Origin of the sequence: Pedobacter nyackensis, assembly GCF_900176505.1 — a bacterium.
GTDB lineage: Bacteria > Bacteroidota > Bacteroidia > Sphingobacteriales > Sphingobacteriaceae > Pedobacter > Pedobacter nyackensis.
Genome location: NZ_FWYB01000015.1, coordinates 57,672 through 115,342 on the forward strand (window position 1 = coordinate 57,672; position 57,671 = coordinate 115,342).

Sequence of the window (57,671 nt, forward strand, 5' to 3'; positions counted from 1 at the left end):
CCTAAATATTATGGAGGATACACCAATAGCTTAACCTATAAAAACTTTAGTTTGATGGCCTTGGCTACTTTCTCTTATGGTGGTGATATTTTTTATCTGGCTGATGTGCAGAACCAAGATGTTTCAAAACGTACCAATAAAGGTGTGAAAATTTTAGAAAGATGGACACCGGAAAACTCGGGTGCAACCAGACCAAGATTAATTCTGGGCCAAAGTTCCTACTCCTATGCAGCCAGTAATAATGTTTACGATGCCTCATTCGTAAAGTTGAAGTCTGTGACCTTCAGCTATCAATTTCCTAAAACTTTGACAGATAAGCTAAAACTTACTGGTGCCTCAGCATACATTTCAGCTACGAACTTATTTACCATTACCAATTATCCGGGGGTTGATCCTGAAGTAAGTAATGATCCTTACAGTTTAATAGGAGGTTATAGTGATTCGGGTGGTTATCCAGCTGTTAAGCAGTTTAGTTTTGGACTTCGTTTTGGTTTTTAATTAAGACATAATTATCTAAGAAAGCATATGAACACATTATATAAATGTTTGATAGTTGGCGTACTAATGATTGGTATGTACGGCTGTAAAAAAGAATTGGGCGCATTACCAAAAAATGCGAAGGTGGAAGAGAATACCATTTTGGATGAAGCGACAGCACAAATCTCTTTAAATGGAGCTTATTACAATTTTGCAAACGCAACGAACATTAAAACCGGATGGCAGAGGCATCAGATTTTACCGGCTACTTTTGCCGGCTATTTGGGCTATGGTTTTGGAAGTTTTGATGATGAGGATAATTTAACGGAGCAATCCAGTGGTAATTATTGGGATGAGTCTTACAGAGCGCTTAATGCTGCCAACGGGGTAATTAAAGGCGTTAATGTATTGCCTGATGCTAAATTCACCGCTAATAGAAAAAAGGAAATATTGGCCCAGGCTCGTTTTATACGTGCTTATGGGCATTTTAAATTGCTCGCTTTTTATGCAGAATGGTATAAAGCCGGCAGTACTCAGGGGGTATTGTTGAGGGATGAATTGTCGAACTTAACCAATATCAATAAAGCCCGTAGTACGGTAAAGGATAGCTATGATTTTATTATGGCCGACCTGGATGAAGCTATCATTAATGCTCCGGCAACCAATCCCAGTTATTATATAACTAAATGGGCTGCTATGGCATTCAAAATGCGTGTGCTGATGTGTAGAGCAGGAACAGCTGACTACACTGAAGTGATCACTCTTGCAAATACCATTATGCAAAGCAGTCCTTTTGTACTGGAAGCTAAGGCAGAGGACATCTTTCATAAAAGTGGACTTGCTAGTAAAGAGGTTATTTTGGGCCTGAAACCACAGGCCTTACAAATGACCGATCCATATAGTAGGAGCAGGCAGTATTGGCCAGGGGCATCCTCATTGTATGTTGCAAAATCAGCTTTGAAGGATCTTTATGCTAACGACCCGCGCCAAGCCTGGATAATTGGTACCGCAAACCCTTCTACCTCCGCACCAAATACTTTTTACTTCACTAAGTTTTACCAGCAAAATACTTTGCCATCTGAACTTTCGGAAACAGATTATGCACTCCGTCTAACTGAAGTTTATTTACTAAAGGCTGAAGCTATTGTGCGATCAGGAGGGAGCTTAGCTGATGCCAGATTGCTGGTACATCAGATTCAGGAAAAGGCAGGTATTACGGCCTTAGTTAATAATATGCCCTACCTGGCTGTCGAAACTGCGACAACACCTGCAGCATTATTACTTGAAATATATAAGGAGACTTCTAAAAGTTTAGTGGCTGAGGATGGTATAGAGTGGTTGGCTTTACTACGCTTACCATTTGCAACTGTGCAGCAATTGAAGCCAACTATTACCAGTCAAATACAATACATTATCCCAGTGCCGAAAGCTGAGTTTAAATATAATCCTTCATTTGGGGAACAAAATACCGGATACGCTAAAAACTAATTAAAATGATGAAATCTTTGATGATTATTTTAATCATCAAAGATTTCATCTGATAACTAAAAACAATAAATAGATGAAAGCATACTTATTAACCATGCTGATGCTGGCAGGTACAATGACCAGCTTTGGACAGCAAAAACCTTTTACCCTGAAGGGTAAAATTAAGGGACAAACGCAGGGAATGCTGAAGTTGTTCTACAATGTGGATGGAAAATCAATAGCCGACAGTGCGACCATCAAAAATGGCACATTTGAATTTAAAGGTAAATTGGAAGATCCTGTGATGGCTTCTTTAATCGGTGCTGTAAAGAGCATGGACATGAATGACCCTAACAGCGCAACCTTTTTTATTGAACCAGCTTTGATGGCGATGGATGTAACAGCGGGAGAATTTAAAAGCTTGAAATTGACTGGTTCTAAAACACAGTTGGAATATACTACTCAGGAACGGGTAAAGGAATCTGTTACTAAAGGGATGAAGCCAATTTCAGATGCTTACCAAAAAGCAAACCAGGAATACATAGCCGCAATTAAAGCAAAAAAGTCTGAGCCGGAATTGGAAGCATTGAAAGAAAAAGCAAGCGGTATAAAGGATCAGATGGAGCCTTTCTATGAAAAGCGTAATAAGCTGGATCTGGAATACATCAAAACACATCCGGATTCTTATTATGCGGCTAGTCTTTTGAAATGGAAAGTATCTTCAATGCCATTGGCCGAATCTCAGAAGTATTATAATGCATTGTCGGCAAAGATTAAGGCTAGTAGCTATGGAAAAGATGTCTTGAAAGAAATAAAGGACTTGGCAGGCGGTTCTCCTGGAAGTAAAGCATCTCTTTTTAACACGAAAGACATCAACGGGGAGCAGTTAAATCTTGCTGATTTTAAAGGGAAGAAATATGTGTTGCTTGATTTTTGGGCCAGCTGGTGTGTGCCATGCCGTAAAGGTAATCCACATCTGTTATCGCTTTATAGCAAGTATAAGGATAAAGGTTTGGAGATCGTTGGCGTATCTGATGATGATTCTTCGCTGGAAGCCTGGAAGAAAGCAGTAGAGAAGGATCAGATCGGGGTTTGGAAACATGTGTTGCGCGGATTAAAACGCACCACAACAGGTTATGATAAATCTGCAGATATCAGTGAACCATTTGGAATTCACACCCTACCTACAAAGATTCTGATAGATAAAGATGGCATTATTATAGGCCGTTATGGCGGTGGTGGTGAGAACGATGATGCTATGGATAAGAAACTGGCTGAGATATTTAATTAACCATAAAAAAACAAATGATGTTACAGAAAATGAAATTTATTACCATGGGTTTGTTATGCTGCGGAGTGGCTTCGTACGCACAAACTGCAAATGTTTCGGGCAGCATAACAGGCCTGAAAGCTGATGAACTAATGCTTCATTATTATCGGGGCGACAAACCTGTTACCGACACATTAAAGGTAAAAGAGGGAAAGTTTAAGTGGACAGCGCAAATGACTGAACCGCAAAAGGTAGCCATCATGTTCCCTAATCGTTATGTTCAGTTTTTTGCAGAAAGTGGGAATATCAACCTTACTGGAACCATGGATGAATTGCATAACCTTAAGGTTACCGGATCAAAAACACAGGATGAGTCGGACGCCTATGAAAATTCTTTAAAAGATCTTACGGATCAGGAGTCGCCCTTGTACCAGAAATATGGCAAGGTTAGCAAAGAAGAGCAAGTAGCACTGGAGTTGAAATTGGAAGAGCTGAGAACGCAAAAACGTGAAAGAGCTAATAAGTACATTGCTTCACACCCAAAGAGTGCTTTTAGTGTTAGTTTAGTTTCTGATAGGGCTGCAATGGGCAGTTATAAAGATGTTGCCGCGGCTTTTGCTAAACTTGATCCTGTGGCGCAAAAAAGCCTGGAAGGTAAACGCATTGCAGAACGACTTATAGTACTTAAAAGAAGTGCCATAGGTGAGTCTATGCTTAATTTTACGCAGAACGATACCGAAGGAAAGCCTGTTAAGTTTGCTGACTTTAAAGGGAAATATGTTTTGGTAGATTTCTGGGCAAGTTGGTGTGGACCATGCAGAGCGGAAAACCCAAATGTGTTAAAGGCTTATCATCTATATAAAGACAAAAACTTTACAGTTGTAGGTGTTTCACTTGATGATAAAGCGGATAAGTGGATAAAGGCTATAAAAGACGATAATATGCCATGGACTCAGGTCTCTGATTTAAAAGGATTTGAAAATGAGGTTTCTACTTATTATGGGATACGCGGCATTCCGAGCACGCTATTGGTAGATCCTAATGGTAAAATCATCGCCAAAGATTTAAGAGGTGAGTTGTTAAATAAAAAAATGGCAGAATTATTCAATTAATAAAATTTTGATGAGGCGATCGTTTATGGTCACCTCATCAATCTTAATAAAATAGACCTATGAACAATAGATTAATAAAACTAGGATTAACATTTGGTATGGCTGGTTTGATGCTTGCCAGTACCGGCTGTTCCGAAAATCAAAAGGATAATGGTTACCACATTACGGGTAATATAAATGGCGTTGATTCCGGCCTGGTTAAGCTGGTGAGTTATAATGAGGAAGATAGAACCTCAACGACTCTGGACAGCGTAACGTTTAAAAATGGTTCTTTTGAGCTAAAAGGAACAGTGAAGTATCCTGAAATGATGACATTGATTTTTACGCCCGGCAACTGGGCAACACAGATTTTTGTAGAAAATGGCACCATCGCTGTTAAAGCCGACACAACCGGAGCTGAACATTACGATTATAGTTCGTATGGAGGTGAAAAAGGTGCTAACCTTAAAAAAATTGAGGTAACCGGATCTGCCAACCATGATATTTACAATAAGTACGAGAACGAGCCGGAGCAGTTGAAGTTTAAGGATGAATTTGCTGCCTTGAACAAAGCATACGAAGCGGAAAAGGATTTGAAATTGAAGGAAAAGATGAGGTCTAAATTTGATTCGGTAGGGCAATTAAGTAAAGCCTGGCAAATCAAATGGATCAATGATTTTATAACTAAAAACCCTACATCGGTTGCAGGTGCATATATCTTCAATAATCACTACCGGTTCAATTCAAGTATGCCTTTAAACGAGATGGATGTCATCTTGAATAAGTTTAAAGACGAAGCAAAACAATCCACTTATTTTAGGCTCCTGGTTAGCGACGTAGCCAAGAGAAAACGTGTGCTTCCAGGGGAGCAGGCGCCTGATTTTACTTTGCTGAAAAGGGATAGTACCTCTTTTGCGCTATCTTCTACCAAAGGTAAGTATGTAATGATCGACTTTTGGGCCAGCTGGTGTAAGCCTTGCAGGGAAGCCATCCCACATTGGAAAAATGTATACGCCAAATACAGGGATAAAGGCTTTGAAATCGTAAGCGTTTCTAACGACAGCCGCTGGAGTGATTGGTTCAAAGCTATGGATCAGGAACAAATGCCATGGATACAGCTTTGTGATGAGTTTCCGATAAAAAATATGCCGGCGAAAGTGTCTACATTGTATCAGATTCCCTCTTTGCCAGGTTATGTTTTATTAGATAAAGAAGGGAAAATATTGGTTCATACCATCGAAGAAAAGGACATTGATCAAAAATTAGCAGAGATTTTTAAAATGTAGTCGATACTTGGTTAATACAAAAAACGGGGTGTAGCATTAATAATGATACACCCTGTAATCACTAAATTTCACATCCGATCAGACGCTGCTCTGCCTGTAGTAACTGCTCCTGCATCTCATTCAAGGTGATGTTCGTCTGCTTCTTAAGTTCAGGAATTAATCCTCTGTAATAATCTATACCCAATAATAGTTGCTCTTTAAATTTAGTAAAGTAGCGGGCTTTTTTAACGCTTAGTTCATCCAGTTGATCTGAAATGTCTTTCTTTAAATAATCAACATACAGGTTTAATTCATTAATAAACAGATTAGGACGTGCTACATTATCCAGTAAATTCGTCTTCCCATAAATGTGTTGTACCATTTCCTTTAAGCTATATTTCCCCGAGAAATAAGCCAGGTTAGGGCCCGGACAAATACTTACAGCTTTGTTCTCTTTTGGCTTAAGCATATCATTTTTTATATACGTTGAAGCACATAATCCTTCACAAAGACATACCTTCTCTGTAATGTGATCAAACTGCTGCTTATAACTTTCTTCTGGTAAGTCCTGTTTTTGAAGTTCTTTAATTTTTAAGTTCTGATATTCTCTCGATGCAGTACAAATTGGTAATGCTGTAAATTCTGTATTGGTGCATAGGAATTTCTTGGTACAAGGACTTCCTGGACGACCTTTCGCTATTCGTTCTAATCGCTGTTGCTCTATACTGCTTTTCTTAAAGCTGTTAAAAAGGACACCTAGTGGTGATGAATTGCTCAAGTAATAATCGGTATGGTCGGCATTGACAAGATCCGTAAGCGTATGATCATCTACATTCGTAGCTTCCGGTACCAGTAAAAATGGACTTCCCCAACCGGCTGCATCCAGCTGGTAGTAATTGATCAGAAACTGATGCTCCTCGGCTGTGCCGATACCACCTTGCGCGGTAATCCGTTGTACTGGGGTAGCGCAAGGAGTAAAGCCTTTTGCTGTTAATGCAGCAGCATAAATATCATATAACTCAGCGGCAAGTGCAACACGTTTTTCTTTAAATTCTTCCAGGATAGGTCCCAATAGAAAACCTTCCGTAGCAAAGGCATGTCCACCGCAGTTTAGTCCTGATTCAACTCTAAACTCTGACACCCAGATGCCCTTTTTAGCCAGAATCTTTGCCTGGATCAGGGCAGAGCGGAAATCACTTACTTTTAAAATGACGTTTTTACGGAGTATACCAGATTGATCGGGGTAGAAATCAGCACATTTTTCCATGTAACTGTATAATCTTGGATTTAATCCGGCCGATATGATGATTGAGGATTCAAGATCGCTGTTGGCAAAACCGCGCATTGCAGCAAGGGCATCGGTATAATCATCGCCCAGGTATTCGTCATTCATGTTGTAATTTGCCTTATCTACCTTCGACATGATGTTTACATCAATGCTTCCGGGTTTCATTTTATCTTTTAGGCTTTCAAGCGCTAATGCTCTTTCCTGCGAATCCGTTATGGTCAACACCTTGTTATAGCTGTTTTTTAAAACAGAGTGATCAGGCAATAGCTCAAAGTACTTTTCTAGGGCCGTTCCAGCTTCTGGTTTTTCATTTAACAGGCTTTTAAATTGTTTATTAACCAGTTTGTTCAGTAAATTCAGATAGGCTGTTATTCTTGATGCACGGCTGTCGACTGCCTTTTTATCAATAGGCGTATAAGCTTCGTTATTTTGCGTTGCATGATATTTACGCATGCGTTCGGTAAGTTCATCATCCACAATGGAAACAACGGATGATATGCCATATTTAGCAACTTTTAAAGGTGTATCTATTGAATAGCCAAGGCCCAGTACTGGAATATGAAAGGTATGGTTCATGAAATTATATTGTAAGATTTAGATCACAAAGTAGCAGACTATTTTTAATTTAAAATATGATGAAAATCACTTTTTAATATGACTGAGGCGATAATTTCATGATCGATAAAATCATATATTTGTGAAAAGTACATTATGGAGCAAGTCAGGTTATTAGAGGCAATTATAGAAACTGCAATTGATGGGATCATTACTATCGATAAAAGAGGACACATTGAAAGTCTCAATCCTGCGGCGCTCAAGCTTTTTGGTTATGCACTTGAAGAAGTAAAAGGGCACAACATTAAGATGTTAATGCCTGAACCAGATAAAAGTGGACATGATGGCTATTTGCACAGATATCAGACTACGGGCGAAAAACGTATCATTGGTAAAGGCAGGGAAGTAAGAGGCTTAAGAAAGGATGGGAGTACTTTTCCATTTAGGTTGGCGGTAAGTGAAGTACAGTACGATGATCGTATTATATATACAGGCTTTATCCACGATTTGTCCAAAGAAAAGGAAGCCGAAGAACGCTTAAGGGAATATGCTGCAGAGCTGGAAGAGCTGGTAGAAGAACGTACTAAGTCTTTAAGGAAAACTGTAAAGGCCTTAAGTGAAGCTAAGGAAGAAGTAAGTTTATCCTTAGAGAAGGAAAAAGAACTTAACCAGATGAAAAGCAGGTTCGTATCTATGGCTTCACACGAATTCAGAACTCCCCTAAGCTCAGTTCAACTTTCTTCTTCTCTGATCGAAAAATATGCACAGCCTTTTAATAACAAGAACATCACCAAGCATGTTGGTAAGATTAAAAATGCTGTCGGAAATTTAACCACAATCTTAAATGACTTCTTATCATTGGAGAGACTTGAGGCTGGAATTGTTGAGCCTGCCTTTGATTCTTTCGATCTGGTGAAGTTATCTGAAGAGATAACGGAAGAAATGCAGATGATAGCTAAACAGGACCAACATATTATTTATCAGCATACCGGACTGGAGAGCATAGTCAAGCTGGACCAGAACCTGATTCGTAACTGTATGATTAACCTGATTTCTAATTCTATTAAATACTCCGGAGAGAATACCTTTATTGAGTTCAATACAGAGATCAACGATGAACAATGTATCGTTACGATTAAAGATAATGGCATAGGAATTCCCGAGCTTGATCAAAAGCATTTGTTCCAGCCATTTTTCAGAGCCAATAATACCGGTAATATTCCAGGTACCGGTTTGGGATTAAATATTGTATTACGTTATGCTAAGTTGATGAATGGAACACTCCATTTTGAAAGCGTAATTAACAAAGAGACTACCTTTAAACTATCTTTTAATAAATAATGAAGAAGACGCGTATACTGATTATTGAAGATAATGAAGACATTAGAGAAAGTACCACTGAGATATTAGAGCTTGCGGGCTATGAAGTCTTTCAGGCTCATAATGGTAGGATAGGTATTGATGTTGCAACGGCACATTTACCAGATATCATTTTATGTGATATCATGATGCCCGAACTAGATGGGTACAGTGTTCTATATATGTTAAATAAGCATCCTAAAACGGCTGCAATTCCTTTCATTTTTCTGACGGCAAAGGCCGAAAGGATTGATATGCGTAAAGGGATGGAAATGGGGGCCGATGATTATCTTACTAAACCTTTTGATGATGTAGAGTTGCTTAATGCTATTGAAATAAGGTTAAGTAAGAAGGATAGACTCCAACGCTTTTACAGTCAGTCATTGGATAAACTATCTAACCTGCTTAGTGGTACATCGGGTATTGAGGAACTTCAAAAGTTAATCGCCGATCGCAAGGTTCGGACCGTTAAAAAGAGACAGGTTATTTATTATGAAGGAGATGACGTAATAGGTATTTATCTGGTGCTGAGTGGACGTGTAAAAACGGTTAAAATGAGTATAGATGGACGTGAACTACTTACCGGAATATATACTACGGATGACTATGTGGGGATCCCAGCACTATTGAGCCATGAAGAATACTCGGAAACTGCAGAAGCATTGGAGGATTCGACAATCTGTTTGTTGCCTAAAGAAATGGTTGAGGAACTATTGAATAAATTTCCGGAGGTGACTAAGCAGTTTATCCATATACTTTCTAATAATTTACTGGATAGAGAAGAACAGTTGCTGCAGCTGGCTTATCATTCGGTTAGGAAGCGAATGGCTGAAGTATTGATCAGACTGTGCAGACAAGAGAAGCCGGCGCAAATACAATACCTGAAAATATCACGGGACGACCTGGCTGCTATGGCTGGAATGGCTACCGAAACGGTAAGTCGTATTTTAAGCGACTTCAGAGATGAGCAGATTCTTGATAAGAAAGGGAACCAAATCGTTGTTTTAGATGAGACCAGATTACAAAATGTGAAAAATTGATGAAGATCATTTTCCCGTCTGATTAAACTCATTTCCTATAAGGTATGAATCTGTTAAATTTGGTTATTAATAATCAATTTACATGAAAGTCGTAGCTTACAGTATAAAACTATTTGAAAAAGAACCTTTGGCGATCGCCAACCATAAAAAGCACGAGATTACCCTGATTTCTAATGTGCTAAATGCCGATACCGTAAGTTATGCTACAGGAAAAGAGGCTGTAATTGTATTTGAGGATGATGATGTGTCTGCCGATGTGATTAATAAACTGGCAGATATGGGCGTGAAATACATTGCTACACGCTCTACTTCGGCTGATCATATTGATAGGGAAGCAGCAGCATCAAGGGCTATGAGAGTGGCAAACGTCCCTTCAATGGCCTTAAGTGGGCTTACAGATGCCGAATTACCCATGGCATTAGCTGAAGAAACTATATTGAATCTTGACAAATGGCAACAGAAGAGCTGTTTAGGCCTAGCTTGTGTTTGTTCTAAATCTTGCGACCGCGATAACCATTCAACCCTAAATAATCACCATTCTCATCTTCATGAATAAAAAAGAACTAATTGAAAAGTATCACGTGGCCGCCCCGCGTTATACCAGTTACCCAACTGTTCCTTATTGGAAAGCGGAAAGCTTTGACATTCATAAATGGAGCAAGGCCGTAGTTAGGGCATTCGACAAAAGTAATAGCGAAGATGGTATCAGTTTATACATACACCTTCCTTTTTGTGAGGACTTATGTACTTATTGTGGCTGTAATACAAGGATTACCAAGAATCATGGTGTAGAGAGGCCTTATATTGAGACTTTGTTAAAAGAGTGGCAGCTTTATCTAAATCTTTTCAGCACTAAGCCCGTAATCAGAGAGTTACATCTTGGCGGTGGTACACCCACTTTCTTTAGTCCTGAGCATCTCGATCTATTGATTAATGGATTGTTGAAAGATACAGAGGTACACGAAGAAGCTGAGTTTAGTTTCGAAGCTCATCCGGCAAATACAACTGAAGCTCATCTAATTACGCTTGGCAATTTAGGATTCAAAAGATTAAGCCTGGGTATTCAGGATTTTGATCCGCAGGTGCAATTGGCCATCAACAGAATTCAGTCCGTTGAGCAGGTGGAGAAGGTGTCGGATTTGGCACGGAAAAATGGTTATTACTCTTTAAACTATGATCTTATTTATGGTTTACCAAATCAAACCTTTTCGGGCCTGGGCGATACGATAGAAGAAGTGTTGCGGTTAAAACCAGATCGTATTGCTTTTTATAGTTATGCGCATGTGCCCTGGATGAGACCTGGCCAACGCCGATACACAGAAAACGATCTCCCTTCTCCGGAATGTAAACAGGAGTTGTATGAACTTGGCAGAAAACTGCTAAAAGAGGGTGGATATGTGGAAATTGGAATGGACCATTTTACACTCGACACGGATAGTCTTTATCAGGCTGAAAAGAATGGTACTTTACATCGGAACTTTATGGGGTATACCCATCAGTATAGTCGCCTGATGGTTGGCTTGGGTGTTTCCTCTATTAGTGATACCTGGGATGCTTTCGCTCAGAACGCGAAGACTGTCGAAACTTACAGGGAACTGGTTAATGAAGGTGAATTTCCTATCGTTAAAGGCCATGCCCTGAATAATACTGATTTACTCATTCGTAAGCATATTTTAAATATCATGTGTAAAGGCTATACCAATTGGACATCCCTTGAGAAGGAAAACGATGTGTTTGCAGAAGGAATAGAAAGAATGCGCTGGCTTGCACAAGATGGCCTGGTTGTATTGTCTCCTTATGAATTGCAGGTTACAGGCTTTGGTAAAAGGTTCTTAAGAAATATCTGTATGATGCTGGATGCCCGTTTATGGGAAAGCCAACCAGGAACACAGCAGTTTAGTTTAGCCGATTAGAGATATAAAAAAATAGCTAGCTCGTTAACGTTTTCAAGTAATGAGTTGTTAAAGGCCGGTCTTTTGATCGGCCTTATTTATTTTATACTCCATCAACTGTGCAATGGATGTAGCTCTAACAATTGCTTTTTGGGCAATGGGACCTTCAAATTTATTGTTTACCGTATCCGTCCATATTTTCATCCAGCGTTCAAAATGCGCTGGTTTTAAAGGCACGGTCCGGTTAAGCTCCAGGTGCTTAAGCATAGGATTTCCTTTGTAGGTAATTACATCAAAAAGTATGGTTTCCCAAAAGGCAACCATTACCGGTATATGCGCTTCCAGTTTGAAATTTGCAGCCCTGAAAACAGGTCCAATAAGCTGGTCTGTTAATGCCGAATGGTAAAATGTTTCTACCAGGTATTGTATATCTTCTTTATGCTGAATATCGTTCATTTCTTTTTATTTACAGTTGCTAATGCTTGTTGCTTCTGCCGGACTTAGATAGGGGATATCGAGGGCCAGTCCTCTTAAAATAAACCATATCCCAATACAAAGCATCAGGTAAGGGACCGCACGGTTAATTCTTCGTCTAAACATTATCCCTGTAAAGCCTGCACTAAGCATAGCAATGAACATCAAAGGTAAGGTTCCCATGCCAAACCAAAACATATAAATAACGGAGTTTTGTACGCTTCCTGTATTTAATGCGCCTGCAAGAGCGAGGTACACAAATCCACATGGCAGGAAGCCATTGATAAAACCTATGATGAGATGATTGGCTTTATGCTTTAGGGCGTAGTTAAATAGGGTGTTAAATGGCCCAAGTAGAAAGGAAGATTTGCTTTTGAAAAAACTAAACATAAACAGTCTGGCGCAGGCTGCCATAACAATAAAAACGCCGCTTATTACGCTAACGCCCTGTTGAAAGCCCGCTAACCAGATCTGCTTGCCTATGAGTCCAATTCCTATGCCCAAAACACAGTAAGCCATAATGCGGCCCAATTGGTAAATTAGTTTATCTGCAGTCAGGTAAAACCAGCCTTGTTTTAATGAAGGAATGGCAAATGCCAAAGGACCGCACATGCCAATGCAATGCACACTGCCAAGTAATCCAATCATAAAGGCTAGTCTTTCTGTACTCATTTAATTAGTATTTCCTGTTCATTTAGGTAGTCGAGCCCTTCGCTCGTCCACGATATAATCAAACGCCATTGCCCTTTTTCTATCCCTTGAAGCGGGATTTTGACTACGTTAGCAGCATCTGTCAGCATGGTGATGTTTTTGTCCATTCGTTTATCTGAATTCCTGACAAGCTTAATACTGCCTTCAGCCTTATTTTTAAAAGTAAGTAGGATGTTGTCTGTTGTAATCTCTATTATAGGAGCAGCATCATCAATTTTTACCTGTTCTTTACGGTTATAGTCTTTGTCGTAATTTAGGCCCTTTTCGTAGTAGTCATTATCTACCAGTGCATCAGTCTTGCTATTGAACATTAATACACCCAGCACTACAATAAAGCTCATAAAGCAAAGCATTCCGATCATTAATTTTGTTCCCCAGTTCATTTTTTAGTCGTTAGGTGGTGCAATAAATGTGGTCTCAAACCGATCAATAATCTTATCATCTGATAGGAGTTTAAAGCTTATTTTAGATTTGTACGTTTTAATTTCCTGTTGTGGAAGGATGACAAAGAAAGTAAGTTTAGCAACGCCTCCGTAAGCCAGCGTATCCTGTTTTTGGATGTACTGGATTTTTGCGTTTTGATCATCCGGTACAATTTGAAATCTGATGCTTTTACTTGTTTTGTTGATCAGTTCTGCATTGTATAGATTACTTACTGTCTTTTCTTTATCCCTAAGTTGATAAAGTGTTCCACCAGCTCGTAAAATAGTTGTTTTTACATCACTTCTTGTCAGCAGTAAGTAGGATAGTACAGTAACCAGTATCATTAAAACTGCAGCGTAGGCATAGATACGCTTGTTGATTTGAAAAGCCTGTTTTTTCTTGATCTCATCTTCTGATTTAAAGCCAATAAGTCTTGTTGGGCGGCTAATCTTTTCCATCACCATGTCACAGGCATCTATACAGGCCGTACAGTTTACACATTCCATTTGTGTACCGTTACGGATATCGATTCCCGTAGGACAAACATCTACACATAGTTTACAATCGATGCAATCCCCTGCAAGATTTTCTTCGCCTTTAATGCGTTTTGCCCGCGGTTCACCCCGTTCATAGTCATAAGCTACAATGATACTTTGGTTGTCTAGTAAAACGCCTTGCAGCCGACCATAAGGGCAAACTACAGTACATACGAGTTCCCTCATTTTTGAAAACACCAGGTAAAAGACCAAAGTGAAAACACAAATGGATAGGAATCCGGTAAGGTGTAGGGATACCGGTTCAGTAATGATTTTTAACAGTGCATCTGTGCCGATGATGTAGGCGAGAAAAATGTTGGCAATCAGAAAGGATATGCAAATATAGATTCCATGCTTCAGCGTCTTTTTGAAGACTTTATCAGCAGTTAGAGGGGAATCATCTAATTTCTTACGTCTCAGATGATCTCCCTCTATCCAGATTTCAATTTTTCGGAAAACCATTTCCAGAAATATAGTCTGGGGGCAGGCCCATCCGCAAAATACCCTGCCAAATACTACCGTGAATAATACAATGAACACTATAAAAGTGAGCAATGCGAGTACAAAGAGGTAAAAGTCCTGCGGCCAGAAAATGATGCCAAACAGCACGAACTTTCTTTCCAGAACATTTAGTAATACCAATTGCTCCCCATTTAACTTCATAAATGGCGCCGAAAATAATAAGGCAAGGAAGAAATAACTGAGTACCGAGCGATACTTGTATAGTTTTCCTTTTACCACTTTAGGGTAAATCCATTTACGACTCTTCCCATCATCGGTTAACGTTGAAATCTGGTTTCTGAAATGATCTGGACTTTGTGACATGTTATTCTTTTTCGCCTTGAGGTGCTTTTGCTCCCGCTGGATTGCTTCCTTTTAATGACATAATGTAACTGGTGATGTCGGAGATTTGCTTGGCATTCATCGATTTCTCCCATGCAATCATTCCTTTATCAGGAACACCGTACTTAATAGTTTTAAAGATGTTTTTTACGGTTCCGCCATGAAGCCAGTGGTCGTCGGTTAAGTTAGGACCAACAGTTCCTTCTGCGTGCTCTCCATGGCAGGGGGTGCAGACATTCTTGAAAAGAGCAGCGCCGGCTTGTAATACAGCTTCATCTTTGGAGGCTTCTACATTGCTTTCATTGATTTTATTTGCACCACCGCCACCCGGCTTTTGCAATAAAGCTATGCGATTGTCTTCTGCTTGTTGCAGTTCAGCTACATATTCTTGTTCCTGCGACTGTCCCCAGCCAATTACATGGTAGTTTACCATATAGCCAATGGCGAAAATGATGGTTCCGTAAAAAAGTATCATAAACCAGGCTGGGGTAGGATTGTCGAGCTCAGCAATGCCGTCAAACTCATGTTCCATGATCAGGTCCTTCTCTTCAGAAAGTGGTTTAAGTCCCAGCATCCAGGTCCATATCGACTTTTTCTCCGGTTTTTCTGCTTCCAGTTTTTCCAGAGCTAAACGATGTTGTTCTCTTTCTTCTGCTGATGCAAAATAAGTAGGGGACAGGCTTTGCTGAACATAGATTTTGATTACTCTTAAAACCAGCACAGCTGCTATTAATATGCTTACTGCAATAAACAGTAAGGCCCAGATTAAGATATCATTCATTTTACGTCATCTTTTAAAGGGAGTTCGCTCATATAATTTACTTCCTCTTTTTTCATGGTCAGCAGCAGTACGCCTACCAGGATGAAAAAGAGCATAAAAATTCCAAGGGAAGCAAGCAGGTAGCCATTATTCCCGGTGGCTTGATCTAAAAATTGTTTAAACATGGTCGATGGTGTTACTTTGCTTTAATATCTGTTCCAAGTCGCTGTAAGTAAGCGATCAATGCAATGATCTCTTTATCACTTTTTACTTTAATGTTGTTTTTCTGCAGATCCTCTGCAATCTCTTTAGCCTGTGTATCCAGATCTCGGTTCGCTTTATACTCATAACCTTCAGGGTAAGGAACCCCCAGGCTACGCATCGCATTGATCTTGCTGCGGGTAGTGGTCGTGTCTAAAGTCTGCGTAATCAGCCATTCATACGGTGGCATGATACTGCCGGGCGACATGGTTTGCGGATCCAACATGTGATTGTAATGCCATACATTACCATATTTCCCACCTTCACGTTGTAAATCCGGTCCTGTTCGTTTTGATCCCCATAAATGTGGATGATCGTATACAAATTCACCAGCTTTGCTGTACTCACCGTATCTTTCTGTTTCTGAGCGGAAAGGGCGAATCATTTGAGAGTGACAGCTTACACAGCCTTCTTTAATATAAAGATCTCTACCCTGCAACTCCAATGGCGTATAAGGTTTTACACTGCTGATCGTTGGGATGTTCGACTTTACGGTAAATGTTGGCATCATTTCGATAGTTCCACCAATAAGAATAACAACTAAAGACAGCACCATAAATACCATCGGCTTACGTTCGAGCAAACGGTGGAGTTTTTTATCAGAACCTTGCGCTACATATTCTTGAGGTAATGGCATCGCTTCAACTGGTTCGTTAGCCAGCAATTTGCCTGTGCCTACTGTTTTTATCAGGTTATAAGTCATTACAATTACACCAGCTAGGTATAATGCGCCACCTATTGCCCTTAACATGTACATAGGGATAATCTGAAGTAGGGTTTCAAGGAAATTGGGATACCTTAACATACCTTCTTCAGTGAATTCTTTCCACATCAGACCTTGTGTAAATCCTGCGAAATATAGTGGTACCGCATAGAAGATAATTCCCAAAGTACCAATCCAGAAATGCAAAGAGGCTAGTTTTTTAGAGTATAAAGATGTTCTGTAAATTCGAGGTATTAACCAGTACAGGATGCCAAAGGTAAGGAAGCCGTTCCATCCAAGTGCACCAACGTGTACGTGTGCTACTATCCAGTCGGTATAGTGTGCAATGGCATTGATTTGCTTAAAGGCCAGCATTGGACCTTCAAAAGTTGCCATACCATAAGCGGTTAAGCCCACCACCATGAACTTTAGTGTAGGGTCCTCACGCACTTTGTCCCAGGCACCTCGAAGGGTAAGTAAACCGTTGATCATACCACCCCAGCTTGGTGCGATCAGCATCACTGAAAAGGCAACACCTAAAGATTGTGCCCAGCCTGGAAGGGAGGTGTATAACAAATGGTGTGGACCAGCCCATATATAGATGAAGATGAGCGACCAGAAGTGTAGAATACTCAATTTGTAAGAGTATATCGGACGCTGAGCCATTTTAGGAAGGAAGTAGTACATCATTCCCAGGTATGGTGTAGTTAAGAAGAACGCAACCGCATTATGGCCATACCACCATTGTACCAGTGCATCCTGAACTCCGGCATATAAATAATAGCTTTTAAAAGCAGAAATAGGTAGTTGAAAAGAATTTACAATGTGTAATACTGCAACAGTTACAAAGGTGGCAATGTAAAACCAGATGGCCACATACATGTGCTTCTCTCTTCGTTTGATGATGGTACCAAACATATTAATACCAAATACAACCCAGATTAACGTAATGGCAATATCAATTGGCCATTCCAGTTCGGCGTATTCATGGGAAGAGCTTAATCCTAAAGGAAGTGTAATGACAGCAGCGACAATAATGAGCTGCCAACCCCAGAAATGTATTTTACTAAGTATATCACTAAACATTCGCGCTTTAAGCAGACGTTGTAATGAATAATATACGCCCATGAAAATGGCATTACCAACAAAAGCAAAGATAACAGCGTTGGTGTGAAGTGGTCTGATACGGCCAAAGGTAGTGTACTGGGAGCCCATATTTAATGAGGGCTTGAAAAGTTGCATGGCAATGAGTAATCCAACCGTCATGCCAATGATGCCCCACACTATGGTAGCTATGGCAAAGTTTCTGACGATCTTATTGTCGTAGTAAAATTTTTCTGTCATGTGAAATTAATGAAAGGTTTATGGCCGTAAAATTAGTGCCGGGTGTAGTATATTAGAATGATGCATATTGGAGTTAAAAATGATCTTCATCATATTTTTGAGGCTCTTTTTGCTCCGAGATTTCTTCATCAAACAGTATGCGCACCGAAGGGGTATAGGTGTCGTCGTGCTGCCCGGTTTTGCTTGCCCAAAAGAAGGCTGCAAGAAAAATGAGTGCAAGTAAAATACTGCAGCCTATCAATACGTAAATCATGTTCATAATAATTTGTTTTTAGCAGCATAAAGTCTGGCAGTCAGACTGGTGAATAGAATGATAGTGACCGTACTTACCGGCATTAATATGGCTGCAATAAGTGGTGACAATAGCCCCTGTACAGCGAAGTATAAACCCAGGGCGTTATATATCAAGGATATGCCAAAGCTGATGTGAATGATCTTTACCGCATCTTTTGCTTGTTGTATAAACTGAGGAATCTTATGGAAGGACGCTCCGTCCAATATGGCATCACAATCCGGAGAGAAATTATTGATGTTGTCGGTAACCGCCACACCAAGATTACTTTGCCTTAAAGCACCAGCATCATTGAGCCCGTCTCCAAACATCAAGACTTTTTTGCCCGACTGTTGAAGGCGCTGAATGTAGTCGAGCTTGTTTTGTGGACTTTGCTCAAATTGCATTTGCTGTGCGCGAGGGAAAAAGGGGATAAGCGTTTGCTTGTCGTGATCTTTATCGCCTGAAATTAAATGTAAGTCGGCCCACTTGCTCAGCTTAAAGGTTAAATCCTTAAAACCTTCACGCCATCGCTGTCGGAAAGTGAAATATCCAAGGTAGTGATCATTGATCATGACATGGACATTGCTGTTTGAAGGAGAGACAACCAACGGTAGATTAAGGAACGTGGAACCTCCCAATTTCACTGTGTTTCCGTTAATCTTACCGCTGATTCCTCTTCCTATTTTTTCAACATATTCATCTACGGGATAAATTTTATCCCTGTTTAATAATTTTACCAGTTCGCGGCTTAAAGGGTGACCGGAGTTGCGGGCCAGATCACTTAATAATTGTTTTTCTTCATCGGTAATAATTCCCTCGAAGTTGAAGCCAGTAGCTTCAGGGCTGGTAATGGTGCCTGTTTTATCGAACACAAAAGTGTCGATCCTTGCCAATTCCTCTACCACAGCTGTACTTTTTAAATAGAATTTATTTTTATCAAAAATACTTAGTACTGCAGCGAGCGTGAAAGGGCTGCTCAATGCCAGTGCACAGGGGCAAGCGATGATCAACACAGCAGTGAAGGAGTCAAACGCATTTTGTGAATTTCCTTTATACAAAAGCCAGAAAGCCGCTGATCCAAGAGCAATTAGCAGCAATACGATGCTAAAGTATTTACTGGCTGTGTCGCTAAATGTTTTAATTCTGTTTTTTTCGGTGAAAAAAGCCTGGTTGTTCCATAATCCTGTAAGGTAACTTTGCGAAACAGGTTTAACCACCTCCAGTTCAATAGCACCTAAAAGCTGTCGGCCGCCGGCGTATACTACTTCACCCAGCGTTTTCTTTACAGGTTTCGATTCGCCGGTTACAAAGCTAAAGTCGATTTCGGCTTCGCCTTTCAATAAAATAGCATCGGCTGGAATGATTTCATTGCTTCTGATCAGCATCCTTTGGCCTGTACTCAATTCATTTAATGGAACGGGCTTTTCTTTACCTTCTTTAATTAAAGTCACTGCAACCGGGAAGTAGGATCTGTAATCGCGTTCAAAAGAAAGGTGGTGATAAGTTCGTTGCTGCATCCATTTTCCTATCAGAAGGAAAAAAACAAGACCACAAAGGGTGTCTACAAAGCCGGCACCAGTGTTGCTAATTATTTCGACAAGGGAGCGGATAAACATAACAGTGATGCCAAGAGCTAGCGGGAAATCAAGGTTCAGTATTCCTTTTCTAAGGTTATGGTAGGCCGAAATAAAATAGTCTCTTCCACAATAAAAGGTGACAGGTAATGCAAATGCGAGGTTTAGCCAGCCAAAAAAGAACTTGAATTGTATTTCCAGATCAGACAATCCGAAATACTCAGGAAAGCTAAGCAGCATTACATTCCCAAAACAAAAACCTGCGACAGCTATTTTTTTCACCAGATTTCTTTCTGAAAAGTCTGATTGTTGTTTTTTTACGACATCCTGCAGGCTAATCAAGGGCTCATAGCCAATTGAAACCAGCATTTCAACAACTAATCTTAAGGAGGTATGTTCGTGTTTGAACATAATTGCGACCTGCTTCTTCAAGAAATCTATCCGGGATTGAACGATATCAGGATTTATTTTATGCAGATTTTCAAGTAGCCATATGCAGGAACTGCAGTGAATGGCCGGTATGTATAAAGTAATGGAGGTGATTTTGTCATCGGTGTAGTTCACCAATTTTGACATAATTTCGGGTTCATCCAGGTACTCAAAATGCTTAGACTGAGTTTTTTGCGTTTGCCCCGGTATATCATTATAGGCATAATAATTGTCGAGATTATGATTGGAAAGGATTTGATATACACCTTTGCAGCCCAGGCAACAAAAGTGTTTGTCATCGTGTAAATATAAATTTACAGGCAGGTCGTCTCCACAGTGGTAACAATAGGTCTCTGATTTGAGCGTTTTTTGCTGTAACATAGATGAAATTTATTTTCACCAAAGTTCAGCCTTGTTGTCACATCTTACTATGATAACAATCAGAATCAAAAATGATACTAATCAATTTTTTGTTCAATAATAATAAATTAAAAGCCTCATATTTATGCGTTGAATATAATATGGTGGTGATAGCAGTGTTATATGATAAAAACAACAATATAAAAGATGCAGTATAAGGAACTATTAGATCAGCTTCGTGCACATATTGTAAATCTGTTTCAGACAAAAAATGACGAGCGCTTTATATATCATAACCTGCAACACACAGAACAAGTAGTTCAAAATGTGATCAGGATTGCCGACCATTATCAACTCTCGGAGCGTGATCACTTTGTTGTGGTTGCAGCGAGTTGGTTTCATGATTTAGGCTATTTGTTTGATTGTCGCCAGCATGAGGCAAAAGGAGCTGAGCTTGCAGCTGAATTTTTAAAAGATAAAGCGCTGCCTGAGGATATCATACTAGATGTGAAAGGTTGTATTATGGCTACTAAAATGCCTCAGCAGCCGGAGGGATTATTACAGCAAATCGTTTGTGATGCTGATTTGTTTCATTTAGGAAGTGATAGTTTTAAGGTTAGAAATAAGCTGATGCGTATGGAGGTTGAAGCATTCTGCGATAAGCAAATTGATAAGGCAGAATGGAGAACCAAAACCATAGGACTTTTCAAAACACATCATTATCATACTGATTTTTGTCAGAATTTATTAAATAGTAAAAAGGCCGAAAATCTTGCCGAAATGGAAGGTAAAGAGGGGAAGGGAAAAAGCAAGCCGCAACCCGAGAAAAAAGTAGAGCTGATAGAGGAAAAGAGTAAAATGACCGAAAAGCCTAAACGTGGTATTGAAACCATGTTCAGGATTTCTTCAACAAATCATCAGCGGTTAAGCGATATGGCCGATAACAAAGCTCATATCATGATATCCACCAATTCCATTATCCTATCGGTGATATTGAGTTTGCTGCTCCGTAAGCTCGAAGATAATCCTCATTTGATTATTCCAACCTTACTTTTATTGATCATTTGTGTGATTACCATGGTTTTTTCTATCTTGGCTACCAGACCCTCCATACCGGAAGGTCTTTTTACAACTGAAGACATCAAAGAGAAAAAGGTAAACCTGCTTTTCTTCGGTAATTTTTATCGGATGAGCTTAGAAGATTATAAAAATGGAATGAACAAGATGATGGATGATCGTGATTTTCTTTACGGAAGTTTAATCAAGGATGTTTATTCACAAGGGGTGGTATTGGGACGTAAATATCGGTTACTAAGAATAGCTTATAGTGTATTTATGTTTGGTATTATAGCGGCAGTGCTGGCCTTTATTATCGCTTCTGCTGTAGTAACCCTGTAACTTGTCTCTGATAATTCAGTACTTTTATAAATTAGATGTAAAAAAGAAATAGCCCGTGAAAAAATTATATCTGTTTTTTTTATGTATCAGTGTTTTGGCATCGGCTTTTTTTGCTTATTCGTGTAGAAATCCAAGCGGTAAATACAGCAACCCTAAAGGGTACGATTTTACAAAGCCCGATAAATTTAACATGCCATCCAGTTTACAGGAGATTTCCGGAATAGCTTTTTATAAAGCAAATAGTGATACCGTGTATAGTGTGCAGGATGAAGACGGTAAGTTATACAGGCAGGGTTGGGATGTGAAAAAGCAGTCCAATATGAAATTTGCGCCCAAGGGTGATTTTGAAGACGTTGCTTTTCTTCATGAAATGGTTTTTGTGCTTAAAAGTAACGGTGATATTTATTCCTTCCCTGTTACTGAAGTTGTGAAAAAGGAGTCGAACCTGGTTAAATTGCATAAACAAGTGGTGCCACATGGGGAATATGAAGGGCTCTTTGCTGACCAAGAAACCAATAAGATTTATGTTTTATGTAAAAAATGCGGGATCGATAAAAAGACTAAAGCATTGAGCGGCTATGTTTTTGATTACAAATCCGGGACAGATAGTTTAGTTGCCGCAGGAGCGTTTAAGATGGATTTAAATCAGATTAAAGCACTTAATTCTGAGCTTAAAGCGAGTTTAAGTCCTTCCGCATTAACCAGAAATCCTAAGACTAATGAATGGTATGTGCTTTCCTCAACGAATAAACTATTACTTGTAGCTGATTCCAACTGGAAAATTAAAGAGACGCACCGTTTAAATTCCTCTATGTTTAACCAGCCTGAAGGGATTGCTTTTGATAAAGATTTAAACCTTTATATTTCAAATGAAGGAGATGAAGTTATAGATGGTAATATTTTAAAGTTTAAATATTTAGTAACTGAAAAGAAATAATTACCATTCTTTTACTAAATATACAGCAACAGATAGTAAATTTGAAGCGTAGCTGCCAGATTCCATAACGAATATATTAATGCAAGCAATAACGCTAAATCTAAATAAAGGTATAACCGGATCAGGACAAGTTCTTGTTGGTGCTGATATTAAGCTGTCTTTACGTCCTTTTATTAACTATATAGAAAGAAGAGTAGAGACGGAGAAGACTGCCAAGATCAATTTCTATAAGTATATACTGGAGCAATTTAGGATGTACCCCGAGCTTCAATATCCTATATCGGCTGAAGATACGAGTAAGTACACTGTGCTTTTTGAATTGATATACACGGCTTTATCTCCGATTATTAATGATGAGAGTCAGCAGTACTGGGCACTGGGTACACCCATTTCTCCATGTTTTCATTACGGAACAGATGCTTTTTACAGTATTTTGATGGACGCCGAAAGGTGTCATTTAAAATCTGGTCTAAGCCTGCCTCCAAAAAAGGAGATGGAGAAGAATTTGCTATCGGCATTTTATAATATGGTAATGGAGCGATTTTACAGCTTCTCTTTAACAGGAAAGCAGTTTATCATTCATTCTGCAATAGATCCTGAAACCCAGTTACTCAAATATTACCGGTTAAATATTGATACCCGATTTCTGGATATAACCACCAGTATTAAAATGCCTGAGTATAATCTTAAAGATGTAAAGGATTATATTAAGGATGAAAGAAATACGCTTAAACTATTAACTAAACTGATTCCCCCTGAGTTGTTTACTGTCGAAGGGATCTCTATTGTTACCTTAACCGATGTAACGGATGAGTATGCTTTGGAGACAGTGAAAAACCTGATTATTGAACACAATGAGACCCAACAAGGTCTTCATACCAAAGAGATTGCTACGGCCCTGAAAACACTGGTAGGAACTGATCATATCGATTTTGGTATGATTCCCTATATTAAGCTGAATGATAAGGTTCAGATCAATGAACTGACCGGATTTAGCAGTGTATTGGTTCAGCTTGCCCGGGAGCATGGCAATGAGGATGTTGAGCATGATAGCCTGATCAATGAATATCTGGAACATCCGCGTACTTTGATTTTTCCGGAGGTTACCGATGAAGATCAAAGGAAGTATCCGATGTTGAAATTGCTGGGCCTTGTAGGTATTAAATCTTACGCGCTTTTTCCTTTGTACTACAACGCCCGGTTGGTGGGGTGTTTGGAACTTTATACCAAAGATTCAAGTCAGTTCACGGGTAATACGCTCAGCAAAATAGATGCTGCATTTCCGTTGTTGGCGCAATTGTTTCAGAATGTTATTGCCGATTTTAACAATGAGATTCAGGATGTGATTGTAGATAAATTTACAGCTTTACAACCTTCCGTACAGTGGCGTTTTAATGAAGCTGCCTATAATTATGTGCAGTCGGGAGCCAGAGAAAGGAACTTCCCCATCGAACCTGTTTTTTTTAGAGGGGTGTATCCTTTATATGCCGCAATAGATATCAGGAACTCCAGTATCCAGCGAAACGCAGCAATAAGACGAGATTTATATGCTCATTTTGAGATTCTCGAAAATACTTTGAACACGATTAGGCATAAGGCTACTGCATGTACCGAGAATGAAATTCCACATGGTGCAGCCATATGGACCAACAAGCATGTTGATGAGTTATCGGACCGTGAAATGTTTAAAACGGAGGATTATTTACAAAGACAAATTCCGGCTTCATTACATAATTTAAAAGCTGCTCATCCCGAAATTGAAGATATTGTTGCTGGTTATTTTAAGCTAACCGGCGAAAAAGGGAAAGTTTTTGAGAACAGAGCGCGTTACGAAAAAAGCATGCAGATGATCAATGTGGCGGTAACCCGACACCTTGATGAATTTAATGCGGAAATACAGAGTGTCTACCCTTGCTATTTTGAAAAGTTCAGGACAGATGGGGTAGAGTTTGATCTGTACCTGGGACAGTCTATCGCGCCTCGTATTCCATTTACTCCAAATCTTATACATGATTTCAGGTTAAAGCAGTTGCGGGTACTTGCGGAAATCGCGCGGACGACCAATAATCTGGGGCCTTATTTTTCTATTCCATTAGAGACAACACAGCTTATTTTTGTATACGAGAAGCAGATCGACATTAGTTTCAGGATTGATGAGCAACGTTTTGATGTGGAAGGTAGTTACAATATTCGCTACCAGATGGTAAAGAAACGTATAGATAAGGCATTGATTAAAGATACTTCAGAACGCCTGACACAGCCTGGAAAAATAGCTATTGTATATTTTAATAATAGTGAAGTTAAAGCGTACCTTGGATATATTAAAAAGCTGCAAAGCCAGCGTTTGTTGAATGATGATCTTGAGCATCTTGAACTTGAAGAGTTACAAGGGGTAGAAGGATTAAAAGCGCTTAGAATAGGCGTTAGATATTAAATAATTGATTTGGTATGTGCTTTAAGAAGAGTCTCTTCTCGTTATTGTTCTCTGGTCCGGTTTTTTTTATGGCATTTTCCAATGCTTCTGCACAACAACCGGTTTTAAAAGATTCTATTACTATAGCTGTCGCTCCTGAATACAATAAGGTAAGTAGCTTTCATAGGTTTTGGCTGGGTGAAAGCTATCGAAAAATATGGGCAACGCCTGTAAAGATGCGTATTATCGATCTTCAGAAAGAAAAAGGTGGGTTAACCATTGTAAAGCTTGGGGGAGGTATGCAAACGCGCTCGCTACGCCTTGTCGACCCTACAGGAAAGGAATGGGCCTTACGTACCGTACAAAAATATCCGGAGAGAGGTTTGGCAGAAAACCTTAAAGAGACCATTGCTAAAGATATTGCACAGGATCAGGTATCTACCAATCATCCTTTTGCTGCATTGGTTGTGCCGGATTTAGCAGGCGCACTGGGCTTAGCACATGCAAAGCCTGAAATTGTATACGTAGGTGATGATCCTGGTTTGAAAGAATACAGGAAGGATTTTGCGAATGCCGTTTATCTGATAGAGGAAAGAAGCCCTTTTGAAGAGAAGACTGATAACACAGAGAAGGCTCAGAAAAAGATTCAGAAAAATAATGATAATAAGGTCGACCAACGACTGACCCTAAGGGCGAGGTTGCTTGACTTTGTGCTTGGTGATTGGGACAGGCATGAGGATAATTGGCGCTGGCAGCCTAAAGCAATGGGAGATGGCGATGAAACTTTATATCTGCCGGTACCCCGCGACAGGGATAAAGTTTTTTACAAAACTTCAGGTGTGTTTCCATGGGTATTAAACCACCAATGGCTTAAATCACATTTACAGCCTTATAGCGATAATATTAGGGATGTGAACCACTGGAATTTTAATGAGCGATATTTTGACCGTTACTTTTTAAACGAGTTGGCTGAGCAGGATTGGCAGTCGGAGGTTAAATATGTGCAGGAAAAGCTTACAGACGGATTGATTGATAAGACTTTTCGTAAGATGCCTGATACTGTATTTAAGCTTTCGGGTCCTGAACTAATCAGACACTTTACCTCGAGAAGGGATAAACTGGAAACACTTGCAATGCAATATTACCGGTTTTTATCTATAAATGTTGATGTGCCTGCATCTGAAAAAAAGGAAATATTTAAGGTGAAAAACCTGGACAACGGAGACGTTGAGGTTGTTGTTCATAATATCAATAAGGAAAGCAAACAAGGTCGGCAGGTATACAAAAGAACTTTTGTACAGGGGATTACCGAAGAGGTAAGGTTGTTTGGTATTGGCGGTGAGGATACATTTACCGTTGAAGGTACTTCAACATCAGGTGTTCGCGTGCGCTTAATTGGTACAGTGGTAGCTAACGAGTACAAGGTAGCAACTGATGTAAAGAACAAACCATTTATTTATGACCAGCCCGATCCTGCGAATAAGTTTCCTGAAAGGTCGCTTTCTAAATTCCGCTTGTCTAATGATTCATTGGTTAACCGTTTTGACAAGAACAGCTTCCTGTATGATCGTTCGGGAGTTCTTTTTAATGCGGGTTATAATATTGATGAGGGCGTACAGATAGGTTTAGGCTATATTATTGAAAAGCAAGGATTCAGGAAGACGCCTTATGCACGTAAACATGAATTGTGGGCAAATTACAACAGTGGCAGGAAGTCGTTTGTACTCGATTATGTGTCTGATTTTAAAAAGGCTGTAGGTAATAATGACCTGACTGTTCATGCCAATTTGCTTGGGCCAAATAACCTGAGTAATTTCTTCGGGTTAGGTAACAATACTGAAAATATCGATCATGAGGAAATTGATGATGTGCGGGAAGGGGGGATTTCTTATTACAGAAATTATTATAATTACCTGAACACAGATGTTAAGTTGAGCAGACAAATTGTCAAACACTTAAAGGCTGATGCTGGGGTGCTATTCTCTTATTACACCAGTTCTGCTTCTAAAAATGAAGAACGATTCTTTAATGATTATAACACCGCGAATCCGGAGGAGGAGATATTTTCTGATAAGCTGTATGGTGGTTTAACAGGAGGCCTTGTTTATGATACCAGAGACAATATTGCTATTCCTAAAAACGGTCTTTACTGGAAAACTACATTTATCGGACAACAGCGTCTTGATAAAAGCAGTGGTAGTTACGGATCGGTAACTACACAATTCCGTTTTTACCTCAACCCAGGGAAATCAGGTTTTGTTATAGCCAATCGTATTGGTGCCGGTACAACTATAGGTGATCCTACGTTTTTCCAACGTATGCAGTTGGGTGGAGTGAATAGTTTGCGTGGTTTTAACAGCAAACGTTTTACTGGTACAAGTATGTTGTATAATAACCTTGATCTGAGGCTTAAGCTTTTTAATTTCACTTCTTATCTTGTTCCAGGAACTGTAGGTATGCTCGGTTTTACTGATGTAGGTAGGGTATGGGAAAAGGGTGAACGTTCAGGCAAATGGCATCAAGGATATGGTGGTGGTTTATACGTTATGCCAGGTGAAGTTATTTTGCTTCAGGCTAGTGTAGGCGCATCTAAAGAAGCAAGTATGTTGTATTTATCTGTTGGATTTAACTTCTAACTTAAAGAAAATAAGCCGTTCTATTCTAAGTCTGCATTAATTCGTCCCTGAAGAAGGGCCGAAAGAACGCTAGGACTTCTCATAAAAGGCATATTTTCTTTTTAGAAAACTGTTCTAATAAATCATCAAACTATTTAAGTAACATCCTTTGTTGTTCCTAGGTCCCATCATGTTGTCCCCACCATCTCCGGTCACCATGCTATAGAGACAAAATTTACCTTCTGCACAAAATTTTGCTCCATTCTCTTTGCAGTTATTGAAACAAAATTTACCTTCTGCGAAAAGGCATAGCTTTCTTTTGCTCCTTTTTCAGGAGCAAATTAATGGCGCCTTAGAGTAGAACGGTTAATTTTGACCCCTTTTGAGTAGAGCGGTCAATTTTGAATATTGATAAATTACTCCTAATTTCAGTACCTCATTTAGTGCCAAAATATAAACACACAATTTAACCACACAATAAATCAAAAAAGAACAATGAACAGAAGAGAAGCGCTTAAAAATACCGCGGTCTTGCTCGGAACTGCAATTTCGGCAACAACCTTTGGTGTTTTATTTCAAAGTTTTACCCTTCCGGAAAATGAGAAAAACTCAATTTCATTTTCTGCGGATCAGGAAAAAATATTGGCGGAGTTTGCAGATATTATTATTCCTCCTACAAAAGATGCCGGTGGTGCCAAAGCTGCCGGATTAGGTAGTTTCATCCCAATGATGATTACCGATTGCTATCCTGCTAAGATGCAAATGGCTTTTGCAGAAGGTTTGAAAGACATGGAGGCAAAATCATTAAAAGACTTTAATAAAGATTTCTTATCCCTTACCGTACAAGAACGTGAACAATTGGTAGGCAACATGAGAACGGAAACCATCGAAAAAATAAAAGCAGATAAAGCAGCAAAAAGAAGTGTGCCTTATTTCTTTGTTTTAGCGAGAGATCTGACCATACTGGGCTATTATGCTTCAGAAATTGGTTGTACGCAATCGCGTGAGTATATCGCGATACCCGGCCGTTACGATGGTGCTACAGATCTGAAGTCCGGACAGAAATCATGGGCCAGTTAACGTTTTAATATTAAGGAATAAGTAAATCATGAATATAAATACAGATTTAAAAAAAGAAAATACATACGATGCTATTGTAGTAGGATCGGGAATTAGTGGTGGTTGGGCCGCAAAGGAGTTGACGGAGAAGGGGTTAAGGGTGTTGATGCTGGAGCGTGGAATGAACATTGAGCACGTAAAGGATTACGATTCTGCAATGAAAGATCCCTGGGAATTGAAGCATGCCAATAAGCTTACTGAAGAGCAAAAAAGAACTCATCCGGTTCAGAAAAGAGATTATCCTTATCAGGAAGCTAATGAGAAGTGGTGGGTAAACGATTTAGAATGTCCATATACAGAAGATAAACGTTTTGATTGGTACAGAGGGTTTCATGTTGGTGGGAAATCATTAATGTGGGGTCGTCAGAGTTACCGCCTAAGTGATCATAACTTTGAAGATAATGCGAAAGACGGTCATGGTAACGACTGGCCGATCCGTTATAAAGATCTTGCGCCGTGGTATGATTATGCCGAGCGCTTTGCAGGTATCAGCGGACAAGCAGAAAACTGGCCCTTATTACCTGATGGCCAGTTCCTACCGCCAATGGATCTGAACTGTGTAGAGAAATCTGTTAAAAAGCGTATAGAGGAACATTATAAAAGAACGCGGATCATGACTATCGGTCGTGTAGCCAACTTAACCGTTCCGCATAAAGGACGTGGTAATTGCCAGTATAGAAATTTATGTAGTCGTGGTTGTCCTTTTGGCGCTTATTTCAGCACCCAGTCTTCTACATTGCCAGCAGCTGAAGCTACAGGAAGATTGACATTAAGACCGTACTCAATTGTAAACCATATCATTTATGATAAGAATACTAAAAAAGCGAAGGGCGTAATGGTAATCGATGCAGAAACGAACCAAACAATGGAGTTTTATGCAAAGATCGTTTTCGTAAATGGGTCTACTTTAGGTTCAACCTTTATTTTACTAAATTCTACTTCCGAAGCGCATCCTAATGGTTTAGGAAATGGCAGCGGTCAGTTGGGACATAACTTAATGGATCACCATTTCCGTTGCGGTGCATCGGGTGATGCTCCAGGCTTTGAAGACAAATATACTTTTGGTCGCAGGGCTAATGGCATTTACATTCCAAGGTACCAGAATGTGGGTAGTGATAAACGTGATTACCTGCGCGGATTTGGTTACCAGGGCGGCGCAAGTCGTAAAAACTGGCAAAGTGATATTGCCGAACTTGCCTTTGGTAATGATTTTAAAGAAAAAATGAGCACTCCGGGTTCCTGGAGCATGGGCTTGGGTGGTTTTGGTGAGATGCTTCCTTACTACGAGAATAAGGTGTATATCGATAAGACCAAGAAGGACAAATGGGGGCAGCCGGTATTGGCTATTGATTGCGAATACAAGGAGAACGAGCAGAAAATGCGTAAGGATATGATGAACGACGCGGCTGAAATGCTTGAAGCTGCTGGTATGAAGAATATCAAGACTTATGATAATGGTTGTTATCCTGGAATGGCTATCCATGAAATGGGTACTGCCAGAATGGGTAACGATCCGAAAACATCGGTATTAAATAAATGGAATCAGATGCATGAGGTAAACAATGTATTTGTTACCGACGGCTCTTGTATGCCATCTATTGCATGTCAGAATCCTTCTTTAACTTTTATGGCTTTAACTGCCCGCGCATGCGATTACGCAGTAAAAGAGCTGAAGAAAAAGAACATCTAACAAGATCCATTAAAACGAAAAAAATCCCGTTAAGCATTGTCTAACGGGATTTTTTATGTTTTGCTGAAAAGCCTATTCTGCTTCTGTATCTACAAATAGTTTGATCTCATGATCAGAAATGGTAATCAATCTTTCTTTGTATAGGCCACCAATTGCTTTTTTAAATGCGCTTTTGCTGATTTTAAAACGGTGATAGATATCATCCGGAGTACTTTTATCTCCCAATGAAATTACACCACCACAATCTTTCAGCTCGGCAAGTAGCACATCTTTTGTTTCAAGGATATGTCCATAGCCCATAGGCTGTAAGCTCAGATCTATTTTGCCTTCCACACGAATCTTTTTAATCCAGCCCTTACGCATCTCGCCCGGGTTCAATTCATCAAATAATTCGTTGGTATATAAAAGTCCGATATATTTATTGTCAATAATGGCATTATAGCCCAGGTCAGAGCGATCAACGATTAACAAGCTTACTTCATCACCTTCTTCAAGGTCAATGTCTTCTTCTTCAACAAAGTTTACAAGCTTGGAAGAAGCCAGCATACGGTCATTGCTTTCATCTAAGAATACATATACCACATGTTTGTCGCCTTTAAACATTGGGCGTTTCTGTTCACGTTTAGGTACATAAATATCCTTACCTAGGCCAATGTCCATAAAGGCACCACCATCTTCAGTTTCATCAACAACAGTCAGGTAAGCGAAATCACCTACACAAGCTAATGGCTTTTTAGTCGTGGCCTGAAGTCTGCCATCTTTCTGCACATATACAAAAACATTTAGGTTTTCACCTATTTCAGCATTTTGAGGAACATCAACATAGGGAAGTAATACCTCTTTTTCACCTTCTGTTAAAATCAGACCCTCTTCAGTTTTCTTTATAATTCTAAGGTCGTTGTATTGTCCTATTGCTATCATTTTACAAAGGTAGTAATCTATTGTCGTTTTCTATGTTCTTCGATGATTTGTAAGTAATGTTTCCCTTTTGTTTTTTTCGTTTCCAATCCTCCATTTTCCAATCCGAACAAAATTTCAAGTTTTCTGGCAATTTTAAAGGGGATATCCTCTTTGTCATCGATCAGTATATCCCTGTAGTTGTAGAATGTGCTTATTCCTTTTCCAATGATGTTGGGTATTGACCTGAGCACTATCCTGTACTCATTCTTTTTTAAATTATCGATACACTCCTGAATCTTGTACTTTTTTGGTAGTAACTCTTTGTTTGGGATAATTTTTTCCATAATCACAGCAACATTTTTCTGGTTAATAATTTATTTAAGGTTTAAATTATTGTAAGTCTATGCGGAAAATTTTATAGGTTGGTAAAAATATATGCGTTTTTTTTATTTTTTTTTTGAATTAAACAGATTGAATTGATTTTGAAGGAATAATTAAGGTGAACAGCAGTCCCTCAAACTTATCTCTAAGCAACTGAACCGCTATTTTACTTCTGGTACCGGCCGAACAGCAGAGCACCAGTCTTTGTTGGGGTAATAGATCGTTCAAATGATCATTTAAATCATATAAAGAGATATTCCAACCACCAATATTGTATTCTTCATATTCATAGGCTTCCCGCACATCAATAAGCTGATACTGGATATTATTAACCTTCCATACTCCGAGATCCTCGATGTTAATGCTGGTGTACTTGGTTTTATGTCCGTTTTTTGCGCTGTTTGAAAGTGGTTTTTTAGGTGGAGTACTAAATCTAAAAAGCTGTGTGTTGTTGTTTAATGCGTTGAAAATGAGTAGTTGTCCGGAGAGAACTTCGCCAAAGTGGCAAATTACTTTGATAGCCTCATTGGCCATTAAGCTGCCAATTATACCAGGTAAGGTCCCAATTACACCACTTTCACCGCAATTTGTAAGTTGATCAGGTAAGGGTGGTTCGGGGTAGATAGAACGATAATCAGGGCCGCCTTCATAATTGAAAACAGATACCTGTCCTTCAAACTGAAAGATAGATCCAAAAACTAATGGTTTGTTTAGGGCAACACAGGTATCATTAACCAGATACCGGGTAGGGAAGTTGTCGGAGCCATCAATAATAAGGCTGTACTGCCCGATCAGTTCTGCTGCGTTATCGGGACTAAGCTTGAGGGGGTAAGCAGTATATTGAATATCCGGATTGAAAAGTCTAAGCTTGTCTACCGCAACATTCGCTTTGTTTTTGCCTATATCGGTCATGTTGTACAGGATCTGCCGCTGTAGATTGCTTTCATCAACGATGTCATGATCTACAATCGCAATATGCCCAATACCGGCACCTGCGAGGTAAAGCAGTAGCGGACTGCCCAGTCCACCGGCACCAACAACCAATATGCTTGCATTATTTAGTTTACGCTGACCTTCAATTCCTATTTCGGGAAGTATGATTTGTCTGTCATACCGTTTTAAATCTGATGCGTTCATTTTGCTTTATTTCGTTTAAACCAGACTATTGTCCCAATCTTTCCAAACTGCCTCATAACCTTGAGCGGCTATCATCTCATCTATTTCTGTGGCGCTGCGTTCATCCGAAATCTCGAACTGCTCCAGCGATTGTGGAGCGACGGCATAACCGCCCGGATTGGTTTTTGAGCCCGCACTCATTGAGGTAATGCCTAGTTTAATGACATTATCTCTGAATGCATTGGATTCTCTAGTAGAAATAGAGAGCTCTACTTCTTCATTAAATAACCTGTAGGCGCAGATCAGCTGGACGAGTTCTCTGTCGCTCATGGCGACTTTTGGTTCCAGTCCGCCACTAAATGGTCTCAATCTTGGGAAAGAGATGCTGTATTTGCTTTGCCAGTATTTTTTCTCCAGGTAGTTCAAATGGAGGGCTGTAAAAAACGAATCCGTACGCCAGTCTTCCAGACCAATTAAAACGCCTAATCCCATTTTATGTATGCCGGCTTGTCCCAGTCGGTCAGGTGTTTCCAGTCGGTAATTAAAGTTCGACTTCTTGCCTTTTGGGTGATGTTTTTTATAATCTTCCTGATGGTAGGTTTCCTGATATACCAGGACGGTATTTAAACCGTAGGGCCTCAATTCTTCGTAATCGCCAAGATCCAAAGGCTGCACTTCCATAGAAATATGAGCAAAATGTGGTCTGATCAATTCCAATACTTTTTTAAAGTAGTCGGTATGCACGGTCTGGTTCGCTTCACCTGTAACCAATAAAACATGGTCGTAGCCCATTTCCTTAATTGCAGCAACCTCTTGCATGATTTCCATTGGGGAGAGGGTTTTGCGACGTACTTTATTGTCATAACTGAAACCGCAATAGGTACAGATGTTATTGCATTCGTTAGACAGGTAGAGTGGGACATACATCTGTATGACCTTGCCAAAACGCTTTAAAGTTAAAGCTTGACTGATTTGTGCCATCTGTTCGAGGTAAGGGGCCGCGGCAGGGGATATCAGGGCTTTAAAATCCTCTAATGTACGTTTTGAGGTCAGCAAAGCACGTTCAACATCTACACTGGTCTTGCTATAGATGCTTTTACTGGTGTCTTCCCAGCTGTATTGGTCAAAAATGTCGTTAAAACTTGCCATCCTAAATTGATTAATGAAAGAGAATTGTTGTGAATGCCTTAATCGTTTAAAAAAGAAGTGAGTGGACTGCTCGCTGCGGCATGTAAACCAACAGCTCCCAGTTTTGCTTCATAAGCCATTCTGCCCGCCTGAACAGCAATTTTAAATGCTTCAGCCATTAGTACAGGATTTCCGGAAACCGCTATGGCCGTATTCACCAATACGGCATCTGCTCCAATTTCCATAGCCTTGGCCGCATCAGACGGTGCGCCGATACCGGCATCAACAATTACCGGGACGTTACTTTGGCTGATAATGATTTCAAGGAAGTCGATTGTTTTAAGCCCTTTATTACTACCTATTGGCGCGCCTAAGGGCATTACAGCTGCCGTTCCTACATCTTCCAGCCGTTTACATAAAACCGGATCTGCATGGATGTATGGCAATACAATAAAGCCTAGTTTAGCGAGTTCTTCAGTTGCTTTTAAGGTTTCAATAGGATCAGGCATCAGGTATTTGGGGTCGGGGTGGATTTCAAGCTTAATCCAATTGGTTTCCAGTGCTTCCCGAGCCATTTGTGCAGCAAAAACTGCTTCTTTTGCATTTCTTACCCCTGATGTATTGGGTAGTAAATTGATATGGGGATACTTTAAATGAGTTAAAATATCGTCCTGATTATCATTGATGTCGACTCTTTTTAGGGCTACTGTAACCAGTTCGGAACCTGAAGCCAGTAGGGCTTCTTCCATTTTTAAGGATGAACTGAATTTTCCGGTGCCAGTAAACAGTCGGGAGTTAAATATTTTGTCTGCTATCTTTAACATAAGGTTTTAATTTAGGGTTGAAGTCATTTGTTGCAGCAAATCAGGCTGATTGGTTAACGCTCCGGAAATAGCTATGCCATGTATTCCTGTCTGCATGAGCAAAGGAATATCAGCCAATTCAATCCCACCAATGGCAATAAATGGGATTTGGATACCAGCTTTATGGGCTTGTTCCATCAAATCAATATATCCCTGCAGGCCAATTACCGGACTTAAATTCTGTTTGGTTGTGGTAAAACGGAAAGGACCCAATCCGATATAATCAGCACCTTCATTCGCTCTTTGCTGTATATGAGCAAAAGTGTTCGCTGTTCCTCCGATGATCATCTCAGGCCCGACAAGTGCTCTTGCTTCGGCTATAGGCATATCATCCAGGCCTAAATGCACACCATGTGCAGCTGCTTCTAAAGCAATCTGAGGGTAATCGTTTACAATCAGTTTGGCACCATGTGTTTTACATAATAAAGCAGCTGCGCGGGCCAATGACAATACTTCAGTCTCCGTTTGGTTTTTAACCCTTAGTTGTATCCATTTACCGCCTGCAAGTAAAACCTTTTCAATGGCCGCTAAATGAGAACCGCCGGTAGGAGATTGGGATATATAGTGTAGTTTGTCTATCATAACTTATGGTACCCCAAAAGGGTGTTGTTACTATTTAAAAATTGTTCAGCATACTTTTTAGCCTGTATGCAGGCGTCCGACAAGCTTAGTCCCAGGGCCAGTTTTGCTGTTATTGCTGCAGATAAAACGCAGCCTGATCCATGTTTTTGGTGGATGTTAGTAACATCAGGCTTTAATTCATGTAATTGTCCGTGTTCAAATAAATAATCGGTACCGATATTAGCTTCCAGATGGCCCCCTTTAAGTAGCACCGGACAATAGGCAGCCCAGGCTCTTGCTGTTTCAAATACTTCAGTTTTTCCCCCCAGACTTAGCATTTCAGGGTAATTTGGGGTGATGAGGTCAATTTGCTTTAAAACAGGCCGCAGTTGCTTTAATCCATCTTCCCAATCATGAAACTCATAGCCTGCGCTGGCTTTCAAAACCGGATCCATTACAATCCTGATGTTTGGTGCACGTTTTTTAAGGTTGGCTAACACTTCCAGTAATACGGTTATACTTTTAATGAGTCCGATTTTAACAGCTGATATTTCGAAGCGATGCAGTAAAGGCATCATTTGATCGTTAATCTGCTCTGCACTTAACCAGTTGTTTTTAAGAAATGACTGGTCTGTTTGTGCGGTTAAAGCACTACAAATCCCAAAGCCATAGACCTCATGTTGTTCAAAACATTTAATGTCGGCCAAAAGTCCTGCACCTGCAGTCGGATCAAATCCGGCAATGCTCATCACATAAGGTCTATCTGCAGCTATAGTTATCATTTGTGTTAATTATATACTTTAATTCGATTTTTTAATATTTCTGTTTATCAGGGATGTAAAACTTTCTAATGTTAGTTGTTTATTATTCCATATGGCGCCTAGTACTGCCAGTCCATCAAAGCCCATGTGCTTTACCTGCTGGATTTTTTTAGCATCTATTCCACCGAGGGCAATGATTTTACAAGCGTTTTTATGCTCCGGGAGCACCAGGTCAGCATGAGCTACGCCAGCATATCCTGGTTTGGAAAGACTATTAAACACAGGCCCGTAAAAGGTGTAATCAAATCCCCGTAACTGATTCATGTCTTTTAAATCATGGATGGATGTGCTTTTAATGATTGCTTGCTTATGGTGTTCAGTTTCCTCTGCAATAGTCTTTCTAAGCCATTCCGGATAATGCAGTCGTTTTATCAATGGGAAGTTGGTGGCCAACTCATGAAATTGGTGCAAAGCGATTCTATCATGATAACACTCGTCTATCTGCGTAATCAGCTTAGCATAGGCTAGCTTGTTAGTCTGCGGTTTTCTTAAATGAAAAACGGACATGCCAGCATCGAAAAGCTGGTTGATCAAGCTAGCCTCAGCTTCAAAACAAATAGGGTCTGATATAACGATCAATTTCATTTTTAAAAATTCATAACTATTTTGTTTATAGGTATATCTCGCTGCCTTTCTCAGTGAATTCTTTAGATTTGGCAGCCATGCCTTTTTGAAGTGCTTCCTGCTCATCTACACCTTGTTTGGCTGCATATTCCCTTACATCCTGCGTTATCTTCATTGAGCAGAAGTTGGGACCGCACATCGAACAGAAGTGAGCGATTTTAGCACCATCTGCAGGTAATGTCTCATCATGGAATTCTTTAGCGGTATCAGGATCGAGCGATAAGTTGAACTGATCTTCCCATCTAAATTCAAAGCGCGCTTTACTCAGGGCATTGTCGCGATATTGTGCGCCAGGATGTCCTTTGGCCAGATCGGCAGCATGTGCAGCAATTTTATAAGTGATCACGCCATCTTTCACATCCTTTTTGTTTGGTAAGCCCAGGTGCTCTTTAGGGGTCACATAGCAAAGCATCGCTGTACCAAACCAGCCAATCATGGCGGCTCCAATGGCCGATGTAATGTGGTCGTATCCCGGTGCGATATCCGTAGTTAGCGGACCTAAAGTATAGAATGGCGCTTCTGAGCAATGCTCAAGTTGTTTCTCCATATTCTCCTTAATCAAATGCATTGGCACGTGTCCGGGACCTTCAATGATGGTTTGTATATCATGCTTCCAGGCAATTTTGGTCAGTTCACCAAGTGTTTCCAATTCACCAAACTGAGCCTCATCATTGGCATCAGCAATACAACCCGGTCTAAGTCCGTCACCTAGTGAGAATGCTACATCGTAAGCCTTCATGATTTCACAGATTTCCTCAAAATGGGTGTATAGGAAATTCTCCTTATGATGGGCTAAACACCATTTTGCCATAATTGAGCCTCCACGCGATACGATTCCGGTTACCCTTTTAGCGGTTAGCGGTACATAACGCAATAAAACCCCCGCATGAATGGTGAAGTAATCAACGCCTTGTTCAGCCTGCTCAATCAGGGTGTCCCTAAACAATTCCCAGGTGAGGTCTTCAGCCTTACCATTTACTTTTTCTAAAGCCTGGTAAATTGGAACTGTACCAATTGGAACAGGGGAGTTGCGGATGATCCATTCGCGGGTTTCGTGGATGTTTTTGCCGGTTGATAGATCCATGATGGTATCTGCGCCCCATCTACATGCCCAAACGGCTTTCTCTACTTCTTCCTCAATGGATGAAGTAACTGCCGAATTACCGATGTTGGCATTGATTTTTACCAGGAAGTTGCGGCCAATAATCATTGGCTCTAATTCAGGGTGGTTGATGTTACAAGGTATTACAGCCCTTCCAGCAGCCACTTCTGATCTCACAAATTCTGGGGTAATATAACCTTTAGGGGTATTGGCGCCAAAGCTATGACCTTTGTGCTGGTGGCTCATTACCTCGTATTGTGCGCCCAGTTGCTCATTTAACAGATCAATTCGTTGGTTCTCTCTAATGGCTATGTATTCCATCTCAGCAGTAATGATTCCTTTTCTGGCGTAGTGCATTTGAGATACATTCATACCTTCTTTAGCCTTGTATGGTTTGTTTAGGTACGAAAACCTTAGAACATCCAGTTTCGAATCTGCCAGCCGTTGCTGTCCGTAGTCAGATGAAATCTCATCCAGTTGGTCTACATCTTGTCTGTCGGTAATCCATTTTTCTCTTAACCTGTTTAAGCCTTGTTTTACGTCAATGTTTGCTTCAGGATCTGTGTATGGACCACTTGTGTCATAAACTGTTACTGGAGGGTTTGGTTCTGTTAATCCGAAACCGTTATGTATCTTGGTTTCGCTTAAACTGATTTCACGCATGGCCACTTCGATGTCGTGTAGTTGTCCTTTAACATGTATTTTACGGGATGCCGGGAAAGGAGTACGGCTGATCACTTGTCCGTCTGGAATTTTTTCGGTTTTCATATTTTTAAATTATAATGAAGGATTGGTTTTTATAGATTTATCCGCCTTGAGTGGCTTTTATGAGCATAACCTGATCGCCTTCTTTTAAAAGATGGCCTGACCAGTCAGATTTAGAAACAATAGTTTGATTGATGGCAACGGCAATGCCTTTCGCCTCGCCGGAAAGCACAATAGAAAGCATTTGTTCAACAGAACAAGTGTCTTTAAGCTGATGTAATTGTTGATTTATAGTTATTTCCATAATTTAAAAAAAAATAGAAAAACTATAGGATTGCCTGTAGCAGGAATGGAAAAAGAACAACAAGGAGTTGCTCTTACTTTTCCCTTCGGCAGTACTAACTGCATCAGGTTCAAAGGGTATATCTCAGCGCAAGGCACCCCTAAAGTTTTTTGTAAATCTAGTTTATTTTTTTTAAATTCCTAATGGGTATTAAAAATCAATGATTTACTCCCGTTTGACAGTATTAAAAAAAATACCAGCGAATGAATTGCTAGCTTTGCGGCGCAATACCTCTGTAATGATTTCTACAACAAAACACCGTTTCTATTTAAGTCTGTTTTTCTTTATGTCGGGCTTAAGTTTTTCAACCTGGGCTTCCAGGATTCCCACAATTAAAGCCGCTTTTGATTTTAATGAGGCTGAATTAGGGAGTATTTTATTGGCATTGCCAATTGGCTCACTGCTGGGTTTACCGCTTTCTGGCTGGCTGGTGTCGAAGTACAATAGTCGGGTTCCATTAACGGTAGGATATGGGCTTAATGCCTTTTCACTGGCATTTATTGGTTTTGCTCACAATACTTTTACTTTAGTAGTGGCGGTGGTTTTATTTGCCTTTACAACGCGAATTTTTAATATCTCAGTAAATACCCAGGCACTTACCTTGCAAAAGCAGTTCGAAAAGAAGATCGTTGGTTCTTTTCATGGATACTGGAGTATAGGCGGAATAGCTGGTATTCTGTTATCTACGCTTTTATTGGGGCTGGATGTTTCTATACACGTTCACTTTGCGGTGGTTGCCGTTGTAATGCTTGTGGTAACCTTGTATTCGTATCAATTCTTACTAAAGGGGGATCGTGCGGAGACGGGGAACAAACTCATACTAAGTAAGCCTGATCCCTATATATTTTACCTGGGTATGGTTGTTTTTCTCTGTGCGATATGTGAAGGGGGGATGTTCGACTGGAGTGGGATTTACTTCCAGGAGATTATAAAAGTGGAAATTTTTACTTACGGGTATCTGATTTTTATGACTTTTATGGCGACCTCAAGATTTCTTTCGGATTTGATTGTAGCCCGCTTCGGGATGGCCAAAACTTATATCATGAGTGCATTGTGCATCATTTTTGGGATTGGTCTTGCTGTTGTTTTTCCGCTTTTCTGGCCAGCTATGATTGGCTTTTCATTGGTAGGATTTGGTACAGCTGCGATTATTCCAATGTCGTATGCATTGGCTGGCGCATCGAAAAAATATTCTGCGGGAATGGCCATTTCTATCATTGCAACCTATTCGATTACAGGAATGCTGTTAGGTCCACCGTTAATCGGATACCTGGCGCATGCATTTAATTTAAGGGTATCCTTTGTCATATTTGCCTTGTGTGGGGTATTATTGATTCCCATCACACAAATGTTCTTTAAACATCAAAAGCTTTCAGATAAAACTGATTAATTCGTTTTACCTGAAAGCCTTTGGTTGGTTTATTTAATTTTTTAGTTTACTGTTTTAGCCATGTTGAATAGCCTCATTGGCTTCATCAGCAGCTTCCCTTATGCCTGATTTTACTTTTCCTAAGTTAGCATCTTTGAAGTCTTTAAAATCCTGCGATACCTCATTGGCCTTACTTTTTATATTGTCAACAACGCGGTCTTTTAGGCCAACCAAATCATTTTTTTGTGTAGATATACGTTCCTTCATGGTATGAAGGGTATCCTTAATGTTTCCTGCTGCGTCTGACGCTTTATCGGAAATTCGTCCTCTTGTTCTTTTACCGCTTTCAGGGGCAAATAGCACACCCAATACCGCACCAACTGCAAGTCCGGTTAATAAGGCTACAATTGCGCCAGAACTATCAGTCGGTTTATATGACATATTTGATAAGCGGTCGGAAACTAGTTTTCTGTAATTCATAACTTCTTTTATTGAGGTAAAACATCTTTTGTCTTAATAAACACAGGGCAGGCTATAGTGTTTTAATAAAAAAATAATCTGTTAGAGATTGAATCCAATTTTGCTTTGACAATGATGTGTTTTCTTTTGTTTTACCTCAGATTTGGATAACCCTTGATTAACCTTTGGGTAAGGGTTGGTTAACCCTTGCTATACCCCAAGGCTTAATGAATGCTTATTCATCCCTTACTCAACAGCTACTCAATGACGAGTGCATGTTGTCTTTGTCCCGCGATAAGTTTGCATAGTTTACCAGTAATTATATAGCATTCATATCGAATGCAAAATTTACCTAATAAAGACTAATCGGGGATAATTTATTACCTAATTTTGCATCGTGTATTTATTACACTAACTGCCGTACAAAATGAAGAAAAGCTTACTTGCACTAACACTTGGGGGATTAGGAATTGGCATCACTGAATTTGTGATGATGGGCTTGCTGCCTGATATTGCTAAAGATTTATCGATCACTATTCCTCAAGCGGGGCATCTGATTTCCGCTTATGCGCTGGGGGTGGTGATAGGCGCTCCGGTTTTAGTGGCCATTGCTGGAAGTTATCCTCCAAAAAAGATATTAATGGCTTTGATGATGATGTTTGTTGCTTTCAACGCATTATCAGCGTTTGCTCCGGATTATAGCACAATGTTTATTGCGCGTTTACTTGCAGGCTTGCCTCATGGCGCTTTTTTTGGTGTGGGATCTGTAGTTGCCAGTAAACTGGCTGAAAAAGGGAAAGCTGCGCAGGCGGTCTCCCTGATGTTTGCTGGTTTAACTATTGCCAATGTCATCGGGGTTCCGCTTGGCACCTATATTGGCCACAATTATTCCTGGAGATACACCTTTGTCATCATTGTTGCAGTAGGTTTAATCACCCTTTTAAGTCTGAAGGTTTGGATGCCTGTTATGAAGGCAACCAAGGATAGGGATTTAAAGAAAGAACTTGGATTTTTTAAATTACCTGAGGCCTGGTTAATCATTCTGATGATCGCAATCGGAACGGGTGGCTTGTTCTCCTGGTACAGTTATATTGCACCTTTGCTGACTGACGTTTCAGGTTTTTCTTCTGATTCTATTACTTACATCCTTGTTTTGGCAGGTTTAGGTATGTTGGTAGGTAATTTTATAGGTGGTAAGCTGGCCGATAAATTTTCCCCGGCAAAAGCCTCAGTTTCTCTGTTAATCACAATGGCTATTTCGCTGGTTTTTGTTTATTTTGTTTCTGATAATCAAACGCTTTCTTTGGTAATGACTTTCGTTACCGGTGCTGTGGCTTTTGCTTTAGCTGCGCCAATTCAGATGTTGATGATCAACACGGCCAAAGGATCTGAAATGCTGGCTGCTTCTGTAAGTCAGGCTAGTTTCAACATTGGTAATGCTTTAGGGGCGTTTTTAGGTGGCTTACCATTGGCGGCAGGATATGGTTATACCTCACCTGTAACAGTGGGCACGCTAATGGCCTTAACAGGAGCGCTGTTCGCATGGGTACTGATTGCCAGAACCAAAAGAATGGCTGTGAATTAACCCTTTTTGTTTTTTTTAATTCGTAATTTTAATTTACCTAAAATGGTATTTATGGAAGCGGATTACCTATCAAGTGTTAAAAAGCAATTTGAGTATTATAAAATATTGGGCGAAAGGACAATGGAACAAGTCTCGGAAGCGCAATTGTTCTGGCAATATAATGCCGATAGCAATAGTATTGCTACCATTGTAAAGCATCTTTCCGGTAATATGATTTCGCGCTGGACGGACTTCCTGACTTCGGACGGAGAGAAGGCGACGCGTAACAGGGAAACAGAATTTGATAATGATGTTCCTACTAAAGCTGCTGTACTAGAACTTTGGAATGATGGCTGGAAGTGTTTTCTGGATACTTTATATGCGTTAAAAGATGAGGACTTAGGGAAGGAAATCTTTATACGTAACATGGGACATACGGTTACCGAGGCCATTAATCGACAACTTGCTCATTATCCATATCACATCGGACAAATGGTGTTTATAGGAAAAATGCTGTGTGGCGAAAAATGGGTTTCTTTATCTATTCCCAAAGGTAAATCTGAGTCTTATAATGCCGATAAATTTGCTCAGCCCAAACATAAAGAACACTTCACCAAAGAGTTTATCGAAAAAAAGAAATAATAAAGAAGCATATTCTATTGCTTTTTATTCTAGTATAAATATTTAATTTTTTGCTTTTATGAAACCAATTACCCGGAAAGGCTTGTTACTTTTGGCTATATTATCACCCATAATGGCCGACGCACAATTGAAGAATACACAAAAACCTGTAATGACTTACCCTGAGACAAAGAAAGAAGACATAAAAGATAATTATTTTGGAACTGAAGTAGTAGACCCATACCGTTGGCTGGAAGATGACCGGTCGGAGGAGACTAAAGCCTGGGTGATAGCACAAAATGCCGTTTCGCAAAAGTACATGGCACAGATTCCTTACCGCAATCAGATTAAAACGCGTTTAACTCATTTGATGAACTACGAGAAGTACTCGCAACCTTTTAAAGAAGGCCCGTATACTTACTATTATAAGAATACGGGGTTACAAAACCAAAGTGTATTGTATCGTCAGAAAGAAGGAGGGGAACCTGAGATTTTCCTTGATCCAAATACTTTTTCTAAGGACGCTACCACTTCCTTGGCTAGTATTGATTTTTCTAAGGATGGCAGCATTTGTGCTTATCAACTATCTGCAGGTGGTTCAGACTGGACAACCGTAGTGGTAATGAAAACTGCTGATAAAACAATCGTTGGTGATGCGCTTGTGGATGTGAAGTTCTCGGGCATCGCCTGGCAGGGAAATGAAGGTTTTTATTATTCCAGCTATGATAAGCCCAAGGAGGGTAGTCAGTTGTCGGGCCTTACTCAATACCATAAAGTATATTTCCATAAGTTAGGAACGGATCAAAAAGATGATGTGCTGATATTCGGTGGTGAAAAAACTCCACGCAGGTATGTAGGAGCTGATCTTACGGAGGATGAGCGTTACCTGATCATTTCGGCAGCAAATACAACCTCCGGCAATGAGCTTTATATCAAAGACCTTAATAAGCCGAATTCGGCTATTGTCAATGTAGTGGATAACTTTGATCAAAATCATTCCATTATTGATAATGAAGGTAGCAAACTCTATATCTATACTAATTTAAAGGCGCCAAACGGTCGTGTGGTTACTGTTGATGCTGCAGATCCCAGACCGGCAAACTGGAAGGTTTTGATTAAAGAAACCAAGAATGTTTTAACGCCTTCGGCAGGCGGCGGTAAGCTGTTTGCTAATTATATTGTAGATGCGGTGACTAAGGTTTTTCAATACGATAGAGGCGGTAAGTTCGAACATGAAATTGAACTTCCTGGATTGGGAACCGCTATTGGTTTTAGCAGTAAGGAAAAAGAAAAGGAGTTGTTTTATACTTTTACCTCCTACGTTTACCCCACTACGATTTTTAAATACGACATCAGCACGGGTAAATCTACTTTGTACAAGAAATCAGGTGTAGATTTTGATCCTTTAAAATACGAGTCGCAGCAATTTTTCTATACTTCGAAGGATGGTACCAAAGTACCTGTAATAGTTACCTATAGAAAGGGAATTGAGCTGGACGGTAAAAATGCAACCGTTTTATATGGTTATGGAGGCTTTAACATTAGTCTTACACCTGCTTTTAGCACATCCGTAGTAGCTTTGTTGGAGCAGGGGGGAATTTATGCAGTAGCTAATCTACGTGGCGGAGGCGAATACGGAGAGGCATGGCATGTTGGGGGTACAAAATTGCAAAAGCAAAATGTATTTGATGATTTTATTGCTGCAGCCGAATTCCTGATTGCGAAGAAATACACATCTAAAGATTACCTGGCTATAATGGGTGGCTCTAATGGCGGATTGCTGGTCGGTGCTGTTATGGCGCAGCGTCCGGAATTGTTTAAGGTTGCTTTTCCGGCTGTAGGGGTGCTGGACATGTTGCGTTACCATAAATTCACATCAGGCGCAGGTTGGGCATATGATTATGGTACTTCTGAGGATAACAAAGCGATGTTTGAATATTTGTATAAATATTCTCCGGTGCATGCTTTGAAGCTGGGAGTTTCATACCCAGCAACATTAGTTACCACTGCGGATCATGACGATAGGGTTGTACCTGCACATTCTTTTAAGTTCGCTGCTACCTTGCAAAAAGATCAGGGAGGTAAGGCTCCGGTCCTGATCAGTATTCAAACCAATGCAGGTCATGGTGCCGGAAAACCTACAGACAAAGCTATTGAAGAGATTGCGGATAAGTGGGCCTTTATGTTTTACAATATGGGGCTGACGTATAAGACGGTAGAATAGAGTAATACTACTTTCCGTTTATTCTGTTAAAGAATTTAGGCACGTCGCGCTCATTGCTAGAGTAAAACTCGAGTTTTTTATCTTTACCGTATAAGTATAGGGAAGGATATTGTTGAGGATGAAACAGTGGAACAAATACATGGTCACGGTCTTGTAATACCGTAACATTTTTCATGTCTTTTAATGGCTTTCCAAAGTTGTCCATGAAATAATTGATAGAACGGAATTCGTCCTGAGAAACAAGATATAGGTTGGCTTCGGCCAACTCTTTGCTTCTTTTAGATAGGTTTGAAGCTACTTTTTGGCAATGATCACAGGTTGCATCAAATAGGATGATAAGCGATTTAGGTCCCTTAGCAATTTTATCTGTAGAAAAGGTGGTCCCATCCGCTTTATAGAAAATGGCTCTTGGCATATCGGTTCCGGGTATTGGTTTTTGTGCCATTGCAGTTATTGAACCAACTGTGATGAAAAGGGCAAGGAATAATTGTTTCATAGCTATAGTTTTAGATATAGAGTTGCTAATATCTGTTTTATTTCAAAATTCTCCTGACATTTTTCCTTTTGATTTGTTAAGTACTTAATAAGTATATTTTTTTAATATAAAATCAGAAAAGGCCTGTAAACAGGCCTTTTCTGATTTTACATGGATTCTGTATAGATCCCTGCAGGAAAAAGTAAACTGAAGGTACTGCCTACATTTACCTCAGAATTAACCTTAATAGTGATGCCATGATATAGACAAATGCTCTTCACTATTGAAAGCCCGAGTCCATATCCTACATTCTTATTTAAATTGGTTTTTCTAAATCGGTCGAAAATAAAAGCTTGTTCTTCGGCTGCAATACCGATACCCGTATCTGCTATAGCAATTAAATATCCGGAGTTGCTTAGCTGGTCGGTAATAATGATGCTGCCTTTATTTACATTGTACTTAATGGCATTATTGATCAGGTTATAGAACAGTTGGAAGAGCAGGTCTCTGTTAACCCCATTCAGGAATAAATTCGGGTTTAGTTTAAGTTTGATATGAAGCTCTTTTTCTTCTAAACGATGGCTGATTTCCTCAACCACCTCGTTTAATAGCTCTGCAGGTTTTAGTGTGTCGGATTTAACAAATTGTTCGTTTTCAATTCTTGAAATCAGGAGCAGGGAGTTAGAGATTTTCTTTAATCTGTCCAGTGTTTTCATCATTTCTACAATTCTGATCACAACACTATCACTCAGTTGTTCATCTCCAATCAGGTTCTCCATTTTATTTTGAAGGATGCTGATTGGTGTCATCAGTTCGTGCGAGGCATTGGCCGTGAATTCACGTTCCTTTTCAAAAGCTTCGTTAATCTGCTCCATCAGTAAGATTAAAGACTCATCGAGGTATTTAAAATCATAGGTCGAGGTTTCTACCGGAATAAAGCGGTCTTTAAAAGGAAATTTTCTGTTCGTCAGTTTTGATTTGATAATCTTCCCTAAAGGCCTGATGAGTATTCGGGTAAATAGAAGGTCGAACAATAACGTAATCGCAATTAAGCCCATCAATACGTATAAAGCGATTCGTTGTAAGGGCTTGTTGTATTGATTGATACTGGAGATGGTCTTTCCGATTTCCAGTAGGTAGGGTTTCTGCTGGAAATTAAAGGTATGCATCAGTATTCTGTAATTGAGGGTATCCTGTTCTACCACTCTTTGTGCGGTTTTGATGGTATCAATTGGTAATCCCTTAATGGCGGGTTCAAGTGCAATGTATTCCTCCTTAAGCATGGTGTAGCTACCATAGCTATCCTCGCCCTGTAGGTAATGCTCAATGCCTTTTTTTTGGACAATCTGAATCACCTTGTCTTGCTGCCTGCGGAGCGAATAATTGGTGTATTCGGAAACAATCCCATCTACCAGGAAAGGTAGGGATACAATAAATAACAATACTACTACGAGCTTAGAGCTGGTAATGAAGAGGATTAGTTTGGAGGATAGCTTCACGTTATTTTTTTATTCGGTAACCGACACCGCGAACGGTTTCAATGAAGTCGGCAGGTGCCCAGGTATTTAATTTCTTTCTGATGTTTTTAATATGCGCATCAATGTAGTTGGAATCGTAATCGTCATCAGCAAAAGTGCCCCAGATATGTTCACTAAGCTGCATTCGGGTGAGTACACGATTGTTGTGCAGGAAAAGATAGCTGAGCAGGTCAAATTCTTTGCGCGACAATTCTATTTGGTTATCACCGAATAGGACCAATCGTTTTTGCAGGTCGAGTTTAAAATCCCCTAAAGGCAATAGTTCTTCTTTGACATTGAATTTACGGCGTGCTATGGCTTGCATCCTGGATTGGAGTTCCAGTAATGAAAAGGGTTTTGCCAGGTAATCGTCGGCACCCAGGTCGAGTCCTGTAATGCGATCTTCCAGGTTTCCTCTTGCTGTTAGAATGATATATGCTGCGTCGGGATTATGCTTTTTTGCTTTTGGCAGCAAAGTCAGACCATCGCCATCGGGCAGGCCCAGATCAAGTAGGATGAAGTCATAGCTATTCATCTCCATTTTTTCGAGCCCATCTTTAATATTGTGCGCCAGGTCGCAAACATAAAATGCCTTTTTCAGGAAATCTTCCATCTCATAGGCGAGCGTTTTTTCATCTTCTACAATCAGAACTTTCATGTCTGGGGTTTAGTTTCTTCTTTTATTTTCCTGAGGACGTTCTCTTTTATCAGATTTTACCTCTCCCGGTTTCTCCTGTCTTCTGGATTGTGGGACTTCCTTTACCTCTGGCTTTTTACTTTCTTTTTCGCGTTCCTGTTTCTTTTCTCTTTTATCCTGGTAAAGGTCTGGATTGGAAGTCGGGAATATAGCTGTGTTATTACCGGCAAAAGCACCAATCGGAAGCCAAATGAAAAGCATGACTGCGGTAAGGGTTCGGAATAATGAATTACTGCTCATGATGTAAATATATGGATAAAACACAAATGTGCTTTATGATGTGCGTTACTTAAATGAGTACAAATCTGGGGCTTGAAGATGAAATTAAGATGAAAAATAAAATAAATAAATAATTTAAAAAATTCATGTTGATTTCATCTTCGCTGTGGAGATTTGACCTAACAACACACAAATGAAACATTAATTGTTAAGGTTATGAGAAAGTTAATAGTATTAGGATTGCTTGGTGTATTAGGATGGATGCCCTACCAGGCTTCGGCACAGGTGAGTATAAATGTAAACATTGGATCACAACCATTATGGGGACCTGTAGGTTATGATTACGTAGATTATTATTACCTCCCGGATGTTGAGTGTTATTACAATGTGCCAAATCGACAGTTCATTTATTTGAATGGTGGAAGGTGGATTTTCTCAGCGTCTCTTCCTTCAAGGTACAGAGGTTATGATTTGTACAGTGGTTATAAGGTGGTTGTAAATTCAAGAGATCCATACAGGTATTTTGATAGAGATCGTGTTACTTATTCAAGATACAGAAGTCATAGGGGGCAGCAAGTGATCAGATATAGTAATGATTCAAGGTACTATGTGATAAAAGGTCATCATGGATATGGTAACAAACATTATTCAAGAGATAATGACAGACACGATAGACACGACAGAAACGACAGATGGGACAATGACGGAGGTCACGGTAAATGGGATCGTAATGATAGAGGACGTGGAGATAGGGATCACGGTGACAGAGGCCGCGGAGATAGAGACAAACATGGTAATGGACGTGGCAATGATCACGGACGTGGAAGAGGATAATAAACACAAATAAACTGAAAGGGTGCTACACAATGTATGTGAGCACCCTTTTCTATTTTTATGACATGGTAAAATGATACATTCTGGCTTATTGGTTGATCATAAGCTTTCCGCCAAATGGTTGTTCAATATCAGATGGATTTAGTAATCCGGTAGCAATAATGGTATAAGATTTTCCTGCTTTAAGTTCTACGCTTTCCAGTTCTGCTTTAGCAGTAGTGCCTGTAGCTTTGTCCTTGATTTGGAAAACATAAGCCTTAGGTTCTATTTCAATAAATTCACTACTGGTTTTATACGCTTTGTCGCTTATAACAACTTCTCCTTCTTTAACAGCAAGGTTTAACGCAGGTGCATTAGGCGAAAGGTTGATGAATCTCACAAAGGCCTTGGCTGAAGCCAGGTTGCCAAGGTTATCTTTAATTTTAAAGAAGTCTATGTTTTCCCCTTTGTCAATTAAGAAAAGAGAATTAATGGTGTTGGCTTCCAGCGTGATGTTTTTTGTAATTACGTTCTGCATGCTAGCTGTAGTAAATTTAACGCTATGGCTACCCGGGCTGGTTTGACTATAACCGGTGCTGCCATTGAAAGCTACTGCTCCGTTCTGGTTGATCAGATTCTTATCTAAATAAATGTTAAAAGTACCTACGGTCGGAGAAGCATTAATGAGGTTTAAGTAGGCAATTTCAGGAGCTGCAACCGGATCTTTTGAACAAGATTGAAATGTTAAAGCCGAAATTGATAATAAAGCGACTGCACTTAATTTTTTAATAGAGATATTCATGTTTGAAATTTAGGGTTTGTGAATGTAACTCTATTAAGGACGTGTAAAGTCATGCTAACGCTACAATAAAACTTAAAAAAAATGTAACTACATTAGTGCATTTAAGATGAATTGCCCGTTTGGGTATAAAAAATAGATTAGAATGAAAGTAGTTATAGGTTCAGATCATGCAGGGTTTGAGTACAAAAGCATTTTGGTTGATGTATTATTAAAATGCGGGTACGAGGTGGTTGATTTGGGGACAAGCAATACGACGCCAACAGATTACCCGGATCATGCTGCTGGCGTGTCGAGGGCTATTCTTGATAAAAGAGGGGATAGAGGTATACTGATTTGCGGAAGTGCTGTTGGCGTTAGTATTGCGGCTAATAAGTTTAAAGGAATACGAGCCGGTGTTTGCCACGATACCTATTCTGCACATCAATCTGTGGAGCATGATGATGTAAATATCCTTTGTATGGGCCAACGCGTGGTTGGTATTGAACTGGCTAAAGATATTGCTTTTGCGTTTTTAAATGCCAGTTTCTCCCGTGAGGAACGTCATCTAAAAAGGCTGGTTAAAATTACTGCAATAGAAAACGGGGAGCTTTAGATATTTATGAAATTATACGTTTACGTACTGCTTGTTTTTGTCGTTTTCACACTTTATCAATGTCAAAGCTATAAAAAGACTGTTGCTGTTAATCATGATGTTGCACCTGATACGACCAATTCTCCTGTGATTCATGCTGCTGCAGCGATTAAACTGATGGAGGTTGAGGAAGGCTTTGAAGTTAAGCTGGTAGCTGATGAACCACTGGTTGTCGCACCTGTGGCCATGACATTTGATGCTAAAGGCAGATTATGGGTGGTTGAAATGGTGGGGTACATGCCAGATGTTAATGGAAAAGGTGAAGAACACCCAAATGGTAAAATAGTAATCCTTGAGGATAAAAATGGTGATGGGTTGATGGATGACAGGAAGGTTTTCCTGGATTCGCTGGTGCTGCCGAGAGCAATTTGCTTAATTGACGGAGGTATTTTGGTGGCAGAGACGCCCAATCTTTGGTATTATGATATTAAAGATGACAGACCGGGCAACAGAACATTGGTAGACCCTAAATATGCTGATGAGGGTAATGTGGAACATCAGCCCAATGGCTTACTAAGGGCTATGGATAACTGGATCTATAATGCTAAATCAAGCAAACGCTACCGTAAAATGGGTAACAGATGGATTACAGAGGATACGCACTTTAGGGGGCAATGGGGGATTAGTCAGGATAACTATGGCAGGCTGTATTATAACGACAACTCCATCAACCTGATGGGAGATTATTTTACTCCTGGCTTAGGTGTTGCAAATAGCCATCAGAAAAGTGTGAATGGGTATTCTGAAAGAACAGTGAGAGATAATAGGGTTTATCCGGCTAGGCCAACTCCTGGTGTAAACAGAGGTTATATGTCGGATGTACTGGACGACAGTTTGCGTTTAAAGAATTTTACTGCGGCATGTGGTCCGGTTATTTATCGTGGAAATCTATTTGGTCCAGCCTATGATTTTAATGCTTTTGTTGCTGAACCGGCAGCTAATTTGATTAAGCGAAATATCCTTAGCGAAAAAGGACTTGTGGTGACGGGGGTGCAGGCCTATAAAGGAAAAGAGTTTCTGGCCAGCGTTGATGAGCGTTTCAGACCGGTTAGTTTGTATAATGGTTTAGATGGAGCATTATATGTAGTTGATATGTACCGAGGTATTATCCAGCATAAAACCTATGTGACGCCGTATTTACGGGATGTAATAGAACGAAGAAAACTTAGCGAGCCATTGGGTTGCGGTAGGATCTATAAGATCGTTCCAAAGGGTAAAAAAGCAGTGCCTGCTAAGTTTAGTCAAGACCCGAAAGTGCTTGTTACTTTATTGGGTAATGAGAACGGACTGGTTCGGGATATGGCTCAGCAAATATTGGTTGATGGTAAAATGAAGGCTGCAATTCCTTTTCTTAGGCAAGCGGTTAAGGATGTAAAACAACCTTTACTTGTGATTCATGCGCTGTGGGTTCTGGAAGGATTATCTGCGCTGCAAACTAATGAGGTGCTGGTTTTATTGGAGTCGGCCGACTGGGCTGTTAAAATGCAGGCTTTAAGTGTTTTGCCATCTGTGATCAATGGAACATCTTATCGCTTTTATGTGGATGCATTGGTGCATTTACTTAAAGAAGAAGATGAGTTGGCTGCCTCATATATCGCTTTTGTAGCTAATTATATCAAACCTTTTAATGAGAATGCTGCGCATCAGTTATTAATTGATTTGGTGAAGAAATATCCCGCTAATCCGTATGTTTCGGCGGCAGTAGTGAGTAATCTGGCTTACAGGGAAGAAGATTTTGCAGCATCGGTATTACGTTTGATTCCGGATACCAATTTAGTGATCAATAAGCAATTGCAGCGTGTTGTTACGAGTGTAAGGAATACGCAAAAGAATAGGGACCCATTATTAATGAGCAAGGAGTTTCCTAAGGGAGCAGTTTTGTTTGCGTCCAGTTGTCAGACTTGCCATGCAGCGGATGGCAACGGTATTAGTTCGCTTGCCCCGCCATTAAACAAGTCAGAATGGGTAACCGGAGATAAGGATAAATTGATTTCGATTGTGTTGTTTGGATTAACCGGGCCGATAAAGGTAAATGGACATGTATATGAAGCTCCTGAAATATCTGCTGATATGCCTGGAATAGCGCATAGCGAGGAAATATCAGACGACGATGTGGCTCAGGTGTTGAGTTTTATCCGTGGTTCCTGGCAGAATAATGCTGGTAAAATCAGTATAGATGAGGTTGCTAAATTGCGTAAACGCTTAAAAGGACGGGAAAAGGCTTTTACTGTTGAAGAACTGGAAAGTAAGTAGTTCGTGTTGTTAATAACGTGTTTAAAACCTGTTAATAAGCTGTTGGTAATCAGTTAATAATTTGTTACAAAAATAATGTTAAATATTTTTGTATGAGTGAGTTATTAGTTGTAAATTAGATCTATCAATTAGGAAGTACTTTGGCAGTCTGAAAGAAATATTCCAAAAAGAAATACTTGGCCTCCGGGCAAAAGGTTCTGGAAATTTCGATAGATCAGTAAGGATTCGGACTCAAGGGCAACTGCGAGGAAGATCTAAGGTAACTAAAGTCGAAAGACTGAAGAACATCATCTGAATCTGGAACAGACATTACAGACGAATAATACATTCTAAGGAATGGGATTAGGGTAGTAATTTAACGGGTTTCAAAGTTCTTAGGAGCTAAGAATACTACGAATTGTAAAGTAAAAATCGAATTGGTGCTTTTCTTACGGCTAAGGCTGCAGGAAAGGTGAAAGCGGAGAACTTGAATCGAAAGAAGAGAGTCTCCGTTTTCTTTTTTTATTAATATGCTCATCAGGTAATAGAATTTCACTATTTTTATATACCATGAGTAAAGCTTTAAAAAACTCCACTATTGAGAAGAAGATATTCGTCCTGGATACTTCTGTAATTCTTTACGACCATATTGCATTTAAAAACTTTCAGGAGCATGATGTTGCCATTCCGATCCAGGTTCTGGAAGAACTGGATAATATGAAAAATGGGAATGAAACGCGTAATGCTGAGGCGCGTAGCTTCATCAGGCTGATGGATGGTGCTTCGGGAGATCAGATTATAAACCAGTGGATACCTTTTAGTGGTAAAAAAGGTGGTCGCTTTAAAGTGGTGATGGATTATAAACCAGATGGGGTGGATGCCGAAGAAGTTTTTGGTAAAGGTAAATTTGATCATCGCATACTCAATGCAGCGCTGAGCCTAAAACAGGAATTCCCGGAGAAAAGAGTGGTTTTAGTATCTAAAGATATTTGTTTGCGTTTAAAAGCTAAATCACTCGAACTCCATGCTGAAGATTATGAAACAGGTAAGATAAAGAATGTAGATGAACTCTATACCGGTAAGGCGTTGTTAGCTAATGTTCCCGATGAGGTGTTTAGCCTGTTAAAAGCTGAAGGTAGTGTAGATGCGACTGGATTGGAGATTGAAGAGGTGCAGGCTAATCATTTTTGTATTTTGAAGGGCAAGCGCAAAGTCGCAACTACTTATTACAATGCTAAAATGCGCAGACTTTTTCTTGTTGCATCACGTACTATATTTAATATATCGCCACGTAATGATGAGCAGGCTTTTGCCATTGATGCTTTACTTAACCCAGATATAAAGCTGGTTACTATTCAGGGAAAGGCCGGCACGGGTAAAACATTACTGGCTATAGCAAGTGCGCTGGAGCAACGCAAAGATTACCGGCAGATTTATGTAACCAGGCCTATAGTGGCTTTGAGCAATAAAGATATCGGCTTTTTACCTGGAGATGTGAAATCGAAAATTGACCCATATATGGCTCCAATATGGGATAACCTGAGGTTTATAAAAGAGCAGTACAATCATGATGCTAAAATGCAGGGTAAGATTGATGAATTTGTGAGTACTGAAAAGATTGTGATTACCCCATTGGCTTACATCAGGGGGAGGACATTAAGTAAGATTTTTTTTATTGTTGATGAGGCTCAGAATTTAACCCCGCACGAAATAAAGACGATTATATCAAGAGCGGGTGAGGACACTAAAATCGTATTCACCGGTGATATTTATCAGATTGATACACCTTATCTGGATGCGGAAAGTAATGGTTTGTCGTACCTGATAGAGCATGCTAAGGATCATCCTTTATATGCACATATTACCTTAGATAAAGGTGAAAGAAGTGAACTGGCCAATCTTGCCAATGATTTATTGTAATTTTATTTTTTAATCATTTATATACTGAACATGAGAAGAATTGTATTGTTATTAGTTGTTGGACTTGCCATAGCGGGTTGTACAGCAGTTAAACCTGGTGCGGGTAAAAGCGAGGTTACTTTAAGTGGGAAATTGAACCCTATGGGCATGTCGACTTTCCAATATGGAACGCATCTTTTGAATACCGGCAAGCAAATGTATGCACTGAAAAGTAGTAAGGTTGATTTGAAAGCACACGAAGGAAAAGATGTAATTGTAAAAGGGGTAAAGGTTGCTGGTTATCCGGTTGATGGCGGTCCGGACTTCATTGATGTGCAGGAGATCAGTAATAAATAAGATGTTTCTTCACTGAAAAAATTTATAGATTGCGTTTGTAATCTTATTTCATGAAAAGACTAACACTAATGATTCCCATTCTGATGATTTTATCTTGTCAGCAGAATACTAAAAAAACTACAATATCAGACCAGGTTATGGTTGATGATACGCATTCTTTTTCTAAGCCTTCTGTTGCTTATGTTGAACATCTGAACCTTGATTTAAAGGTTGATTTTGAGCAACAGCAGCTTAGCGGAAAGGCAAGCTGGATCATCAACAATAAAGCAAAAGCCAGTGAAATCATTTTTGATGACAGCAAGTTGAACATTGCTAAGGTAACACTTGGTACAGCCGAAAAGGAGACTACCTTTTCCTTTGGTCCGGAGGCTGAATACATGGGGAGAGCCTTAAAAGTGGCTATTTCGCCAGAAACAAAACTGGTTAATATCTATTATACCACAGGTAAGGATGCCAGCGCTTTGCAATGGCTTAACCCGCAACAAACTGCAGGTAAAAAGAGACCTTACCTTTTTACCCAGTCGCAAACTATCGCTGCACGCAGTTGGGTGCCTTGTCAGGATAGCCCTGGGATACGATTTACTTACCATGCCAAAATACAGGTTCCCGTAGATTTGCTGGCTTTAATGAGTGCTGAAAACCCACAGGCAAAAAACAATACCGGTATTTACGAGTTTAAGCAGAAACATGCTATACCGTCGTATTTACTGGCCCTTGCGGTTGGCGATATTGTCTTTAAGGCTGTTGATGAACGGACAGGAGTATACGCCGAGCCTTCAGTATTGGAAAAGGCTACCTGGGAATTTGCGGATATGGGTAAAATGGTGCATGCAGCAGAGGTACTTTATGGCCCATACAGATGGGGTAGGTACGATTTATTGGTGTTGCCACCTAGTTTTCCTTTCGGGGGAATGGAGAATCCTAACCTGACTTTTATTACGCCTACTATATTGGCCGGCGACCGCTCATTGGTGAGTATTATATGTCATGAGCTGGCGCATAGCTGGAGCGGCAATCTGGTAACCAATTCTACATGGAATGATTTCTGGCTGAATGAAGGTTTTACCAATTATTTTGAGCGTCGTGTTGATGAAGCTATTTTTGGTAAGGATGAAGCTGCGATGCAGGAAGTATTCGCTAAGCATGCTTTAGATGATGCGATTAAGGATATGGGAGCGGGTAATAAGGATACACATTTAAAGACTGATTATACTGGGCGTAATCCTGATGAGGGGACCAACGACATTGCTTACGAGAAAGGCTTTTTCTTCTTAAAGACGATTGAGGCTGCTGTAGGCAGAGAAAAGTTTGATGCTTTTTTAAGAGGTTATTTTGACAGCCATGCTTTTCAGTCTTTAACCACAGAACAGTTTTTGGACTATCTGAATAAGAACCTGATTAAGGGGGATAAAGTCCTGGAAAATAAACTGGAAATAAATAAATGGGTATATGGTTCCGGTGTTCCATCTAATGTGGTTGCGGTTGGATCTGAACGGTTTAAGGCTATCGATGACTTATTGGCCAATTGGCAGAAAACTGGCTCAGCAAAAGGGCTGAGTAGAGCAATTGTATCAAGCAATGAAAGACGTTATTTTATTAGTCAGTTGCCTGAAAATCTGACAGCTAAAGAAATGACTGTGCTGGATGCTGAGTTTGGTTTTACAGCGTCTAACAATACGGATATACAGCTGGCCTGGTACGAGTTGGCCATTCGTCACCACTATGGTACTGCTGATGCACGAATAAAAGCTTATTTGTTGGAAAATGGAAGGATGTGGCATATTATTCCATTGTACAAAGAAATGATGGCTACACCTGCAGGATTAAAGACCGCAAGGGAAATTTATAAGCAAGCAAGACCAAACTATCATCCGATGACTTATTTGGCAATCGACAAGTTGTTGAAATAGGACAGTGGGGTATAAAAAATGCTACAGTTGTAGTAAAATGGCCGATTTAATGTGCTTTAATTTCTGGCACAGAATTTGTTTTTAACTAATCGGTTTAGTTTGGTTTAGGTTGATCTGTGGTGGATCGACCTTATGAACGGGAATAGTCTCTCCGACTTATTCCCGTTTCTCATTTAAAAGCTTTTCTGTTTTGTCGAGTTCCGACTAATTTTTATAAATGTTTTTTAAGAAGTTTGAAAATGACCACAATGCCTGGTATTAGCAATGTGAAGAACACTATCGGAATAACATACGCAGCGATAAATGAGTTCATGAATTTAGATTTAAGTATATAGTCTTTTGTACTATATCTAAAATATATTATCTTAATCCATTATTAATTTATACATGAAGAATTCACGCTTTCTATTTTTATCATTTCTATTTATAGGTTTTGCAGCAAATGCGCAAAGGCAAAATCTTTACTTCTTAAAGAACAGCGGACAACATGTAAAGCTGCGCGATAGTGCTGATTATTTACGTATTGTGCAGGAACCGGCAGAGGGATCAAGTTTGTTTATTGTTAATGAGCATTATCTGGATGGCAGCATCAAAAGCAGGGGGCTTTCGAGTTTGATAGATCCGGTCTTGTATCAAGGTCAGTACATATCCTATTTTAAAAATGGGAGGAAACAGATGATGGGAACCTATAAAATGGGGAAGTTAATAGATACGGCAATGCATTACTATCCTAATGGTAACCTATACACTGTTATTGGTTATCAAACCAT

52 protein-coding genes and 1 riboswitch (2 of these 53 cut by a window edge) are annotated in these 57,671 nt (G+C 39.9%); of the genes, 26 read left to right on the forward strand and 26 right to left on the reverse strand.

The annotated features are described in order from the left end of the window. From B9A18_RS20510 to B9A18_RS20530, 5 genes are all read left to right on the forward strand, one after another. On the forward strand, positions 1–498 hold the final stretch of the coding sequence (locus tag B9A18_RS20510) for a TonB-dependent receptor (protein WP_235005393.1). It extends 3,021 nt beyond the left edge of the window; only the last 498 of its 3,519 coding nucleotides appear in the window; the start codon falls outside the window, past its left edge; it ends in the stop codon at positions 496–498. Positions 499–525: 27 nt separating this feature from the next. After that, a complete protein-coding gene (locus B9A18_RS20515; protein ID WP_084291421.1) occupies positions 526–1,965 on the forward strand; it encodes a RagB/SusD family nutrient uptake outer membrane protein in 1,440 nt (479 codons plus the stop codon). A gap of 73 nt (positions 1,966–2,038) precedes the next feature. After that, positions 2,039–3,235 carry a TlpA disulfide reductase family protein gene (locus B9A18_RS20520; RefSeq protein ID WP_084291422.1) on the forward strand — a complete coding sequence of 399 codons (1,197 nt, stop codon included), beginning with the start codon at positions 2,039–2,041 and terminating at the stop codon, positions 3,233–3,235. Between the two features lie 14 nt (positions 3,236–3,249). Beyond that, positions 3,250–4,326 (forward strand): TlpA disulfide reductase family protein, encoded by a 1,077-nt coding sequence (locus B9A18_RS20525; protein ID WP_084291423.1) that lies wholly within the window; start codon positions 3,250–3,252, stop codon positions 4,324–4,326. A 59-nt stretch (positions 4,327–4,385) separates the two neighbouring features. Beyond that, a complete protein-coding gene (locus B9A18_RS20530; protein ID WP_084291424.1) occupies positions 4,386–5,591 on the forward strand; it encodes a TlpA disulfide reductase family protein in 1,206 nt (401 codons plus the stop codon). 61 nt (positions 5,592–5,652) lie between these two features. On the opposite strand, the gene B9A18_RS20535 is transcribed toward B9A18_RS20530, so the two are convergent. Then, positions 5,653–7,434 carry a hypothetical protein gene (locus tag B9A18_RS20535; RefSeq protein WP_084291425.1) on the reverse strand — a complete coding sequence of 594 codons (1,782 nt, stop codon included), beginning with the start codon at positions 7,432–7,434 and terminating at the stop codon, positions 5,653–5,655. 135 nt (positions 7,435–7,569) lie between these two features. Between B9A18_RS20535 and B9A18_RS20540 the strand changes: the two genes are divergently transcribed. The 4 genes from B9A18_RS20540 to hemN all read left to right on the forward strand — a co-directional run bounded on the left by B9A18_RS20540 (position 7,570) and on the right by hemN (position 11,725). Next, positions 7,570–8,754, forward strand: coding sequence for a PAS domain-containing sensor histidine kinase (locus tag B9A18_RS20540; protein WP_084291426.1), 1,185 nt, complete (start codon positions 7,570–7,572; stop codon positions 8,752–8,754). After that, positions 8,754–9,812, forward strand: a complete 1,059-nt coding sequence (locus tag B9A18_RS20545; RefSeq protein WP_084291427.1) for a response regulator — start codon at positions 8,754–8,756, stop codon at positions 9,810–9,812. Before B9A18_RS20540 ends, B9A18_RS20545 begins: the two co-directional genes overlap by 1 nt. Before the next feature lie 82 nt (positions 9,813–9,894). Next, positions 9,895–10,368 carry a Rossmann-fold NAD(P)-binding domain-containing protein gene (locus tag B9A18_RS20550; protein WP_084291428.1) on the forward strand — a complete coding sequence of 158 codons (474 nt, stop codon included), beginning with the start codon at positions 9,895–9,897 and terminating at the stop codon, positions 10,366–10,368. Beyond that, positions 10,361–11,725, forward strand: a complete 1,365-nt coding sequence (gene hemN / locus B9A18_RS20555) for an oxygen-independent coproporphyrinogen III oxidase (RefSeq protein ID WP_084291429.1) — start codon at positions 10,361–10,363, stop codon at positions 11,723–11,725. Before B9A18_RS20550 ends, hemN begins: the two co-directional genes overlap by 8 nt. Positions 11,726–11,773: 48 nt before the next feature. On the opposite strand, the gene B9A18_RS20560 is transcribed toward hemN, so the two are convergent. From B9A18_RS20560 to B9A18_RS20595, 9 genes are all read right to left on the reverse strand, one after another. Further along, positions 11,774–12,160, reverse strand: a complete 387-nt coding sequence (locus B9A18_RS20560) for a group III truncated hemoglobin (protein ID WP_084291430.1) — start codon at positions 12,158–12,160, stop codon at positions 11,774–11,776. A gap of 6 nt (positions 12,161–12,166) precedes the next feature. Then, on the reverse strand, positions 12,167–12,850 hold the full coding sequence (locus B9A18_RS20565) for a sulfite exporter TauE/SafE family protein (RefSeq protein ID WP_084291431.1): 684 nt from the start codon (positions 12,848–12,850) through the stop codon (positions 12,167–12,169). Beyond that, on the reverse strand, positions 12,847–13,272 hold the full coding sequence (locus B9A18_RS20570) for a FixH family protein (RefSeq protein ID WP_084291432.1): 426 nt from the start codon (positions 13,270–13,272) through the stop codon (positions 12,847–12,849). Before B9A18_RS20570 ends, B9A18_RS20565 begins: the two co-directional genes overlap by 4 nt. 3 nt (positions 13,273–13,275) lie before the next feature. Next, on the reverse strand, positions 13,276–14,673 hold the full coding sequence (gene ccoG / locus B9A18_RS20575; protein ID WP_084291433.1) for a cytochrome c oxidase accessory protein CcoG: 1,398 nt from the start codon (positions 14,671–14,673) through the stop codon (positions 13,276–13,278). A 1-nt stretch (position 14,674) separates the two neighbouring features. Beyond that, on the reverse strand, positions 14,675–15,472 hold the full coding sequence (locus B9A18_RS20580; protein WP_084291434.1) for a cbb3-type cytochrome c oxidase N-terminal domain-containing protein: 798 nt from the start codon (positions 15,470–15,472) through the stop codon (positions 14,675–14,677). Further along, positions 15,469–15,636 carry a hypothetical protein gene (locus B9A18_RS25325; protein ID WP_200816415.1) on the reverse strand — a complete coding sequence of 56 codons (168 nt, stop codon included), beginning with the start codon at positions 15,634–15,636 and terminating at the stop codon, positions 15,469–15,471. Before B9A18_RS25325 ends, B9A18_RS20580 begins: the two co-directional genes overlap by 4 nt. A gap of 11 nt (positions 15,637–15,647) precedes the next feature. Beyond that, positions 15,648–17,759, reverse strand: coding sequence for a cytochrome-c oxidase, cbb3-type subunit I (ccoN, locus tag B9A18_RS20585; RefSeq protein ID WP_084291435.1), 2,112 nt, complete (start codon positions 17,757–17,759; stop codon positions 15,648–15,650). A gap of 73 nt (positions 17,760–17,832) precedes the next feature. Continuing rightward, the gene (gene ccoS, locus B9A18_RS20590; protein WP_084291436.1) at positions 17,833–18,018 is read right to left on the reverse strand and encodes a cbb3-type cytochrome oxidase assembly protein CcoS; all 186 of its coding nucleotides are present in this window, start codon (positions 18,016–18,018) and stop codon (positions 17,833–17,835) included. Further along, on the reverse strand, positions 18,015–20,417 hold the full coding sequence (locus B9A18_RS20595) for a heavy metal translocating P-type ATPase (protein WP_084291437.1): 2,403 nt from the start codon (positions 20,415–20,417) through the stop codon (positions 18,015–18,017). The genes ccoS and B9A18_RS20595 overlap by 4 nt, the downstream gene beginning before the upstream one ends. Positions 20,418–20,603: 186 nt before the next feature. Between B9A18_RS20595 and B9A18_RS20600 the strand changes: the two genes are divergently transcribed. From B9A18_RS20600 to B9A18_RS20625, 6 genes are all read left to right on the forward strand, one after another. Next, the gene (locus tag B9A18_RS20600) at positions 20,604–21,794 is read left to right on the forward strand and encodes a Pycsar system effector family protein (RefSeq protein WP_084291438.1); all 1,191 of its coding nucleotides are present in this window, start codon (positions 20,604–20,606) and stop codon (positions 21,792–21,794) included. Positions 21,795–21,849: 55 nt separating this feature from the next. Then, positions 21,850–22,731, forward strand: coding sequence for an SdiA-regulated domain-containing protein (locus B9A18_RS20605; RefSeq protein WP_084291439.1), 882 nt, complete (start codon positions 21,850–21,852; stop codon positions 22,729–22,731). Between the two features lie 79 nt (positions 22,732–22,810). Continuing rightward, complete coding sequence (locus B9A18_RS20610) at positions 22,811–25,165, forward strand: GAF domain-containing protein (RefSeq protein WP_084291440.1); 2,355 nt, start codon at positions 22,811–22,813, stop codon at positions 25,163–25,165. Between the two features lie 14 nt (positions 25,166–25,179). Further along, the gene (locus B9A18_RS20615) at positions 25,180–27,780 is read left to right on the forward strand and encodes a BamA/TamA family outer membrane protein (RefSeq protein WP_084291441.1); all 2,601 of its coding nucleotides are present in this window, start codon (positions 25,180–25,182) and stop codon (positions 27,778–27,780) included. Positions 27,781–28,254: 474 nt separating this feature from the next. Then, positions 28,255–28,839, forward strand: coding sequence for a gluconate 2-dehydrogenase subunit 3 family protein (locus B9A18_RS20620; protein ID WP_084291442.1), 585 nt, complete (start codon positions 28,255–28,257; stop codon positions 28,837–28,839). 28 nt (positions 28,840–28,867) lie between these two features. Next, positions 28,868–30,568: a GMC oxidoreductase gene (locus B9A18_RS20625; protein WP_200816416.1), complete on the forward strand. Its 1,701-nt coding sequence runs from the start codon at positions 28,868–28,870 to the stop codon at positions 30,566–30,568. A gap of 72 nt (positions 30,569–30,640) precedes the next feature. Here the strand turns inward: B9A18_RS20625 and B9A18_RS20630 are convergent, their stop codons facing one another. The 10 genes from B9A18_RS20630 to thiS form a co-directional block, all read right to left on the reverse strand. Next, entirely contained in the window at positions 30,641–31,489 is an 849-nt protein-coding gene (locus tag B9A18_RS20630) for a CvfB family protein (protein ID WP_084291444.1), read from the reverse strand. A 17-nt stretch (positions 31,490–31,506) separates the two neighbouring features. Continuing rightward, positions 31,507–31,812 carry a hypothetical protein gene (locus B9A18_RS20635; protein ID WP_084291445.1) on the reverse strand — a complete coding sequence of 102 codons (306 nt, stop codon included), beginning with the start codon at positions 31,810–31,812 and terminating at the stop codon, positions 31,507–31,509. Positions 31,813–31,930: 118 nt separating this feature from the next. Further along, complete coding sequence (locus B9A18_RS20640) at positions 31,931–32,986, reverse strand: ThiF family adenylyltransferase (protein WP_084291446.1); 1,056 nt, start codon at positions 32,984–32,986, stop codon at positions 31,931–31,933. A 15-nt stretch (positions 32,987–33,001) separates the two neighbouring features. Further along, entirely contained in the window at positions 33,002–34,114 is a 1,113-nt protein-coding gene (gene thiH, locus B9A18_RS20645) for a 2-iminoacetate synthase ThiH (RefSeq protein WP_084291447.1), read from the reverse strand. 38 nt (positions 34,115–34,152) lie between these two features. Next, entirely contained in the window at positions 34,153–34,917 is a 765-nt protein-coding gene (locus B9A18_RS20650; protein WP_084291448.1) for a thiazole synthase, read from the reverse strand. Between the two features lie 6 nt (positions 34,918–34,923). Beyond that, positions 34,924–35,538, reverse strand: a complete 615-nt coding sequence (locus B9A18_RS20655; RefSeq protein ID WP_084291449.1) for a thiamine phosphate synthase — start codon at positions 35,536–35,538, stop codon at positions 34,924–34,926. Continuing rightward, positions 35,535–36,299: a hydroxymethylpyrimidine/phosphomethylpyrimidine kinase gene (locus B9A18_RS20660; RefSeq protein ID WP_084291450.1), complete on the reverse strand. Its 765-nt coding sequence runs from the start codon at positions 36,297–36,299 to the stop codon at positions 35,535–35,537. Before B9A18_RS20660 ends, B9A18_RS20655 begins: the two co-directional genes overlap by 4 nt. An 18-nt stretch (positions 36,300–36,317) precedes the next feature. Next, the gene (locus tag B9A18_RS20665; protein ID WP_084291451.1) at positions 36,318–36,923 is read right to left on the reverse strand and encodes a thiamine phosphate synthase; all 606 of its coding nucleotides are present in this window, start codon (positions 36,921–36,923) and stop codon (positions 36,318–36,320) included. Between the two features lie 25 nt (positions 36,924–36,948). Further along, positions 36,949–38,832: a phosphomethylpyrimidine synthase ThiC gene (gene thiC, locus B9A18_RS20670; RefSeq protein WP_084291452.1), complete on the reverse strand. Its 1,884-nt coding sequence runs from the start codon at positions 38,830–38,832 to the stop codon at positions 36,949–36,951. A gap of 37 nt (positions 38,833–38,869) precedes the next feature. After that, positions 38,870–39,073 carry a sulfur carrier protein ThiS gene (thiS, locus tag B9A18_RS20675; RefSeq protein WP_084291453.1) on the reverse strand — a complete coding sequence of 68 codons (204 nt, stop codon included), beginning with the start codon at positions 39,071–39,073 and terminating at the stop codon, positions 38,870–38,872. 63 nt (positions 39,074–39,136) lie between these two features. After that, positions 39,137–39,224, reverse strand: a riboswitch (TPP riboswitch). Between the two features lie 126 nt (positions 39,225–39,350). Here thiS and B9A18_RS20680 point away from each other — a divergent pair. Continuing rightward, on the forward strand, positions 39,351–40,502 hold the full coding sequence (locus B9A18_RS20680) for an MFS transporter (RefSeq protein ID WP_084291503.1): 1,152 nt from the start codon (positions 39,351–39,353) through the stop codon (positions 40,500–40,502). Positions 40,503–40,556: 54 nt separating this feature from the next. On the opposite strand, the gene B9A18_RS20685 is transcribed toward B9A18_RS20680, so the two are convergent. Then, positions 40,557–40,961 carry a YtxH domain-containing protein gene (locus tag B9A18_RS20685; RefSeq protein ID WP_084291454.1) on the reverse strand — a complete coding sequence of 135 codons (405 nt, stop codon included), beginning with the start codon at positions 40,959–40,961 and terminating at the stop codon, positions 40,557–40,559. Positions 40,962–41,367: 406 nt separating this feature from the next. Here B9A18_RS20685 and B9A18_RS20690 point away from each other — a divergent pair, with 406 nt between their 5' ends. From B9A18_RS20690 to B9A18_RS20700, 3 genes are read left to right on the forward strand one after another with little or no spacing between them, the layout of a single operon-like run. Next, positions 41,368–42,525: an MFS transporter gene (locus B9A18_RS20690; protein WP_084291455.1), complete on the forward strand. Its 1,158-nt coding sequence runs from the start codon at positions 41,368–41,370 to the stop codon at positions 42,523–42,525. Between the two features lie 51 nt (positions 42,526–42,576). Next, entirely contained in the window at positions 42,577–43,146 is a 570-nt protein-coding gene (locus B9A18_RS20695; protein ID WP_084291504.1) for a DUF1572 family protein, read from the forward strand. 58 nt (positions 43,147–43,204) lie between these two features. After that, the gene (locus B9A18_RS20700; RefSeq protein ID WP_084291456.1) at positions 43,205–45,349 is read left to right on the forward strand and encodes a prolyl oligopeptidase family serine peptidase; all 2,145 of its coding nucleotides are present in this window, start codon (positions 43,205–43,207) and stop codon (positions 45,347–45,349) included. A 7-nt stretch (positions 45,350–45,356) separates the two neighbouring features. On the opposite strand, the gene B9A18_RS20705 is transcribed toward B9A18_RS20700, so the two are convergent. From B9A18_RS20705 to B9A18_RS20720, 4 genes are all read right to left on the reverse strand, one after another. Further along, positions 45,357–45,845: a redoxin domain-containing protein gene (locus tag B9A18_RS20705; RefSeq protein ID WP_084291457.1), complete on the reverse strand. Its 489-nt coding sequence runs from the start codon at positions 45,843–45,845 to the stop codon at positions 45,357–45,359. Positions 45,846–45,991: 146 nt separating this feature from the next. After that, positions 45,992–47,323, reverse strand: coding sequence for a sensor histidine kinase (locus B9A18_RS20710; protein WP_084291458.1), 1,332 nt, complete (start codon positions 47,321–47,323; stop codon positions 45,992–45,994). Between the two features lies 1 nt (position 47,324). Beyond that, positions 47,325–47,999 carry a response regulator transcription factor gene (locus B9A18_RS20715; protein ID WP_084291459.1) on the reverse strand — a complete coding sequence of 225 codons (675 nt, stop codon included), beginning with the start codon at positions 47,997–47,999 and terminating at the stop codon, positions 47,325–47,327. A gap of 9 nt (positions 48,000–48,008) precedes the next feature. After that, entirely contained in the window at positions 48,009–48,278 is a 270-nt protein-coding gene (locus B9A18_RS20720; RefSeq protein WP_084291460.1) for a hypothetical protein, read from the reverse strand. Positions 48,279–48,473: 195 nt separating this feature from the next. Between B9A18_RS20720 and B9A18_RS20725 the strand changes: the two genes are divergently transcribed. Continuing rightward, entirely contained in the window at positions 48,474–49,091 is a 618-nt protein-coding gene (locus B9A18_RS20725) for a hypothetical protein (protein ID WP_200816417.1), read from the forward strand. An 88-nt stretch (positions 49,092–49,179) separates the two neighbouring features. Here B9A18_RS20725 and B9A18_RS20730 read toward each other — a convergent pair whose 3' ends face one another. Then, positions 49,180–49,872: a DUF4397 domain-containing protein gene (locus B9A18_RS20730; RefSeq protein WP_084291461.1), complete on the reverse strand. Its 693-nt coding sequence runs from the start codon at positions 49,870–49,872 to the stop codon at positions 49,180–49,182. 142 nt (positions 49,873–50,014) lie between these two features. On the opposite strand from B9A18_RS20730, the gene rpiB reads away from it, so the two are divergent. From rpiB to B9A18_RS20760, 6 genes are all read left to right on the forward strand, one after another. Then, the gene (gene rpiB, locus B9A18_RS20735; RefSeq protein WP_084291462.1) at positions 50,015–50,464 is read left to right on the forward strand and encodes a ribose 5-phosphate isomerase B; all 450 of its coding nucleotides are present in this window, start codon (positions 50,015–50,017) and stop codon (positions 50,462–50,464) included. Between the two features lie 6 nt (positions 50,465–50,470). Continuing rightward, the gene (locus tag B9A18_RS20740; RefSeq protein WP_084291463.1) at positions 50,471–52,756 is read left to right on the forward strand and encodes a DUF7133 domain-containing protein; all 2,286 of its coding nucleotides are present in this window, start codon (positions 50,471–50,473) and stop codon (positions 52,754–52,756) included. A gap of 549 nt (positions 52,757–53,305) precedes the next feature. After that, the gene (locus B9A18_RS20745) at positions 53,306–54,655 is read left to right on the forward strand and encodes a PhoH family protein (RefSeq protein WP_084291464.1); all 1,350 of its coding nucleotides are present in this window, start codon (positions 53,306–53,308) and stop codon (positions 54,653–54,655) included. A 30-nt stretch (positions 54,656–54,685) separates the two neighbouring features. Continuing rightward, a complete protein-coding gene (locus tag B9A18_RS20750; protein ID WP_084291465.1) occupies positions 54,686–54,991 on the forward strand; it encodes a hypothetical protein in 306 nt (101 codons plus the stop codon). Between the two features lie 50 nt (positions 54,992–55,041). Further along, the gene (locus B9A18_RS20755) at positions 55,042–56,901 is read left to right on the forward strand and encodes a M1 family metallopeptidase (RefSeq protein WP_084291466.1); all 1,860 of its coding nucleotides are present in this window, start codon (positions 55,042–55,044) and stop codon (positions 56,899–56,901) included. Between the two features lie 387 nt (positions 56,902–57,288). Further along, positions 57,289–57,671, forward strand: the 5' portion of a protein-coding gene (locus B9A18_RS20760; protein ID WP_084291467.1) for an energy transducer TonB. Its footprint extends 574 nt past the window's final position; only the first 383 of its 957 coding nucleotides appear in the window; the start codon lies at positions 57,289–57,291; its stop codon lies beyond the right edge, outside the window.

Bases quoted from the DNA above. Each gene is read 5' to 3' on its own strand.
- B9A18_RS20515 (WP_084291421.1), top strand. From the start codon at position 526: ATGAACACATTATATAAATGTTTGATAGTTGGCGTACTAATGATTGGT.
- B9A18_RS20520 (WP_084291422.1), top strand. From the start codon at position 2,039: ATGAAAGCATACTTATTAACCATGCTGATGCTGGCAGGTACAATGACC.
- B9A18_RS20525 (WP_084291423.1), top strand. From the start codon at position 3,250: ATGATGTTACAGAAAATGAAATTTATTACCATGGGTTTGTTATGCTGC.
- B9A18_RS20530 (WP_084291424.1), top strand. From the start codon at position 4,386: ATGAACAATAGATTAATAAAACTAGGATTAACATTTGGTATGGCTGGT.
- B9A18_RS20535 (WP_084291425.1), bottom strand. From the start codon at position 7,434: ATGAACCATACCTTTCATATTCCAGTACTGGGCCTTGGCTATTCAATA.
- B9A18_RS20540 (WP_084291426.1), top strand. From the start codon at position 7,570: ATGGAGCAAGTCAGGTTATTAGAGGCAATTATAGAAACTGCAATTGAT.
- B9A18_RS20545 (WP_084291427.1), top strand. From the start codon at position 8,754: ATGAAGAAGACGCGTATACTGATTATTGAAGATAATGAAGACATTAGA.
- B9A18_RS20550 (WP_084291428.1), top strand. From the start codon at position 9,895: ATGAAAGTCGTAGCTTACAGTATAAAACTATTTGAAAAAGAACCTTTG.
- hemN (WP_084291429.1), top strand. From the start codon at position 10,361: ATGAATAAAAAAGAACTAATTGAAAAGTATCACGTGGCCGCCCCGCGT.
- B9A18_RS20560 (WP_084291430.1), bottom strand. From the start codon at position 12,160: ATGAACGATATTCAGCATAAAGAAGATATACAATACCTGGTAGAAACA.
- B9A18_RS20565 (WP_084291431.1), bottom strand. From the start codon at position 12,850: ATGAGTACAGAAAGACTAGCCTTTATGATTGGATTACTTGGCAGTGTG.
- B9A18_RS20570 (WP_084291432.1), bottom strand. From the start codon at position 13,272: ATGAACTGGGGAACAAAATTAATGATCGGAATGCTTTGCTTTATGAGC.
- ccoG (WP_084291433.1), bottom strand. From the start codon at position 14,673: ATGTCACAAAGTCCAGATCATTTCAGAAACCAGATTTCAACGTTAACC.
- B9A18_RS20580 (WP_084291434.1), bottom strand. From the start codon at position 15,472: ATGAATGATATCTTAATCTGGGCCTTACTGTTTATTGCAGTAAGCATA.
- B9A18_RS25325 (WP_200816415.1), bottom strand. From the start codon at position 15,636: ATGTTTAAACAATTTTTAGATCAAGCCACCGGGAATAATGGCTACCTG.
- ccoN (WP_084291435.1), bottom strand. From the start codon at position 17,759: ATGACAGAAAAATTTTACTACGACAATAAGATCGTCAGAAACTTTGCC.
- ccoS (WP_084291436.1), bottom strand. From the start codon at position 18,018: ATGAACATGATTTACGTATTGATAGGCTGCAGTATTTTACTTGCACTC.
- B9A18_RS20595 (WP_084291437.1), bottom strand. From the start codon at position 20,417: ATGTTACAGCAAAAAACGCTCAAATCAGAGACCTATTGTTACCACTGT.
- B9A18_RS20600 (WP_084291438.1), top strand. From the start codon at position 20,604: ATGCAGTATAAGGAACTATTAGATCAGCTTCGTGCACATATTGTAAAT.
- B9A18_RS20610 (WP_084291440.1), top strand. From the start codon at position 22,811: ATGCAAGCAATAACGCTAAATCTAAATAAAGGTATAACCGGATCAGGA.
- B9A18_RS20615 (WP_084291441.1), top strand. From the start codon at position 25,180: ATGTGCTTTAAGAAGAGTCTCTTCTCGTTATTGTTCTCTGGTCCGGTT.
- B9A18_RS20620 (WP_084291442.1), top strand. From the start codon at position 28,255: ATGAACAGAAGAGAAGCGCTTAAAAATACCGCGGTCTTGCTCGGAACT.
- B9A18_RS20625 (WP_200816416.1), top strand. From the start codon at position 28,868: ATGAATATAAATACAGATTTAAAAAAAGAAAATACATACGATGCTATT.
- B9A18_RS20630 (WP_084291444.1), bottom strand. From the start codon at position 31,489: ATGATAGCAATAGGACAATACAACGACCTTAGAATTATAAAGAAAACT.
- B9A18_RS20635 (WP_084291445.1), bottom strand. From the start codon at position 31,812: ATGGAAAAAATTATCCCAAACAAAGAGTTACTACCAAAAAAGTACAAG.
- B9A18_RS20640 (WP_084291446.1), bottom strand. From the start codon at position 32,986: ATGAACGCATCAGATTTAAAACGGTATGACAGACAAATCATACTTCCC.
- thiH (WP_084291447.1), bottom strand. From the start codon at position 34,114: ATGGCAAGTTTTAACGACATTTTTGACCAATACAGCTGGGAAGACACC.
- B9A18_RS20650 (WP_084291448.1), bottom strand. From the start codon at position 34,917: ATGTTAAAGATAGCAGACAAAATATTTAACTCCCGACTGTTTACTGGC.
- B9A18_RS20655 (WP_084291449.1), bottom strand. From the start codon at position 35,538: ATGATAGACAAACTACACTATATATCCCAATCTCCTACCGGCGGTTCT.
- B9A18_RS20660 (WP_084291450.1), bottom strand. From the start codon at position 36,299: ATGATAACTATAGCTGCAGATAGACCTTATGTGATGAGCATTGCCGGA.
- B9A18_RS20665 (WP_084291451.1), bottom strand. From the start codon at position 36,923: ATGAAATTGATCGTTATATCAGACCCTATTTGTTTTGAAGCTGAGGCT.
- thiC (WP_084291452.1), bottom strand. From the start codon at position 38,832: ATGAAAACCGAAAAAATTCCAGACGGACAAGTGATCAGCCGTACTCCT.
- thiS (WP_084291453.1), bottom strand. From the start codon at position 39,073: ATGGAAATAACTATAAATCAACAATTACATCAGCTTAAAGACACTTGT.
- B9A18_RS20680 (WP_084291503.1), top strand. From the start codon at position 39,351: ATGATTTCTACAACAAAACACCGTTTCTATTTAAGTCTGTTTTTCTTT.
- B9A18_RS20685 (WP_084291454.1), bottom strand. From the start codon at position 40,961: ATGAATTACAGAAAACTAGTTTCCGACCGCTTATCAAATATGTCATAT.
- B9A18_RS20690 (WP_084291455.1), top strand. From the start codon at position 41,368: ATGAAGAAAAGCTTACTTGCACTAACACTTGGGGGATTAGGAATTGGC.
- B9A18_RS20695 (WP_084291504.1), top strand. From the start codon at position 42,577: ATGGAAGCGGATTACCTATCAAGTGTTAAAAAGCAATTTGAGTATTAT.
- B9A18_RS20700 (WP_084291456.1), top strand. From the start codon at position 43,205: ATGAAACCAATTACCCGGAAAGGCTTGTTACTTTTGGCTATATTATCA.
- B9A18_RS20705 (WP_084291457.1), bottom strand. From the start codon at position 45,845: ATGAAACAATTATTCCTTGCCCTTTTCATCACAGTTGGTTCAATAACT.
- B9A18_RS20715 (WP_084291459.1), bottom strand. From the start codon at position 47,999: ATGAAAGTTCTGATTGTAGAAGATGAAAAAACGCTCGCCTATGAGATG.
- B9A18_RS20720 (WP_084291460.1), bottom strand. From the start codon at position 48,278: ATGAGCAGTAATTCATTATTCCGAACCCTTACCGCAGTCATGCTTTTC.
- B9A18_RS20725 (WP_200816417.1), top strand. From the start codon at position 48,474: ATGAGAAAGTTAATAGTATTAGGATTGCTTGGTGTATTAGGATGGATG.
- B9A18_RS20730 (WP_084291461.1), bottom strand. From the start codon at position 49,872: ATGAATATCTCTATTAAAAAATTAAGTGCAGTCGCTTTATTATCAATT.
- rpiB (WP_084291462.1), top strand. From the start codon at position 50,015: ATGAAAGTAGTTATAGGTTCAGATCATGCAGGGTTTGAGTACAAAAGC.
- B9A18_RS20740 (WP_084291463.1), top strand. From the start codon at position 50,471: ATGAAATTATACGTTTACGTACTGCTTGTTTTTGTCGTTTTCACACTT.
- B9A18_RS20745 (WP_084291464.1), top strand. From the start codon at position 53,306: ATGAGTAAAGCTTTAAAAAACTCCACTATTGAGAAGAAGATATTCGTC.
- B9A18_RS20750 (WP_084291465.1), top strand. From the start codon at position 54,686: ATGAGAAGAATTGTATTGTTATTAGTTGTTGGACTTGCCATAGCGGGT.
- B9A18_RS20755 (WP_084291466.1), top strand. From the start codon at position 55,042: ATGAAAAGACTAACACTAATGATTCCCATTCTGATGATTTTATCTTGT.